Below are 44,076 nucleotides of genomic sequence, written 5' to 3' on the forward strand. Positions count from 1 at the left end.
CATCACGGGTCCGCCTGCGGGGAACGTCAACTCACTTTCCAGCCCAAGACTTCAGTGGTGCGATTGCTGAGGTCATCATGCACACACCTCCCTTGTACCGTCAGTTAGCCGACCACTACCTCGACGCCATCCGCAGCGGCACCTTGAAAACCGGCGAACGCTTCCCCTCGATCAGGCTGATGATGGAAAAACACGCCGTCAGCCTGTCGACCGCCGTGCAGGTTTGCCGCGAACTGGAGGACTGCGGCGTGCTGGAAGCCCGTCCGCGCTCCGGCAACTACATTCGCCAGCCAGAGGCGGCGCCCAAAACCGCCCCGACGGCCTCCCCCGCCGACCTCGACAGCAGCGTCTACGTCGGCATTCACCCGCCCGTGTCGGCGGTGTTCAAGGCTGGCCAGCGGGCGTCCGTCAAGGTCAATTTCGCCAGCGCCTATTGCGCGCCCTCGCTCTACCCGCTGAAGATCCTGCAGGACCATATGGCCAAGGCACTGCGTCGGGATGCGCACCTGCTCGATGCCGAAGGCTCGACCTGCGGCCACCTGGCGCTGCGCAGCGTCCTCGCCCGCCGCGCGTTGACCGCCAAAGCCCACCTGCCGGCCGAGAAAATCGTCATCACCCACGGCGCCACCGAGGCGCTCACCCTGGCGTTGCGAGCCGTCACCCAACCCGGCGACACCGTGGCCGTGGAGTCGCCGACCTTCTACGGGCTGCTGCAGATGCTCGAAAGCTTGCATCTGCACGTACGGGAAGTGCCGGCGACGGCCCAGTCGGGCATCAACCTGCTGGCGCTCGAGCAACTGCTGCAAAGCCCGGAGCGCATTCACGCGCTGATCGTCATGCCCAACCTGCAAAACCCGCTGGGCAGCATCATGCCCGACGCCAACAAGGCACGGCTGGTGCAACTGTGCGCCGAGCACGGCACGGTGCTGATCGAAGATGACACCTTTGGCGACCTGGTGGACACCGAGCAGCCGCTGTCCACGCTCAAGTACTGGGACCGCGGCGACACCGTGATCCACTGCGCCTCGCTGAACAAAACCCTGGCCCCGGGCATGCGCCTGGGCTGGATCAGCGCCGGGAAATGGCACGAACGGGTGGAAATGCTCAAACACAGCCAATCCCGGGGTTGTGAGGTGTTATCGCAACTGGCGGTCAGTGCGTTCATGAAAACACCGTCCTACGAACGTTACCTGCGCCGCTTGAGGAAAACCCTGACACAGCAACGCCAGCACATGAGCGCGGCCATCACCCGCTATTTCCCGACAGGCACCTGCGTCAGCGAGCCTCGGGGCGGGACGTTGCTGTGGGTGGAGTTGCCGTCGCACTGCTCGGCGATGCGGCTGTTTCATGAGGGCTTGAAGGCGGGGATCCAGATTTCACCTGGGGATATCTTTTCCAATGGCCAGCGTTTCAGCCATTTCGTGCGGATGGGCTGCGGGGCGCCGTATTCGCCGAAGATCGACGAGGCGCTGGCGACATTGGGCCAGCTCCTGAAAAAACAGGAATGAACCCAACCGTGTGGGAGCGAGCCTGCTCGCGAAGAGCGTCAACGATCACGCCGGGTGCCTGACACCCCCTTTTTTCGCGAGCAGGCTCGCCCCGCAGGACCAGTGCCGGCCTGTTGGAAGCAGTGAATCCTCAGACCGGCGGCTGATGCAGGCAGATGATGTGCGGGTCGTCATGCCAATGGGGGAAACGCTCGGCGATCAGCGGGTCATGGCCGGGTATGACGTGATCCTCGCCGTCGGACAAGTCATCGATCAGGCTGAACGCCTCCAGCGTCTGCGCCAAATCATCCAGAATCGGAAACGGGCTGCGCTCGCGAATGTTGGCCCACAGGTGCGCAGCGTCCGACGCCAGGACAATCCAGCCACGCGCCGTGTGGACCCGTACCACCTGGCTGCCCGGCGTATGCCCGCCCACCGGGTGCAGCGTCACGCCCGGCATCACCTCCACCCCGCCGCCATGCAAACGCATGCGCCCTTCGAACAGCGGCGGCAATGCCGACATCACATCCTCCACCTCATAGGTTTTGTTCACCGTGCGATGGCTCATTTTCGGGCCGGTGCAGAAGCGCAGCTCGGCTTCCTGCAGGTGCACCGTGGCGTTGGGAAACAACCCAAGATTGCCGGCGTGATCCCAGTGCAGATGGGTCAGGATCAAGTGCTTGACCGCTGTCGGATCGATATCCAGTTGGCGCAGGGATTGTTCCGGCAGGCGATACATCTGACGGTTGCGCCGGTCGGCCGTGGCCGGTTGAAAACAGGTGTCGACCACGATGACCTGCTGCGCGTTGCGAATCACCCAGAAGTAGTAATCCAGCGGCATCGACGCGTTCGGATCACCGCAGCAGGCGTCGTAAAGAAAGTTCTCCCGCGCCGTGCGCTGGGCATTGGCGCCGACACGAATGGCGAACACTTCGTACACGGGAATGGACATGTTCATCTCCTGATCAGGCTACTGCGGCGGTTTTGAGGGTCGGTCGGAAGTCGAAATCGATTGCGTCGCTGATCCCCAGGTCCTCGGCCAACCGTTGCAGGCCGCTGTAGTCGCGCATGATCGTGGCGTTTTTGTTGCGCTCTTGGGTGTCGGCAATGATCTGCTGCGCTGCGTCCACACCGAGCTGGGTCAGAATCGCCTCCCACATCGAGTAGTCCTGGGCCACAAATGCACTCAGCGCCACCGACAAGGTCTGTGTGAAAAACGCCTGCTGGCTCGGCTGCAGGTTGGCGTACATGACCTTCGCCACCTCGGCGAGCACCTTGCTGTGGGCATACTCGTCACGGTTGTGCAGTTCGGCGACCCGGCGGTTTTGCGGCTGGATGGTCTGGTCGTCGGCCAGCAAGTCCAGGTAGGCGTTGACGCTGATCTCGGCCACCACCGCAAAGGTGATCGACGCCAGATCGCGCTGCCACTGCTCGGCCAGGGTTTCACGCAACGCGACAAGCCGCCGGTAGGTGACGGAGGGCGGCAAATCCAGGTTCTGATCGAGCGCGCGGTCCTCTCGGGTCCGTTCGATGGCGCGCAGGTGCATGAGCGTGTGGTAGTGCTCATCGATCAACGTCTGTTGCATCGCCTCGCGAAAATGCCAGTCGTCCTTGCCCAGGTACTGGTTGGCAATCACGCTCAGTGCCGGGTTCACCACGTGTTCTTCGGCGGTGACCGTGCGCAGGTTGTAGCCGATCCAGCCCCAGGTCAGCACGCTGCTCTTGAGCTCTTCGCTCAGGGCCTGGAATTTCGGATGATGGAAAAACGGCACCATGCACTCCGGGTAATCCGGGCGGGCCGGGTCGAACGCTTCGCTGACCAGCGCCTTGTCCGGCGAGCACACCGTGGCGCGCCGGGTCCAGGCCTGATTGAGGCGCACGACCAGTTGATGATCGACCTTGGCGATCTCGATTGCAGTTTTCATGACGCGATACCTGTAGGACGCGTACCCACTTGGGGTACGCCGAAGGAAAAGTGAGCGACGGATGAATCAGGCCAGCCAGTAGCGGGTCAGGTGGCGACCGGGGTCCGTGTAGCGACTGCGGGCATGGATCATGCGCCAGTTGTCCCAGATCAGCAGGCAGCCATCGGGAATCAGCACCGGCGTGTTGTGCTCAATGAAATAGGCTTCGCCCAGGGTGGCGAAGCGGGCCAATGGCGAGGTGCTGTTGGTCACTTGCGATTGCTGCAGGTCCTCCTTCGAAGGGTTCACATCGCCGTAGTGAAACTGGTTGTAGCTGAAGCGGAAAATATCCCCTTCCTCCGTAGGTGTAAGGATGTACTCCTTGACCCGCGTCTGCGCCGCTTCACCGGGTTTGGCGGTGGCGACGAATTCCACGGGGGTTTCGTCGAGCCATTCCCGCAGCGCCGGCTCGGTGCGCGCCAGGAACGTCAGGAACTCGATGCCATCCACCAGCCCCGTATGCCCGCCGCCGCAGGTCGCCTGTTGATGACAATGCAGCGCCAGATAACGCGGCGGCGGCCCATAGACCGGCGCTTCCGTGTGCGGACCGATGCCGTTCATGCTCTGGGAGTACGGCAAATCTTCGTACCCGGGCTTGCGGGTGATGGCGAAGGCGGTTTGCCCGTTGAATTGCGGAAGGATCCGACCGAACGCCTGCAATGTGCCGACGACATCGTAGGCAAATTCTGCAGCGGTCAGTAGCGTCCAGCCACGGGACGAAAGCTCTTCGTGGCGATGGCCCAGTGAAACGTAAGGTGTAGACACAGCAATCCCTTGATCTGACATGGCGGTGTTCCTGGTGGTTGTTCAGGCGTTAACGGTTGAGGTGTAGGCGGCAATGAAGTCGCGGCAGGCGTCGCCAGGGCGATAGCGTTGCGCGTCGATGCTCTGTACCGGGGTGATTTCAGCGGCGGTGCCGGTCAGAAAACACTCCTCGAAATCGCCAAGCTCCGTCGGAAGAATCGTGCGCTGGACCACCTGGTAGTCCAGTGCCCTGGCCAGTTCGATGACGGTCTGGCGGGTGATGCCATCGAGAAAGCAATCGGGCCGTGGCGTGTGCAGCGTCCGGCCTTTGGCGAAGAACACGTTGGCGCTGGTGGCTTCGGCGACATGGCCGCGCCAGTCGAGCATCAGCGCGTCGTGATAACCCTGGTTCTCGGCATTGTGCTTGCTGAGCGTGGCGATCTGGTAATGCCCGGAGGCCTTGGCTTCGAAGGGGCTGGTGTCGGGTGGCGGGCGTCGCCACCCGGCCGTCTTCAGGCGAATGCCGGCCATGCGCGCCGCCGGGTCGAAGTAGCTTGGCCACTGCCAGCAGGCAATTGCCACATGCACGCGGTTGAAGCGCGCCGAGGTGGAGATCATTTCACTGCCGCGCCACGCCACCGGGCGCAGGTAACCGTCGACCACGCGGTTGCGTTGCAGCAGCTCATGGCTGGCCGACTCCAGTTCGGCCAGCTCATACGGAATGGCGAAGTCCATCAACTGCGCCGAGCGATACAACCGCTCGCTGTGTTCGCGCAGTTTGAAGATCCTGCCGTTGTAGACCCGCTCCCCTTCATACACGGTACTGGCGTAGTGCAGCCCGTGGCTGAGCACGTGCAACCGTGCCTGGGACCACTCGACGAATTCGCCATCGAGCCAGATGAAACCTTCTCGCTGATCAAACGGAATGCTGCTCATGTCCTTGTCTCCAGATGAATCGTCCTACGCCGTTTCGAGCAGGACCGGTATCAATTCGGGCGCTGCGGGCGGTGGCTGAAAGAAGAACCTCGCCTCGCCAAAAGCCGGCTGCAACTGGTCGAACCAGGTCGCCTGTGGGTCGAAGCGCGCATAGAAGGTGCGCAACACCCACTGCGGATCGCGGGCCTGGAGGAACTGCAGCACGAAGACTTTTTCCCCGGCGACCACTTCGATGCCGTTGATCAACACCTTCCCGTAAAAGGTGCTCATGGACGGGCCGCGCACCGTTCGCGCCAGCCCCGACACCGTTCGGTAGGCCGCCTGGAAAATCTCGAACGCCCGCGCCAGCGGCATGGCGAAGTAGTGACTGGGCCCGGTGTCGCGTTCGACGAACAGGTAATAAGGCACAGCCCCGAGCCGCACGCCTTCGGTCCACAGCTCGGCCCAGTCGGCAGGGTTCTCGTTGATGTGGCGGATCACGGGCGCCTGCATGCGCAACGTCGCCCCGGTCGAGCGAATGCGCTCGATGGCCTGGCGGGCGATGTCCTGGCGGATCTCCACCGGGTGGTTGTAATGACCCATGACCGACAGGTGTTTACCCGCGGCGACGATCCGCTGGAACAACTCGAGCAATGCCGGTGCATCCTTGTCGCTGACGAACCGTTGCGGCCAGTACGCCACCGCCTTGGTCCCGATGCGGATGCTCTTGAGGTGCGGCAGCGCCAGCAGCGGCTCGATGTACCCGGCCAGCGAACGGGTATTCATGATCATCGGGTCGCCCCCGGTGATCAGCACGTCGGTGACCTCGGTGTGCACCCGCAGGTAGTTCACCAGGTCCTGGGACTCACGCGCATTGAACTTGAGCTCTTCCTCGCCGATGAACTGTGCCCAGCGGAAACAGAACGTGCAGTAGGCGTGACAGGTCTGGCCGGCACCGGGGAAAAACAGCACGGTCTCGCGGTACTTGTGCTGAAGGCCCGGCAGGACTTTTCCGTCGAGGGTCGCGGCGTTGTGCGTCAGTTGCCCGGCCGGATGGGGGTTCATGCGCAGCCAGATCGCCTCGATCCCCCGCTTGATGGCGGCGGCGTCAGCGAGGGCGATCAAGCGCTTGAGGGACGCGTACTCGTCCGGCAGCAGCATGTCCCTGTGCGGGAAGGTCAGGCGAAAGATCGGATCGTCGGGAATGTTGTTCCAGTCGATCAGGGTGCCCAGCACATATTCATTGGTGCGAAACGGCATGACCCGCGCCACGATGTCCATGGCTTCCTGCAAGGCGGGTGTCAGCTTCTGCCAGTACGGCGTGTCGCGAATGGTGCGTGAGTTGTAGGGTTTGTATCGTTGCTGCTCCAACAATCCTTGCATGGCGGCGCTCCTGGTTTGCCTCACGAAGTCCGAGTGATTCATGGGGCAATGGCGGGCGTCGTGCGCTCCAGATCCATCCACGCCCGAACGCTGTCGCGATCCCACTGCCGATGGACGTAGGTCACCAGCCGCTCGGGCACCGGGTCGCCGTTGCTCACCAGGCGGTTGAGCATGATGGCCAGGTCGGTGTCGGCGATGCTCCAGTCACCGAACAGGTGTTCGGCGCCCTGCGCCAGCAAACGCTCGGCGACGAAGAACAGCCGGGCGACTGCCGCCTGGGCTTCGTCGGACAACGGGGGGTGTTGCTTGCCGAAGTAGATGAGGTCCGCCGGGCGTTCCTTGCGGATGACCAGCAGGTCACTGCGCAACCAGGCCTGGAGCTGACGGGCGCGGGCGCGCTGCCTGGCCTCCACCGGGAACAGTTTTGGATGGCCCGGTGCGATGTCTTCCAGGTATTCGGCGATGGCTGATGATTCCGACAGGGCAAACCCCTGGTGCACCAACGTGGGAATCTTGCAGGTCAACGATAGATCGCGATAGGGACTTTGATAGTTCTCACGCGCTTTTAAATCCAGCGTGACAAGTTTGAAAGAAAGTTGCTTTTCCTTTAACGCTACAAATACCGACATTGCAAAAGCGCTGACAAAGTCTGCGCCGACATACAATTCAAGCTTCGCACTTTCCATAGAACGCTCCCTTGCATCAACTTACATGAATCCGTTGCATTGGAGACGATCGTATTTAGATGATTAAGCGCTGAACAGATACAGAAATTCTCTGTTTATACGGATACAGAACTGCAAACCGGCGAGGGGTAAAAAAGACCAGCAGCAAAAACAGAAAAGGGAGTCGGCACAGGCGGACTCCCAGGCAGGGCAAAGCGGTAGGGGGGGATTCAGGCGATGGCGTCTGTCGAACTGGAGAGCTGGGCGATTTGCGGCATGTTGCTCAGGTTGAGCATGGCCAGCGCTTCAGTGGTACTGGTATTGACGAAACCGTGCCGCGTCCAGGCGGGAACCAGCAGGACATCGCCGGGGCTGACGCTGACTTCGTCGGCATCCCCCAGGGTCAGCGTGCCGCTGCCGCTCTGGATGATGAACAGGTGCCACCATGAATGGGCATGACCATCGAGCGCCGTACCGGGCTTCAACCATTGCATGGACACCGCCATCCCTGGCGTCAGCTTGCAACCTTCGACGCTGTGGTCCTGGGCCAGCGCGACAATATCGATCTCGCTGGTTTCAAGGCTGTGGCGCAGATCCGACAGTTCACTGTCCTTCCACACCTTGGCGCCGGCCGGGGGACTGTTCAGGCTCTGGCGAAAATCCTTATATGAAAAGAAAGCGCCTCTGACACTGTTCATTTGCAATCACCGCTTATTGGTCGACTCAAGTAACAAGACCCTAGGCGAACAATCGATCACTGTAAAGCCATACAACTAACACTCATAATACCGAAGGCCTGAGTGCCACAATCATGTCAACTTCCACGGCGGCATTCTTCGGTAATTGATAAACGCCGACTGTGGTGCGGGTATGTTTTCCTGCATCGCCCAGTACATGACTGAAGACGTCCGACGCCCCGTTGGCGACTTCGCTGAGGTCGACGAAATCCGCGGTGGATTTCACGTAGACCGTGATGCGAATCAGCGACTTGATCTTGTCCAGCGAGCCGATGGCATCGACGATCAACGCCAGGCCGCGCATGGCACTGATACTGGCCGCCGCCTGGGCGTCCGTCAGGCTGAGTTCCAGCCCCACTCTGCCGGGGTACTGGATCCTGCCGCCCATGCGCGGCACCAGGCCACTGACGTAAAGCTCATCGTGATGACGCACCAGCGGCGCGTAATGCCCACCGGCGGTGTTTTCACCGTAGATGTCATAGTCGAGCTCTTTTGCCAGGGCAATGAAGCGTTCATCACAAGACATCTTTTTCTGCACAATCATTGACCCGATCCTCTTGACCCTGAACCCTTGAAATATTGATCCCGACCACTCAGCCCACGGCCCTTGCCGGCGTCGCCAGCGCAGTGACCTCGACGCGCGACTCGATGGCCTCGGCCAGGCGCAGCAGGTCGTCGCTGAGTGCGGCGTATTGCTCGTTGAACAGCACGATGTGGCCGATGAACGAGGTGTTGTCCTTCACCAGGGCCGTGACTGAATCACTGAGGCGCTTGCTGTAAACCGCTTCGATCAGCTCGATGTTCATTCCCCGGGCCAGCGACTCGATGTCCGGCACAGAGCGCAACAACCCACCGGCCGGCGAGCGCAGCAGGCGAATGCCGCAATAACCACGGGGCACGGGATCGACATGCTCGACCCGACCTTCCACCGCCCACTTGACCCAGCGCTCCCAAGGGTTGAAGTCGATGAATGCCAACCGCGCCAGGTCCCAGATGTGCATGCCGCCGGGGCGCATGTTGGTTTCGACCGCCGACGTCAGGCCGTCGCTGCGCAGGAAGATTTCGTTGTGGTAGGCGCCGTTTTCCGTCGAGGCCAGCCCGGCCATGTGCCGACCGGCCGAGGCCAGGCGCGCCTGCACGTCGGCCGCCAGTGGCGCCGGCACGACTTGCTGGATTTCCGCGCGGTAGGCGCCTTCGGTGGTGGTTTTTTCGGTGACCCAGGTGCTGCCCGCCACGTAATCCCAGCTGTACTCCCGGGCGTTCTGGATCAGTTCCTCGATCACGATGCCGCCTTCGCGATAGGGCTTGAGCGCCTGCCAGGCCTCGTCGCATTCGGACGGATGATGGATGACCCGGCACCCGCGGCTGGCCCCTTCGCAAGCCGGTTTGACGAAGGCTCTCCCGCCCAGTTCGACCACCCGTTGACGGAGTTCGCCCAGGCTGTCGATACGCGCGGAAAACAGCGGCCGGTAATCCTCGGGGGCGCTGTCGGCGCTGGCTTCGAGTTTGCGGAAAATCTGTTTGTCCAGGCCCGCACGCGCTTCGCCCGGGGTAATGCCCGGCAAGCCGAAATAGGTGGCCAATGCGGCGCCGAGCAACACACCCCGGTCGGAAAAAGGCAGCACGCCTATCAGTTTCCACTGATCGACACTGAGGCAACCGGCTATCAGGTCGACGGAATCGGCAATGTCCTGCATCGCCATCGACGCCGTGCAGACGTGATCGGCCACCTGGTCGTCCTGCGCCTGGATCTGCTCGACCACCAGGATCAGCCGGGCGTTATAGAGCGTCTTGCAAAGGTCGCGCAGCTTGCGGATGTCGTGCACCCGATTGCCGTTGTACCCGACCACTACTACGCATGACGTCGTACTCATGAAGCCTCCGACCTGTGGAGTAAAAAACCAGACACGATGAATCAGTCCTGCAGCGACGCGGCGTGTCTGCGGCTCAACCAGTACCACGCCAGAATGCCTGCCGCGCCGATGGCGGCCAGCAACAGGGCGTTGTACGGTGCCGGCACAACGCGCATGACCAGCACCGTCAGCCCGGCGCCGACGCCCAGGGAGACTTCCTTGACGAACATGTTGTTCTGCTTGACCGAGAAATAATCGAGGTAGCTGAACGCGCACTCGGCGATGGACAGCAGGGCCACCCAGATCAGCGCGCCGACCAGGGTTTCGACGTGGAACGCCGCGGGCGAGGACAGCACCGCGAAGCCACCGGCAATGATCCCGATCACCGCCAGCACCTTGAAGCGCCCGGTACGCTCGATCAGTTTCATCACCGGCACCTGGGCAAACACCACCACGGCGCTGTTGAGGATCAGCATCAGGCCATACCAGGCGGGCAGCTCACCGGTTTCGAGCAGGATCGCCTGCGGCAGAATCGAGAACACGCCAAACAGCTTGATGCCCATGATGATGCCGGCAATCACCCACGGCAGCTTGTTGCGCCAGCCGCTGCCATCATGGGTGACCGGGCTCGCCGTCACCGGCTGGGTGGTGAAGGTCGCCCCGGCGGCGATCGGCAGGCACAGCAGGACGAAGGTCGCCGCACCGAGGAAAAACAGGCTCGGGGTCAGCAGCGGCGAGAGCAGGATCAGGCCGGCCAGCAGACTGCCCATGTTCATGGCGACGCGGTTGTACGCCGCCCCTTCCTTGGTCTGCGCCGCTTCGCTCTTGATCAGGTAACCGGCAATCGCGATGCCGTAGGCGAACAACGCGGCGGCGAACATCACCACGCCCTGGTTGTGGGTCACCGCCAGCAGCACCAGGCCGGCGGCGGCGCAGGTCAGGGTGACGCTCAGGGAGCGGCGGCCCAGCACCAGCAAAGTCAGCGGCAGGAGCAACAGCAAGGCCCGGTAGCCGAGGGCGAGGATGCTGTTGGTCGCCGTATCGAGCCAGACGTTGGCCTTGCCCAATACCGCGAACAGCGACACTGCCGTGATGATCCGGATCATGAACAGCCGGAGGTTGATCACCGGTTTGGCGACGGCGGCCGTTGTTTGAACACTCATGCAGCACCTCTGGAACCGGCGATTGTGCAGGCGACGAACGCCGACAATCTGGATAGTCTGTAAGGTGATGGTAGAGAGAGCCGTTTGTTTTCATCAGAGCAAGTTCGTATAGAATCGAACGAACTTTACTGCCGGAGCGACCAGTAAAATGCAGGTTCAGCGTGCCGTGATCGCGGCCTTCGAGTTCCAGCCGGGTGTGCCGCTGGTGCAGCAGATCGTCGATCAATTGTCGGTAGCCATCACCCAGGGCGGGCTGCCTCACGGCTCGCGATTGCCGCCGATTCGCGAACTGTCCGAATTGATGAACGTCGGCAAGTCCACGGTGGTGGATGCGCTGGACCGCTTGCGGGCCAAGGGCCTGGTGGTTTCACGCCAGGGTTCGGGGCATTACGTGCACCGCTCCACCCTGACGATCAGGCCCGATGCCGGGCCGGACCTGCAACCCCAGGATACCCTGAGCGTGGTCCGTCGCGCCGTGCTGCAGGACACCGGTGCCCTGCGCCCCGGGGCCGGTTTCCTGCCGTCCTCGTGGCTGCCGGCCGAGGAGCTGCTCAAGGCCGTGCGCGGCACCCTGCGCGCGGCTTCGCTGCAAATGGGCGAATACGGTGTGGCCGCCGGCTACCTGCCGCTGCGCGAGGCGCTTCGGGTCAAACTGACGGCAATCGGCATCGACGTGCCGGTGGACCAGATCGTCACCACCGCCAACACCGTGCAGGCCATCGACATGCTGATGCGCCTGCTGGTCAAACCCGGCGACACGGTACTGCTGGACGATCCGTGCTACATCACCATGCACACCAACCTGGCCCTGCACGGCGCCCGGGTCATCACCATCCCCCGCAGGGCCGACGGCATGGACCTGGAGGCCTTCGAGCAATTGGTGAGCGCCCAGCGCCCCGTGCTCTACATGACCAACAACGTCCTGCACAATCCGACCGGGCACTCGTTCTCCCCGGCGCAGGTGTACCGCCTGCTGGAGTTGAGCCATCGCTATAGCTTCCATATCGTCGAAGACGACCTGTATTGCGACCTGCAACAGCGCATGACCCCGCGCCTGGCGGCAGGCGGGCTGGACAACGTGAGCTACGTGTCCGGGTTCTCCAAGACCCTGACCGCCAACAGCCGCGTCAGCTACGCGGTGCTGTCGCCGCCACTGGCCGCCCGCATGGTCACGTTGAAGATGGCCTGCGGCGGCATGACCTCGGAACTGGCGGAACAGATCATCTGCACCATGCTCAGCGATGGCAGCTACGCCAAACACACGCGGCGCACGGTGGACCGCCTGTACGAATCGAGCAGCCGGGTATCCGGCTGGCTGATCGAGGCCGGCTGCTCGGTGTCGTCACTGCCCCATGAAGGCTTGTACATCTGGACGCGCCTGCCACAGGGCCTGCACGCCGAGACCCTGGCGCGCAAAGGCCTGGAAATCGACCTGGTGCTGGCCCCCGGCACACTGCTGAGCAAGGCAGCGGACGCCAGCCAGTTCCTGCGTTTCAACGTGGCGCACAGTGACAACTTCCAGGTGCGGGAGCGGTTTTTCCGGTTGCTGGACAGCTGACGTCTGGCGGACCGAGCCGCAGCCATCGCGAGCAGGCTCGCTCCCACAGGGCTTGTCGAAACCTGCCCATAAAAAACCCCGCGCTTCTCTCGAAGGCGGGGTTTTTCTTTGCATCGGCCGACGCTTAGTGCGCGTACGTCAGCAACAGCTCGGTCGGCACTTTGAAGTCCAGGGACATCATCACGCTCAACGCGGTAATGGTGAAGATCGAGAACACGAACAGCTTGCGTGCCCAGACCGTGTCATCCACGGCCTTGTAGCCGGTCCAGGCCATGTACAGCCAGTACATGCCCATGGCCGCGGCGACGGCGAGGTAGCTCATGCCGGCATAGCCGCTGAAGGTCAGCATCAAGGTCGCCACGAGGAAGGCCAGGATGTAGATCAGGATGTGCTTCTTGGCCACTTGAATCCCGCGCTTCACTGGCAGCACCGGAATCGAGGCGGCCAGGTAATCGTTGAAGCGGAAGATCGCGATGGCGTAGGAATGCGGCATCTGCCACAGGCTGAACATCACCAGCAGGGTCAGCGCGGCCATGTCGAAGGTGTTGCTCACCGCGACGTAGCCGATCACAGGCGGCATCGCCCCCGACAGGCTGCCCACCAGCGTGCCGTGAACCGACTTGCGCTTGAGGTACAGGCTGTAGAAGCCGACGTAGATGATGAAGCCGATCACGGCGAACAGCGCAGCCAACGGGTTGGCCACGGTGTACAGCAAGGCCACGCCGGCGACACCCAGGACGGTTGCGTAGACCAGGGCCAGTTTAAGGGAAATCAAGCCCTGGACCAGCGCCCGGTTCTTGGTGCGCTCCATCTTCAGGTCGATGTCGCGGTCGATGCAGTTGTTGAACACGCAACCGGACGCCACCACCAGGGACGTGCCGATCATGGCCGCCAGGAACACGGCCAGATCGACATGCCCTTTCGAGGCCAGGAAAAATCCGCCTGCCACTGAAAGCACGTTACCGAAAATGATCCCCGGTTTGGTGATTTGGATAAAGTGCTTCAAGGACATCCGGACTTACCTCACTTCGCCATCATGAACGTGTGGATGCTGAACATGATCCACAGCGACAGGCCAACCAGCAGGACAATCACGATCGCGGCAAAGACAAACGCAATCACGTTGTTACGCTGCGCGGCCGAACGGTCCAGGTGGAGGAAGTACACCAGGTGCACCAGCACCTGGATCACTGCGAACGCCAGGACGATCCACAGGGTCAGCGACTTGGGCAGCGACGGGTACATCACCAGACCGAATGGAATCAGGGTCAGGATCACCGACAGCACGAAGCCAATGACGTAGGACTTGACGCTGCCGTGACCGGCTTCGTCGTGGGAGTGTGTGTTAGCCATTTACATAGTCCCCATCAGGTAGACAACGGTGAATACGCAGATCCACACCACGTCCAGGAAGTGCCAGAACAGGCTCAGGCAGCTCAGACGGGTCTTGTTGGTTGCCGTCAGGCCGTTCTTCTGCACCTGGTACATCATGATCGCCATCCAGATCAGACCGCTGGTCACGTGCAGACCGTGGGTGCCGACCAGGGTGAAGAACCCGGACAGGAAGCCGGAACGGCTAGGGCCGTAGCCTTCGGAGATCAGCAGGTGGAACTCGTTGATCTCCATGCCGATGAAGCCCAGGCCGAACAGGAAGGTCATGCCCAACCAGCCCAGCACCTGCTTCTTGTTGCCACGGAAGAACGCCAGCATGGCGAAGCCGTAGGTGATCGAACTGAACAGCAGCAGAGCGGTTTCGCCCAGTACGTACGGCAGTTCGAAGATGTCGTGTCCCGACGGGCCACCGGCTACGTTGTTAACCAGTACCGCGTACACCGCGAATATCGACGCAAACAGAATGCAGTCGGTCATCAGGTAGAGCCAGAAACCGAATACGGTCATCTCGCCCGAGTCGTGGTGATGGTCATCGTGCCCATGTCCATCGACATGGGTGTGTCCAGCATTGGTCACTAAGTTCGACATGGTTTAAGCCTGTTCCAACGAGGTTTCAACACGGGTGGCGGTGGCCGGGATCTTCCCTGCCGCAACCAGACGCTTGTGCTGCTCGGCTTCGATGCGCTCGATCACGTCGACCGGCACCATATAGCCTTGATCATCACGGGCCGCGTGGATCGCGAAGTAGATCACGGTGCCCGCGAGGCTGGCGATGGCGAGCCACCAGATGTGCCAGATCATCGCGAAACCGAACACGGTCAGCAGAGCGCCCATGACCACACCGGTCGCGGTGTTGTTGGGCATGTGGATCGGCTCGTACTTGGCCGGAGCCTGGTACGCGGTACCGTTTTCCTTGGCCTCTGTGAACGGATCGACCCCATCGGCTTTTGGCAGCACGGCGAAGTTGTAGAACGGTGGTGGCGACGAGGTCGACCATTCCAGGGTATGGGCATTCCACGGGTCACCGTGTTCGCACATGTTCTCTGGCTTGTTGCGGTCACGCACACTCACGTAGAGCTGGATCAGCTGGCAGGCGATGCCGACAGCGATCATCACCGCACCGAACATGGCGACGTACAGGTACGGCACCCACTCAGGGTTGGTGGTGGCGTTCAGGCGACGGGTCATGCCCATGAAGCCCAGGACGTACAGCGGCATGAACGCGACGAAGAAGCCGGTGATCCAGAACCAGAACGCTGCCTTGCCCCAGCCTTCGTGCAGCTTGAAGCCGAACGCTTTCGGGAAGTAGAAGGCGAAACCGGCGATGTAGCCGAATACCGCGCCGCCGATGATCACGTTGTGGAAGTGCGCGATCACGAACAGGCTGTTGTGCAGAACGAAGTCGGCACCCGGGATGGCCAGCAGTACGCCGGTCATGCCGCCGATGGCGAAGGTCACCATGAAGCCCAGGGTCCACATCACCTGGCTGGTGAAGCGCAGACGGCCCTGGTAGATGGTGAACAGCCAGTTGAACAGCTTCACCCCCGTCGGGATGGAAATCAGCATCGTCGCCAGGCCGAAGAAGGCGTTGACGCTGGCACCCGAACCCATGGTGAAGAAGTGGTGCAGCCACACCATGAAGCCCAGGATCGAGATGGCGCCCGATGCGTAGATCATCGAGTGGTGGCCGAACAGTTTCTTGCCGGTGAACGTCGAGATCACTTCGGAGAAGATACCGAACGCCGGCAGGATCAGGATGTAGACCTCAGGGTGGCCCCACGCCCAGAACAGGTTGACGTACATCATCGGATTGCCACCAAGTTCATTGGTGAAAATGTGGAAATCCATGTAGCGGTCAAGCGTCAGCAGCGCCAGGGTAGCGGTCAGGATCGGGAACGACGCCACGATCAGGACGTTGGCCCAGGTGCAGGTCCAGGTGAAGATTGGCATGTCCATCAGTTTCATGCCAGGGGTACGCATTTTCAGCACGGTGGCCAGGAAGTTGACCCCCGTCAGCGTTGTCCCGAGCCCTGATAGCTGGAGCGCCCAGATGTAGTAGTCCATCCCCACGCCAGGGCTGTATTGCAGGCCCGACAGCGGCGGATAGGCAACCCAGCCGGTCTTGGCGAATTCGCCGACGCCCAGGGACAGGTTGATCAGCACCACGCCGGAGACCAGCAGCCAGAAGCTCAGGGAGTTCAGGAACGGGTAGGCAACGTCACGCGCGCCGATCTGCAGCGGCACTGCGAGGTTCATCAGGCCGGTGAAGAATGGCATCGCCATGAAGATGATCATGATCACACCGTGAGCGGTGAAGATCTGGTCATAGTGTTCAGGTGGCAGGTAGCCAGGCGAACCCTCGGTGGCCATGGCCAGCTGGGTACGCATCATGATGGCGTCGGCAAAGCCGCGCAGCAGCATGACCATGGCGACGATGATGTACATCACGCCGATTTTCTTGTGGTCCACCGAGGTCAACCACTCGGTCCACAGGTAGGTCCACTTCTTGAAGTAGGTGATTGCAGCGAACAGCGCCAGACCGCCAAGCGCGATCATGGCGATGGTCACCATCACGATCGGCTCGTGGAACGGGACCGCTTCCCAACTTAATTTACCAAACATCGTTTACTCCTCTGCCCCGGCAGCTGAATGCGAGTTGTCCGTAGCGGCCACTTCTTTCTCTTTCTTCTCGTGGTTCAGTTTCGGACCTGGTTTCATGCCTTCGTACTTGTCGACGATGATCTGGAACAGGTTCGGCGTGACCGAGGAGTAGAGCTCGACCGGGTTGTTCTGGCTGGGTTTGGACAGGGCTGCATATTCAGCTTGTTCAAGCTGTTTAGGTGCCTTTTTGACTTCGCTGACCCAGGCGTCGAACTCTTCCTGGGTGGTGGCGGTTGCCTTGAATTTCATGCCGGTGAAGCCCGCACCGCTGTAGTTGGCGGAGATGCCTTCCATTTCAGCATTGCGATCGGCGATCAGGTGCAGCTTGGTCTGCATGCCCGCCATTGCGTAGATCTGGCCACCCAGGCCCGGGATGAAGAACGAGTTCATCACCGCGTCGGAGGTCACCTTGAAGTTGATCGGGGTGTGAGCCGGGAACACGATCTTGTTGACGGTCGCGATGCCTTGTTCCGGGTAGATGAACAGCCACTTCCAGTCCAGCGCCACGACTTCGATGGTCACCGGCTTGACGTCGGAATCCAGCGGACGATAAGGGTCCAGCTGGTGGGTCGACTTGTAGGTGATGTAACCCAGGGCAATGATGATCAGGATCGGCACTGTCCACACCGCGATCTCGATCTTGGTGGAGTGGTTCCACTTCGGCGTGTAGGTCGCGTTGGTGTTGGACGCGCGGTATTTCCAGGCGAACAGGAAGGTCATGACGATGACCGGGATCACGACCAACAGCATCAGCAGCGTTGCGGTGATGATCAGGTTTCGCTGCTCCAGACCAACCTGGCCCGTTGGATTGAGCAGGGTCATGTTGCAGCCTCCCAGCAACAACGTGCCGAGCAGCGGCACAAGGCCTAGTAATCTGGGGTACCTGTTTTTAATCATCTCACGACCTCTAAAGCAGCTTGCGCCATGCAGTTGGGTTTTGATCGCCAACACTTCACCCTGCCAAGGGTTGGCATTTCTTCTTGGATTGAATAAGGGCCGGCCCGTCGTGCGTCAGACGCCGTTCGACAAATCCTGGGCTAGCGGTGAGTTCTTATTCGAATTCGTGGTCAAAGGCCTTGTTACAGACCAATTCCATTTGGTGCGGAAGTTGGAAGGCACCGACACCAGAGGACGTGCGTGAAGCCATCGAGCCTCTCGACGTCCTGTTACAGCCCAAGGACCAGGGTCAGCTTGAGCAGTGCCGGGGATTCAGTGCGGGCGATTGTAGATATGTAGCGATTCATAAACCATGTCTCATCCCGAAATAATTTATATCCGTGCCGGCAACAATTCGTGAACTTTTTTGCAAAAGTGCGCCATGTTATCGAAATTGATTCTCAACAAAAACACCAAAAATAGTAGGTCTATCGTGCCCAGTTCAGACAGCCTTCAGGGTCGGATACGCTCCGCCCACCCTGTTTAAACCCCGATACCACGGGGGTTCTGGCCATATGCCATACCCTGTTAAAACTGCCTGCTGCGGGCTCGGCGCACTGAAACCGAACAGCGCGGCAAAGGTGACATTTTCTTGCGTGCAGAAGGTTGAATTCGGCGCGTGCGATGACCCTGCGACACGCGCGCTGTGACAACATGTCGCACATGCGCAGCCCCCGTTCTTGACGTTCATCAAGGACTTCCTGCAGACCCCTTGAAATGCAAAACGCCCCGGTGACCTCGATGAGGGCCGGGGCGTTTCGGATGAGTGTGACGGATGCCGTCAGCGCAGCGCCTTGCGATTGCGCGAAGTGAGCAGCGGCACCAGCACCACCACCAGCACAAAGGCCAGCAGCGCCCATTGCGCCAGCGACAGACCGAGGACCGGCGGATACGGTGTCGAACAGAAACCGTCGACCTGGAAGCCCAACGGGAAGATTTTCGCCAGCGGCAGGTCATCGACGATGGGTTGCAGCACATCGACGCCACAGCTGACCGCCGGATAGAACTGCGTATAGACGTGATGCCCGGCCACCGCGACGCCCGCCAGGGCACAGATCACCACCAGGGTTTCAAACACCGTGATGCTGCGGCGGGTACGCATCGCCGCGCCGATGAACGCGAAGATCGCGATCAGCAGCAAGGCATAGCGTTGCAGGATGCACAACGGGCAGGGTGCCTCGCCCAGCACGATTTGCATGTACAGCGCGCCGCCGATCAGCGCCAGGCAGATGATGCCCAGCAATACCAGGTAGCGCCGCTCACGGCCCAACCGCATCGTTTCCTCGCTCATTGCGTTTCCCTTCCAGATATCGATGACCGCCAGTCTACACGCTGCCCCGGGCCTTGGAGAGCCCGGGGGCGCGTGCAATGGATGTCGGGAATAAACGATAAGTCTGTTAAGGAAGCATTAAACCGAGGTTAGCTCGCCCCCCCACTCTTCTGTGGGAGCGAGCCCTGCTCGCGATGGACTCAAGAACAGCGCGGGGCGTCAGGTAGCCTGCATCATCGTTAAAGACCCTCGCGAGCAGGCTCGCTCCCACAGGGGAGTGGATCAAGGATGTTCGATCAGTCGCCGTAGATATCCGACTTGAAGTACTTGTCGGAAATCTTCTGGTACTCGCCACTGGCGCGAATGCCGTCGATGGCCGTATTCAGCTGGCTGACCAGCTCGCTGTTGCCCTTGCGCACCGCAATCCCGGCGCCCTCGCCCACGTATTTCGGGTCCTTGAGTTCAGGGCCGACGAAGGCGTAGCCCTTGCCGCGCGGCATCGACAGGAAGTCATTGAGCGGGATGGTGTCGGCAAAGATGGCGTCGAGACGACCGGCCGCCAGGTCCATGTAGATTTCTTCGTTATTGCCGTAACGCTTGACGTTGATGCCCTTGGGCTCGAACACCTCGGTGGCGTAGCGGTCGGTGGTGGTGGCCCGTTGCACGCCGACCGTCTTGCCTTTGAGGCTGGCGTACTGGTCATCGACGACAGCGCCTTCCTTCATCACCAGGCGCGATGAGGTGAAGTAGTACTTGTGCGTGAAATCCACCGACTTCTTGCGGTCCTCGTTGATGGTCATCGACGACAGCGCCATGTCGATTTTCTTCACCTTGAGGGAAGGAATCAGGCCGTCGAACTCGCCTTCGATCCACACGCACTTGACCTGCATCTGCGCGCACAGCGCATTGCCGATATCGTAGTCGAAACCGACGATCTCGCCCTTGTCGGTTTTCGACGCAAACGGCGGGTAGGCCGCTTCGATGCCGATGCGCAGGGTTTTCTCGGCGGCAAACAGGGAGCTGCACGCCAACAGGCTCAGGGCCAGACCGGTGATGAGGGGGAATTTCTTCATGTTCGTTTTCTCGCGGGTTGTTGTTGGTTTGGCAAGACAGAAGAAAAGCGACACGCACAAAGCCTTTTTTGTACTAATAAATCCATACTGGACTTTTATGTACATGGCGTCAATCGGGGGAATGGGGGAATGGGCTGGCCGATGGTCGGACGGCAGAATGGGAAAACGCAGTGATGGCTATCGCGAGCAGGCTCGGTCCCACAGGGAATCGCGGTTCCCTGTGAGAGCGAGCCTGCTCGCGATGAAGAATTGAAGGCGCTACTGAACCTGCTGTTTCCAGCGGTCCGCCGCCAGATGATCGCTGTCGCGCCCTTCCACCCAACGCGGGCCGTCGCTGGTGTTTTCCTTCTTCCAGAACGGTGCGCGGGTTTTCAGGTAGTCCATGACGAAGGCGCAGGCGTCGAACGCGGCCTGGCGGTGAGCGCTGGCGGCGCCGACGAAGACGATCGGTTCGCCCGGCTCGAGGGCGCCGATGCGATGCAGCACTTCGAGCTTGAGCAACGGCCAGCGCTGGCCGGCCTCGTCGGCGATCTTGCCGAGGGCTTTTTCGGTCATGCCCGGATAGTGTTCGAGAAACATCCCGGCGACCTCTCGCCCGTCATTGAAGTCGCGCACGTAGCCGACAAAACTCACCACGGCGCCGACGCCGACATGGGCGGCGTGCATGGCGTTGACTTCAGCGCCCGGATCGAACGCCGTGGACTGCACGCGAATGGCCATGCCTCAGCCCCCGGTCACGGTCGGAAAAAAGGCCACTTCGTCGCCGTCACTCACCGGTTCGTCGAGTTGGCACAGGTCTTCGTTGCGGGCGCACATCAGGTTCTGCTCGCTGAGCACCTCGGCGCCATCACGCTGCGCCAGCAAGGCTCGCACGTCGTCGACCGTGGCGAAACTGCCCTCGACCTTCACCGAATCGACGCCCAGCGCTTCCCTGTAACGGGCAAAAAACTTCACAGTGACTTTCATGGTTGATCCGCCTGGAAATGGCCGCTCTTGCCGCCGAGTTTCTCCAGCAGGCGCACGCTTTCGATGGTCATGCCGCGATCCACGGCCTTGCACATGTCATAGATCGTCAGCGCGGCGACGCTGGCCGCCGTCAGTGCTTCCATCTCGACGCCGGTCTGCCCCGACAACTTGCAGCACGCGCGGATACGCACGCTGTCTTCACCTTCGGCGCTCAGCTCGACCTTGACCCCAGTCAGCATCAGCGGATGGCACAGCGGAATCAGATCGCTGGTTTTCTTCGCCGCCTGGATACCGGCGATGCGGGCCACGGCGAACACATCCCCCTTGGGATGGTCACCGTTGACGATCATCTGCAGGGTTTGCGGCAGCATGCGTACCACCGCCTGCGCCGTCGCCTCGCGGAACGTGACGGATTTGTCGGTGACGTCGACCATGTGGGCGCGACCTTGGGAATCGAGATGAGTCAGCACGGGTTTACTCCTGATCAGGAGCCCCGATTGTAAACCCGCCGGTCAAATATCCGCACACTTGATTACAGGATCGGCAAAGCCGCGTGCGGACAGTTTGATCTGGATCAAGCACAAAAAACCGGGCGACCGCGAGGCCGCCCGGTTCTGCTGAAGGTTACAGATGCGATTCGGCGTATTCGGCCAGAATCGAACGAGGCACCCCTTGCAGGGTGATGTGGACGCCGTTCGGGAAGTCCTTGAAGCGTTCGGTCAGGTAGGTCAGCCCGGAACTGGTCGCGGACAGGTACGGGGTGTCGATCTGTGCCAGGTTGCCCAGGCACACCACTTTGGAACCGGCGCCGGCACGGGTGATGATGGTTTTCATCTGGTGCGGCGTGAGGTTCTGGCATTCGTCGATCAGAATCAGGCTCTGCTGGAAGCTGCGACCGCGGATGTAATTGAGGGATTTGAACTGCAGCGGCACTTTGCTGAGGATGTAGTCGACGCTGCCATGGGTGCTCTCGTCATCCATGTGCAAGGCTTCGAGGTTGTCGGTGATGGCGCCGAGCCACGGCTCCATTTTTTCGGCTTCGGTGCCGGGCAGGAAACCGATCTCCTGGTCCAGGCCCTGCACGCTGCGGGTGGCGATGATGCGGCGATAGCGCTTGCTGACCATGGTCTGCTCGATGGCCGCCGCCAGCGCCAGGATGGTTTTACCGGAGCCGGCGGCGCCGGACAGGTTGACCAGGTGGATGTCCGGGTCGAGCAAGGCATACAGCGCCAGGCTCTGGTAGATGTCACGCGGTTTCAGGCCCCAGGCTTCCTGGTGCAACAGGGGCTCCTGATGCAGGTCGAGTATCAGCAGGCGGTCTTCCTCGATCTCCTTGATCCAGCCGACAAAGCCTTGTTCGTCGATGATGAATTCGTTGATGTGCACGGCCGGCAGGTTGTCGATCAACTGCACCTGGTGCCAGGTGCGACCATGATCCTGGCGGGTCTCGACCTTGCTCACGCGGTCCCAGAACGAGCCCGTCATGTCGTGATAGCCATTGGGCAGCAACGAAACGTCGTCGACCAGTTGGTCGGTGCTGTAGTCCTCGGCCGCGATCCCGCAGGCGCGAGCCTTGAGGCGCATGTTGATGTCTTTGGTGACCAGCACCACCGGCAGCTTGGGCTGGCGCGCATGCAGGTCGACCAACTGGTTGATGATGATGTTGTCGTTCAGGTGCTCGGGCAGAATGATGTTCGGCTCTTCGCGCTTGCTCATCAGAATTGACAGCAAGCCCTTGGGCCCACTCTTGCCACGCTGGATCGGCACCCCCAGTTCGACGTCTTCCGGGCTGGCCTCGCCCAGGGTCTTGTCGATCAGGCGAATCGCCTGGCGACATTCGGCCGCCACGCTGTGATGCCCGCTCTTGAGCTTGTCCAGCTCCTCAAGCACGGTCATCGGGATCGCGACGTGGTGTTCTTCGAAATTCAGCAGGGCGTTTGGATCGTGAATCAATACGTTGGTATCGAGTACATAAAGGATTGGCTGGTTGGAGGAAGAACTACGTCCGTTGTCATCCATACTCGGTCACCTTTGTGGGAGCCATTCGACGCAATACCCAGGCGGTGCTGCGCCTCGAAGTGACTGTCGAAACCACCCGCACTACCTACGAAAAGCGCAGAGCAAGCGGACTGCACACAAGGGGTCTTGGAAGACGCCACCTGTGATGCAGGTTTCGGCGGTCTGTCTTCGTAATACTCCAAAACCCATGACAGAAAAAAGCACTTTGACGCTTTTTTGAAGTTTATTTTTCAGAGTGACGAATAGCCCTTGGCGTGCAGGCAATGTGCCGTTAAAGTCGGAAGTCCGCCTGCATCGAATTTCCTCGAAAAACCGCCCAAAACCCAATGTTTACGGGCGTTCTCCTGTTCAGCGAAACGCGTCCTGACAATCTTCCCAACCGATCCCGCTGGGCGCCGTTTGCGTGATCAGCCACGGCAGCGCCGTTTTCACCCCGTCCTGCTTGACGTTGAAGTTGATCACCCCGTGCCGCCACAGCAGCATCAGGGTCAGCACCCGTTGTGCGCTTTGATGGGCCTTGAGCTTGCCGGCACCGTCCTGGGCGTCGATGTCCCATAACGCAACCTGCAAGCCCTGGGACCTGAAGAAGCCTTCGGCGTCCGAACGGCGCTGACCATCGGGTGGACGAAACAGCGGCACATAGTTCTCGGGCAGCTTGCTCCTGACCAGTTCCGCGCTACGGCGGACCGAGTCCTGCCAGTCCTGCCAATGGCTGTGGGAGCGGAACTCCCAACCCTGCACGCCGATGCATTGCGTGGAGTAAGTGGCCTGCAGGCTGGCTACCGAACGATCGCCCAGGCGCGCCTGGACGTCCTTGCCGAGCACGAAGAAGGTGCCGGTCAGATTCGCCTTGCGCAGGTAATCGGCTACCCAGGCGGTGTTGTCCGGCGCGGCATTGGCGGCGCTGTCGAAGGTCAGCAGGAACAGCCGGTCATGCATCGCCTCGCCATTGCGCTCGTAGTCGCCGAAACGATCGATTTCACTGCTGGTTTGCGGGAACAGCGCGGCCTTGCGCAGAAGTTCGTCGAGGTACTGCGCATGGAACAACCGGCTGGGTTCGGCCCACTTTACATAGAAGCTGTCTTCGCTGATCTGGAACTTGGCCGCCTGTTCGCGCAGGGTCGCCATGTCCTCGACCAGGAAACAGAAGGACGCATCCTGGTCGCAGCTCTTCTGCGCAAAGTTGTAGTTGTCCAGCAGGCGTTGCCACAGGCGCTGACGCAGCTGGTTGACCGACTCCGAGTTGACCGTGCGCAGGCCCAGGCGTTGGGCCAGCCCGGCGTCGTCCAGCGACTCGCTGGCCCACAGCACCCGGGCGAACATCAGGATTTCCGCACGCGACGCGACATCGAACAGCGTCGGGTTGCCGAGCGGCTCGGGCCAGGTGCCGCGATCGAGCGTCGCCACATCGCCCGGCGCGGCCGCCGCACCGACACTCAACAGCCAGGCCAACAATATAAAACCGATACGCAATGGGATGTCTCCATAACAAAACCCGCGCGGCACTATAGCCGATCCGGCACTTGCACCACGATGCCCCCCAGGGTTACGGGTCGGGCACCGACCATCACCTATGGACTTGATAGCTGGAGTCATCAGGGACAACCCCCTAGAATCGCCCCCACGATCAAAGGAGACGACTTCATGCTGATGGTGATTTCCCCCGCCAAGACCCTCGATTACGAAACACCGCCGGCGACCCAGCGATTTACCCAGCCGCAGTACCTCGACCATTCCCAGGAGCTGATCCTGCAATTGCGCGACCTGACGCCTGCTCAGATCAGCGAACTGATGCACGTCTCCGACAAGATCGGCGGCCTCAACGCCGCGCGCTTCGGCAGCTGGACCCCGGCCTTTACCCCGGACAACGCCAAGCAGGCCCTGCTGGCCTTCAAGGGTGACGTGTACACCGGCCTCAATGCCCAGACCTTCAGCGAAGCCGACTTCGATTTCGCGCAACAGCACTTGCGCATGCTGTCCGGCCTGTATGGCCTGCTGCGCCCACTGGACCTGATGCAGCCGTATCGCCTGGAAATGGGCACTCGACTGGCCAATGCCCGTGGCAAGGACCTGTACGCCTTCTGGGGCACGCGGATCAGCGAATGGTTGAACGAAGCCCTGGCCGACCAGGGCGACGATGTGCTGCTGAACCTGGCGTCGAACGAGTACTTCTCGGCGGTCAAACGCACGGCTCTGAACGCCCGTGTCATCAATACCGAGTTCAAGGACCTGAAAAACGGCCAGTACAAGATCATCAGCTTCTACGCGAAAAAGGCCCGGGGCCTGATGAGCCGTTTCGTCATCGAAGAACGCATTGATGACCCGGCTCGACTCAAGCAGTTCGACGTTCAAGGCTATCGCTACAGCGCCGAACAGTCGAAACCCGACAGCCTGGTCTTCCTGCGCGATCACGCGCCCGAGTAAATGCGCCAATCTGGCGCACGACCGCAAAAACCCGGTCGTGCGCCTCTTCCCTTTTCGTCCGACAATCCTCCCGCTGATTCGCCATTATTTTGGCGCCAAAACACTGTCTGTCACATTTTTAACTTTAGTTTCACTCGACTTGGCGCATTTTTTTCCGTAGTGGCACTGAAAAAAATTCTCGGTAGTGGCACAAAAATATCTCACGCGTTTAAGTCCCCGTGTAACAAGGGTGAGACAGCAAGTGCCATCAATTTGAAAGTAGTGCCATCTTTTTCCATATTTCAAGAAATTTCAGAAATCGCGATGGGCGGATCGGAACTATGTCCAAATGCATAGCTCATACCACCGGTAGCGATTATCTCTGGATATGTACGAGATAACTTACGCAGAGAAGAGATTTACCTGGCCTGAATTGTCACAACAACTTCAACTCGGTAATCCCTGATTTGGGCAAGACCAACAGGAAAGGAGATACGCACCATTAATATCCCCTACACGGCCAAGGCTGCGCCCCTGTAAACGTGCTCTCCCGAGCACCCAAACGCTTGATCCACGGGCCTTTTGCCTGGCATCGAGTGTGGAAGACCTTTGCACGAAGAACCTCTGACCAGAGGACTCAGCTGCATAACGGGGCAAGTCATAACAATTAAGGCCTAGTTACGCACACCTTGAGTGCACTTATTTAGACACTCGGAACTTATATGCCTGCACACGGCACTGCGACGCCTGTCAGCCGCACTTCCGAGTGCACTATGACCGCTGAACACCATTAACTCCGGCCATGTAATGGCTTGATTAAACACAGAGGAAAATGCGATGCGCATCAGCATATTTGGTTTGGGTTACGTCGGTGCAGTCTGTGCCGGTTGCCTCTCTGCACGGGGCCACGACGTCGTTGGCGTCGATGTCGCCAAGGACAAGATCGACATGATCAACGCCGGTAAATCACCGATCGTTGAACCGGGTCTGGGTGAGTTGCTGGCCAAGGGCATCGAAACCGGCCGTCTGCGCGGTACGACCAACTTCGCCGAGGCGATTCGCGATACCGACCTGTCGATGATCTGCGTCGGCACGCCGAGCAAAAAGAACGGCGACCTGGAACTGAACTACATCGAAGCGGTGTGCCGCGAGATCGGTTTTGTCCTGCGTGAAAAATCCACTCGCCACACCATCGTCGTGCGCAGCACCGTGCTGCCGGGCACCGTCGCAAACGTTGTCATCCCGATCCTCGAAGACTGCTCCGGCAAGAAAGCCGGTGTGGATTTCGGCGTGGCCGTGAACCCTGAGTTCCTGCGTGAAAGCACCGCGATCGCCGACTACGACCAGCCGCCAATGACCGTCATCGGCGAACTGGACAAAGCCTCGGGCGACGTTCTGCAATCGCTGTACGAAGAGCTCGACGCGCCGATCATCCGCAAGGACATCGCCGTTGCCGAGATGATCAAGTACACCTGCAACGTGTGGCACGCCGCCAAGGTGACCTTCGCCAACGAGATCGGCAACATCGCCAAGGCCGTGGGCGTCGATGGTCGCGAAGTGATGGACGTGGTCTGCCAGGACAAGACCCTGAACCTGTCCCAGTACTACATGCGCCCTGGTTTCGCCTTCGGCGGTTCCTGCCTGCCCAAGGACGTTCGCGCCCTGACCTACCGTGCCGGCTCGCTGGACGTGGAAGCGCCGCTGCTGAACTCGCTGATGCGCAGCAACGAGGCCCAGGTGCAGAACGCCTTCGACATCGTCTCCAGCCACGACAAACGCAAAGTCGCCCTGCTGGGCCTGAGCTTCAAGGCCGGCACCGACGACCTGCGCGAAAGCCCGCTGGTGGAGCTGGCGGAAATGCTGATCGGCAAGGGTTTCGACCTGAGCATCTACGACAGCAACGTCGAATACGCCCGCGTTCACGGGGCGAACAAGGACTACATCGAGTCGAAGATCCCGCACGTCTCGTCCTTGCTCAATTCTGACTTCGACGCCGTCATCGACAATTCCGACGTGATCATCCTCGGCAACCGCGACGAGAAATTCCGCACCCTGGTGCAGAACGTCCCGCACGGCAAGCAAGTGATCGACCTGGTGGGCTTCATGGCTCAAGCCACCAGCGTCAGTGGTCGCACCGAAGGGATCTGCTGGTAAGGCAGCCTCTCCTGCAGGAGCGAGGGGGACGCCCAGTCCTTGCTCGCGATGGACTCAGCGACACCGCAGGGTGTCAGGTTGCCAGCGGCATCGTTGGCGACCTTCGCGAGCAAGCTTGCTCCTACAGCTTTTACGGATCGAGACGGATGCAAATTATGCACAGGCTAAAGCACGGTCTACTCCAGGCCGCCGGTTGGCTGTTTTACTTGAGTATCTTGATGGGCATCGCCACGGCGTTGCCTGTGTCCACGTTCGACTCCGAGTCGAAGGACTTCATTTTCCTGATCGGTATCGTCGGTATCTGGCGCTACTCGATGGGCGCCACGCACTTTCTGCGCGGCATGCTGTTTCTGTACGTGGTCTACCCGCACCTGCGGCGCAAAGTGCGCAAGCTGGGTAAAGCGGCAGACCCGTCCCATGTGTTCCTGATGGTCACCAGTTTCCGTATCGACGCCCTGACCACCGCCCAGGTCTACAGCTCGGTCATCCGCGAAGCCATCGACTGCGGCCTGCCAACCACCGTGGTCTGCTCGATCGTGGAAATGTCCGATGAACTGCTGGTGAAAAGCCTGTGGAACCGGATGAACCCACCGTCGCGGGTCAAACTCGACTTCGTGCGTATTCCGGGTACCGGCAAGCGCGATGGCCTGGCCTACGGTTTCCGCGCCATCTCCCGCCACCTGCCGGATGACCGTGCGGTCGTGGCGGTGATCGACGGCGACACCGTGCTCGCCGAAGGCGTCGTACTCAAGACCGTGCCGTGGTTCCAGCTGTTCGGCAACGTCGGCGGCCTGACCACCAACGAGTTCTGCGAAGTGCGCGGCGGCTACATCATGAGCGAGTGGCACAAGCTGCGCTTCGCCCAGCGCCACATCAACATGTGCTCGATGGCCCTGTCCAAGCGTGTGCTGACCATGACCGGCCGCATGTCGGTGTTCCGCGCCTCCGTGGTCACCAACCCCGACTTCATCGCCGACGTGGAAAGCGACTCGCTGCAACACTGGCGCCTGGGCCGCTTCAAGTTCCTCACCGGCGATGACAAATCGAGCTGGTTCAGCCTGATGCGCCTGGGCTACGACACTTTCTACGTGCCCGACGCCGCGATCCACACCGTGGAGCACCCGCCGGAGAAAAGCTTCATCAAGGCCAGCCGCAAGCTGATGTTCCGCTGGTACGGCAATAACCTGCGCCAGAACTCCCGCGCCCTGGGCCTGGGGATGAAACGCCTCGGCCTGTTTACCTCGGTGGTGCTGTTCGACCAGCGCGTGTCGATGTGGACCTCGCTGCTGGGACTGACTGTCGCGCTGCTCGCCAGCTTCAAGTACGGCACCGCGTTCATCCTGGTTTACCTGCTGTGGATCGGCATCACCCGCCTGATCCTGACCCTGCTGCTGTCGTGTTCCGGTCACCGGATCGGCCCGGCCTACCCGGCGATTCTCTATTACAACCAGATCGTCGGCGCGCTGGTGAAGATCTACGTGTTCTTCCGCCTCGACCAACAGTCCTGGACTCGCCAACCCACTTCTCTGTCCCGTGATCTCGCCAGCTTTCAACGTTGGTTCAACACCTGGTCGTCTCGGACCATGACCTTCTCTGCGGGCAGCATCTTTGTCGCCACGCTGCTGTTGATGGTCTGACCGAACTCGCCTGAATTAACTAGGAAACCGCCCATATGAATACCGCCGTCAACGCCAACGTAGTGCATGAATCCGAAGCCCAGCGCCAGCACGCCCGGGTCAAAATCCCGGCCAAGCTGCGCTTCTTCGGTCCCGACCGTACACCGGTCGAAGCCCGAGTCCTGGACCTCTCCGCCGGCGGCCTGGCGTTCAACGCCGGCCAGCTGCCGCTCAAGATCGGTGACGTGCACAAGGCGCGCCTGCAGTTCGTCATCGATAACCTCGGCCTGGCCATGGACGTCGAACTGCAAGTGCGCTCCTTCGACCGCCAGACCGGTCGTGCCGGTTGCCAGTTCCAGAACCTGGAGCAGCAGGACATCTCGACCCTGCGCCACCTGATCACCTCGCACCTGGCCGGCGACATCGTCAGCATCGGCGAAGTGCTGGCGACCCTGCAGCGCGACAACTTCACCAAGGCGCGCAAGCAAAAGGACGGCGGCAGCGGCATGACCCCGTTCGGTCGTCTGCGTGCAGTGACCTTCAGCCTGGCGATTTTCCTCGTCGGTCTGGCGGCGTTCGGCTTCATTTTCAAATCGGTGTACGGCATGTATTTCGTCAGCCACGCCCAGGCCGGCCTGGTTGCCGTGCCGGGCATGAACATCACCATGCCGCGTGACGGCACCGTGCAGAGCCTGGTCAAGGCCGACGGCGTCGCCGCCAAGGGCGCGCCTCTGGCGACCTTCAGCACCAGCATGCTCGACGTGCTCAAGGGCCACCTGGACGAAGACCAGTTGCAACCGGCCAAGGTTGAAGAACTGTTCGGCAAGCAGATGACCGGCACCCTGACCTCGCCGTGCGATTGCACCGTGGCCCAGCAACTGGTCGCCGACGGCCAGTACGCCAGCAAGGGCGACGTGATCTTCCAGCTGGTGCCGCGCAACAGCGAAGCCAACGTCGAGGCACGCTTCTCCTATCGCCAGTTCAGCGATGTTCGCCCAGGCACCAGCGTCAGCTTCCAGATCGCCGGCGAAGACCAGACCCGCACCGGCAAGATCGTCAGCAGCACCAGCCTGAAAAGTGCCGACCTGTCGTCCGACATCCGCGTGCTGATCCAGCCGGACGAGCCCCTGGACAGCAAATTCGCCGGTCGTCCGGTGGAAGTGAACAGCGACCGCGGCCCGAACCTGAACTGGCTGATCAACAAAGCCATGGCTGCTGGCCTGTAAGCGGAGGACATGACCGTGATGAAACCTATCCTCCATACACCGCAAACCCTGTGGGAGCGAGCCTGCTCGCGATGGGATCAGCGCGGTCTGTCTGATGCAACGCGGCGCCTGCATCGCCAGCAGGCTGGCTCCCACAGGGGGGCGGTGTGTGCTCTGGCGTTGGCAGTCAGCCTCGTCGGCTGCGCCGGCCTGCCCGACCAGCGCCTGGCCAATGAAGCCCTCAAGCGTGGCGACACCGCGCTGGCCCAGCAGAACTACAAGGCCCTGGCCGACCTCGGTTACAGCGAGGCTCAAGTGGGGCTCGCCGACATCCAGGTCGACAGCCGCGACCCGGCACAGATCAAGCAGGCCGAAGCCACCTACCGCGCCGCCGCCGACGTGTCGCCGCGTGCCCAGGCGCGCCTCGGCCGCCTGCTGGTGGCCAAGCCGGGTTCCACCGAAGCCGAACAGCACGAAGCCGAAACCCTGTTGAAAAAAGCCTCGGCCAACGGTGAAGGCAACACGCTGATCCCGCTGGCGATGCTGTACCTGCAATACCCGCACAGTTTCCCCGACATCAATGCCCAGCAGCAGATCAGCCAATGGCGCGCCGAAGGCAAACCGGAAGCCGGCCTGGCCCAAGTGCTGCTCTATCGCACCCAGGGTACTTACGACCAGCACCTGGACGAAGTGGCGAGCATCTGCAAGGCCGCGTTGAACACCACCGACATCTGCTACGTCGAACTGGCCACGGTCTACCAGAAACAGGGCAAGACCGAACAGCAGGCCGCGCTGATCAAGCAGATGCAGGCCGCGCACACCCGCGGCACCGTGTCCGCCCAGCGGGTGGACAGCGTGGCGCGCGTCCTCGGCGACTCGAGCCTGGGCAAGACCGACGAAAAAACCGCCCAGGCGCTGCTCGAAGACATCGCACCCGGCTACCCCGCTTCCTGGGTCAGCCTGGCGCAGTTGCTCTACGACTTCCCGGAACTGGGCGACGTCGACACCATGATGAAGTACCTGGACAACGGTCGCGCCGCTGACCAGCCGCGTGCCGAACTGCTGCTCGGCAAGCTCTACTACGAAGGCAAATGGGTGCCGGCCGACGCGAAAGCCGCCGAGGCCCACTTCCAGAAAGCCGTCGGCAAGGAAGTCGCTGCCGATTACTACCTCGGCCAGATCTACCGTCGCGGCTACCTGGGCCAGGTCTATTCGCAAAAAGCCCTGGACCACCTGCTGACCGCCGCGCGCAACGGCCAGAACAGTGCCGACTTCGCCATCGCCCAGCTGTTCTCCCAAGGCAAGGGCACCAAGCCCAACCCGCTGAATGCCTATGTGTTCAGCCAACTGGCCAAGGCCCAGAACACCCCGCAAGCCACCGAGCTCGCACAAACACTCGAAGCCCAACTGCCGCCTGCCCAGCTCGCCGAGGCCCAACGCCTGTTGAAACAAGAACAGGCCGTTCGGGGTGCCTTGAGCCAGAACACGCTGGAACTGCATGCCCTGCAAGAAGAAGACGGCGAGGAAACCTTATGAAGTTGAATCCATTCGTGAAGGCCGGCATTGGCCTGACATTCGCCTTGCTCTGGTCCTGCCCGACCCTGGCGGCATTGACCGACGCCAAGAACTTCGGCTTGGAAGTCAAAATCACCGGCCAGTCCGAAGACGACCGCGACCTGGGCACGGCCCATGGCGGCGACGTCAACGGCGTCGGCCTCGACCTGCGCCCCTGGGTCTACGGCGAGAGCGGCGCGTGGAGCGCCTACGCCATGGGCCAGGCCGTGACGTCCACCGACATCATCGAAACCGACACCCTGCAGCAGTCCGACAGCGACGGCACCCAGACCACCGACAACGGTGATCGCAAGACCAAGAAAAACTACCTGGCGATGCGCGAGTTCTGGGTCGGCTACAGCGGCCTCACGCCCTACCCCGGCGAGATCCTCAAGCTCGGTCGCCAACGCCTGCGCAACGACGACGGCCAATGGCGCGACACCAACATCGAAGCCCTGAACTGGACCTTCGACACCACCCTGCTGCGGGCCAATGCCGGTGTCGCCGAACGTTTCAGCGAGTACCGCACCGACCTCAAGGAACTGGCACCCAAGGACAAGGATCGCCTGCACGTCTACGGCGATGCGGCGTACCAGTGGACACCGGGCAACTGGGTCGGCATTCGCGGCCACCACACCCACGATGACGGCAAGCTCGATTACCCGGAACCGGGCGTGGCCGGCGATTCGCTGGACAAGAAGCAGAACGGCGACATCAGCTGGCTCGGCCTGACCGCCGACAGCGATGCCTACAACTACCGCAACACCAACACCCTCAACTACTGGGGCAGCATCACCGGCATGAGCGGCGACACCGACACGGTCAACCCGCTCAATGCCGACGGCACGCGTCCTACCGAAGCCAAGCGTGGTGAAGACGTCAACGGCTGGGCGACCGACATCGGTGTGCGCCTGCGCCTCGATCCACAATGGCAGGTCGGTGCCGCCTATGCCCGCGCCAGCGCCGATTACGAACAGAATGGCCTGGAAAGCAACCGCTCGAACTACACCGGTACGCGTTCGCGGGTTCACCGCTTCGGCGAGGCGTTCCGTGGCGAAATGAACAACATGCAGACCGCGACCCTGTTCGGTTCGTGGATGCTCAACGACGAATACGACGCGAGCCTGATCTATCACAAATTCTGGCGTGTCGACGGCAACAAGCCGGTCGGCAGCAACGGCATCAACGCCGTCGAGAACACCACCGACGACGCCACGGGCGCGATTCTCTCCAGCACGTCCCTGCCGCTGGAAGATGGCAACAAGGACCTTGGCCAGGAAATGGACGTGGTCGTCACCAAGTACTTCAAGCAGGGCCTGTTGCCGGCCGCGCTGAGCCAGTCGATCGACGAGCCGTCGGCCCTGGTGCGCCTGCGTGGCGGCGTGTTCAAGCCGGGTGATGCCTACGGCAAACAGGTCGACTCGTACATGCACCGCGCGTTCATCGACGTGATCTGGCGCTTCTGATGCGAACCGCTAAAGGAGTTCCCGACATGCACAGTCCGAAGAGAGACGCGTTGACCCTGGCCGCCGCGATGCTGCTGGCCAGTTCGGCCGCCTTCGCCAATGTCGAGCCAGCGCCGAAGCCGGTGACCACGGCCAAGGAATTGCAACAGGCCAAGACCTACACCGTCGCCAGCGCGCCGACCGCGCCCCTGGAACTGAAGAAGCCGGTCCCGCCGGACATCAGCGGCTACAACGCGCAAGCCGTCGAGAAAAAGATCGTGCGCAGCAAGGCCGGCAAGGTCAGCGTGCGCCGGATGATGCAGGAAAACGCCCTGAAGGACTTCATCGGCGGCGACAACAAGATGGCCGAATGGGTGGTGCGCCAGCACGGCATCCCGCAGGCGATCTTCATCGACGACGGCTACCTGAACCTCAAGGACCTGGCGAAGAAACTGCCCAAGCAGTACTTCAGCGAAACCTCGCCGGGCGTGTTCCTCGCCAGGCTGCCGATTGTGGTGGGCGAGAAGGGCATTCTCGAAATCGACCAGCAGACCCAGGAATTGCGCCTTTCCCAGGAGGCCGGTTCGTTCCTGGTCAACGACGGTCGCCTGTTCGTGCGTGACAGCAAGATCACCGGCTGGCGTGAAAAGGACAACGGCCCGGCGACTTTCAAGTCGCCGAAGGAATTCCGTCCGTTCCTGCTGGCCTGGGGTGGCACCGAGACCTACATCGTCAACAGCAAGATGGCCAGTTTCGGCTACGCCAACAGCAAGTCCTACGGCGTGAGTATTTCCCAGTACACGCCGAACATGGCCAAGGTGCTCAAGCGCCCTGAACCGACCGGCTGGATCATCGGCTCCGAGTTCTCGGACATGTGGTACGGGTTCTATTGCTACGAAACCAGCAACTTCGTGGTCAAGGGCAACACCTACAAGGACAACATCGTCTACGGCATCGACCCGCACGACCGTTCGCACGGGCTGATCATCGCCGACAACACCGTCTACGGGACCAAGAAGAAGCACGGGATCATCATTTCCCGTGAGGTCAACGACAGCTTCATCTTCAACAACCGCAGCTACGACAACAAGTTGTCGGGCCTGGTGATCGACCGTAACAGCGTCAACAACCTGATCGCCTACAACGAGATCTACAAGAACCACACCGACGGCATCACGCTGTACGAGAGCGGTGACAACCTGATCTACGGCAACAAGGTGATCAGCAACAAGCGCCACGGCATCCGCATTCGTAACAGCGTGAACATCCGCCTCTACGAAAACCTGTCCCTGGCCAACGGCCTGACCGGCGTCTACGGCCACATCAAGGACCTGACGGACACCGACCGCGACATCAAGCTCGACCCGTTCGACGCCCAGGTGTCGCTGATCATCGTCGGCGGCGAACTGGCCGGCAACGGCAGCGGGCCGCTGTCGATCGACTCGCCTCTGAGCGTGGAGCTGTATCGCGTGTCGATGCTCGCGCCGACCAAATCCAGCGGCATCAGCTTCAACGGGATCCTTGGCGAGCGCCAGGATGAAATTCTCGACCTGATGGTGCGCCAGCAGAAAGCCGTGCTGATCGACCCTGTCGAACGCCAGACCGAATTGCAGGACTGAGGATAATTTTATGCACCCACACTTGATCAAATTACTCAGCCTGTCGGCCCTGACTGCCGGTATTCTCGCGGCCAGCGCCGGGGCGCGCGCCGAGGACATCCAGGCGCCGACATTCGAAGCCGAGCCGTGCTGCAACCTGTGCCCGGAAGCCCACGACGCGAAGAACTACACCACCCGTTACCAGCAGAACTTCACCACGCTGGTGCAGGCCCAGGGCGACTGGCTGTTCCGTACCCAGGAAGACTTGCGCACCGAATTCGACACCACCCCCGCCGGCTACAAGCGCATGCAGCAACTGCACGATGCGTTCAAGAGCAAAGGCGTGGAACTGGTGGTGGTCTACCAGCCGACCCGAGGCCTGGTGAACCGCAACAAACTCAACCCGCAAGACAAGGCCAGGTTCGATTACGACAAGGCACTGAAGAACTACAAGAGCATGCTCGGCCGTTTCGCCGCCATGGGCTACGTGGTGCCCGACCTGTCGCCGCTGACCAACGAATCGCTGCCCGAGACCCTGCCCGCCCACGATTTCTACTTCCGTGGCGACCAGCACTGGACGCCTTACGGCGCGCAGCGCACGGCGAAGATCGTCGCCGAGAAGGTCAAGCAGATCCCGGCCTTTGCCGACATTCCAAAGCGTGAATTCGAGACCCACAAGTCGGGTCGCATGGGCAAGACCGGAACATTGCACAACATGGCCGGTCAACTCTGTGGCACCAGCTACGCGATCCAGTACATGGATCAGTTCACCACCGAGCCCAAGGGCGAAGCGGGCGATGGCGACCTGTTCGGCGATTCCGGCAATCCGCAGATCACCCTGGTCGGCACCAGCCACAGTGGCAAGAACTACAACTTCGCCGGTTTCCTCGAAGAGGCCATCGGCGCCGACATTCTCAACGTGGCGTTCCCTGGCGGCGGCCTGGAAGGTTCGATGCTGCAGTACCTGGGCAGCGAAGAGTTCCAGAAGAACCCGCCGAAGATTCTCATCTGGGAATTCTCGCCGCTCTACCGCCTGGACCAGGAAACCATCTACCGCCAGATGATGGCGCTGCTGGACAACGGTTGCGAAGGCAAGGATGCACAGATGTCCGGCAGCACCACACTCAAGCCGGGCAAGAACGAACTGATGGTCAACAGCAAAAACCTGAACCTGCAGAACAGCAGCCACCAGGTCGACATCCGCTTCGCCGACACCTCGGTGAAAACCCTGCAAGCCACCCTCTGGTACATGAACGGGCGCCACGAGGACATCAAGATCGAAAAACCGGAAACGTCCGACACCGACGGTCGTTTCGCCTTCGAGTTGCGCACGGACGAAGACTGGGCCTCGCAGAACCTGCTGGCCGTCGAAGTCCAGGGGCCGGAAGCCGGCGCCGCGCCACAGAAGGTCGAAGCGAAAATCTGCAAACGCAACGTGTTCCCGAACGCTGGGCAACGTACCGCCCAGATCGGGCAATGAGGTCTGCCATGCACAATCGAACGTTGAAACAGTTCATCACGCCGTCCCTGCTGGCACTGGCGATGTTCGCCGGCGCCACCCAGGCCGCCGCGCCGCTGCGCCCACCCCAGGGGTACTTCGCGCCGATCGAGAAACTCAAGACCGGCGACAGCAATGAAAGCTGCGAGGCAGTACCGACGCCGTACACCGGCTCGCTGCAATTTCGCAGCAAGTACGAAGGCTCGGACAAGGCCCGCTCGACCCTGAACGTCCAATCGGAAAAAGCCTTCCGCGACAGCACCGCCGACATCACCAGGATCGAGCGCGGCACCAGCAAGCGCGTCATGCAATTCATGCGCGACGGGCGTCCGGAACAGCTCGAATGCACGTTGAACTGGTTGACCGCCTGGGCCAAGGCCGACGCCTTGATGTCCAAGGACTTCAACCACACCGGCAAGTCCATGCGCAAATGGGCGCTGGGCAGCATGGCGTCTTCTTACCTGCGCCTGAAGTTTTCCGACTCGCACCCGCTGGCCAACCACCAGCAGGAATCGCAGTTGATCGAAGCCTGGTTCAACAGGATGGCCGACCAGGTGGTCAGCGACTGGGACAACCTGCCGCTGGAAAAAACCAACAACCACTCGTACTGGGCGGCCTGGTCGGTGATGGCCACCGCCGTCGCCACCAACCGTCGCGACCTGTTCGACTGGGCCGTGAAGGAATACAAGGTCGGCGCCAACCAGGTCGATGCGCAGGGCTTCCTGCCGAACGAACTCAAGCGCCAGCAACGCGCCCTCGCCTACCACAACTATGCCCTGCCGCCCCTGGCGATGATCGCCAGTTTCGCCCAGGTCAATGGCGTGGACCTGCGCCAGGAAAACAACGGCGCCCTCAAGCGTCTGGGGGATCAGGTGTTGGCCGGGGTCAAGGACCCGGACATCTTCGAGAAGAAGAACGGCAAGGAACAGGACATGACCGACCTGAAGAAGGACATGAAATTCGCCTGGCTCGAACCGTTCTGCTCGCTCTACACCTGCGCGCCGCAGGTGCTGGAGAAGAAACACGGGATGCAGCCGTTCAAGACCTTCCGCCTTGGCGGCGACCTGACCCGGGTCTATGACCCGGCCAACGACAAGGGCAAAGGGTCTTGAGGCAATAGGTAATCCCTGTGGGAGCGAGCCTGCTCGCGATTGCTATCGGACATTCAACATTGATGTCGACTGATACACCGCTACCGCGAGCAGGCTAGCTCCCACAGTGAAGGTGTGTCGCCCTCCGGTTCATTTGCGGGGGGTTTGGGGGGGCTGCGGCCCTTGACTGTTGGTTAAACACGGAGAGACCGGGATGGTATTTTCATCCAACGTGTTCCTGTTCTTGTTCCTGCCGATCTTCCTCGGCATGTACTACTTGAGCGGAATACGCTATCGCAACCTGTTGCTGCTGATCGCCAGCTATGTGTTCTATGCCTGGTGGCGCGTGGACTTCCTGGCGCTGTTCGCCGCCGTCACGCTGTGGAACTACTGGATCGGCCTCAAGGTCGGCGCCGCAGGTGTGCGCACCAAGCCGGCCCAACGCTGGCTGCTGCTGGGCGTGGCCGTCGACCTGTGCATCCTCGGCTACTTCAAGTACGCCAACTTCGGTGTCGACAGCATCAACGCGCTGATGACCTCGGTCGGCCTGTCGCCATTCATCCTGACCCACGTGCTGTTGCCGATCGGTATCTCCTTCTACATTTTCGAGTCCATCAGCTACATCATCGACGTCTACCGTGGCGATACCCCGGCCACGCGCAACCTGATCGACTTCGCGGCGTTCGTGGCGATCTTCCCGCACCTGATCGCCGGTCCCGTGCTGCGTTTTCGCGACCTCGCCGACCAGTTCAACAACCGCACCCACACCCTCGACAAATTCTCCGAGGGCTGCACGCGGTTCATGCAGGGTTTCATCAAGAAGGTCTTCATCGCCGACACCCTGGCGGTGGTCGCCGACCACTGCTTCGCCTTGCAGAACCCGACCACGGGCGACGCCTGGCTCGGCGCGCTGGCCTACACCGCGCAACTGTACTTCGACTTCTCCGGCTACAGCGACATGGCCATCGGCCTGGGCTTGATGATGGGTTTCCGCTTCATGGAAAACTTCAAACAGCCGTACATCAGCCAGTCGATCACCGAGTTCTGGCGGCGCTGGCACATCAGCCTGTCGACCTGGCTGCGCGACTACCTGTACATCACGCTGGGCGGCAACCGCAAAGGCACGCTGATGACCTATCGCAACCTGTTCCTGACCATGCTGCTCGGTGGTCTGTGGCACGGTGCGAACATCACCTACATCGTCTGGGGTGCCTGGCACGGCATGTGGCTGGCCATTGAAAAAGCCCTGGGCCTGAACACGTCGCCACGCAGCCTCAACCCGATCCGCTGGGCCCTGACCTTCCTGCTGGTGGTGATGGGCTGGGTGATCTTCCGTGCGGAAAACCTGCACGTGGCCGGTCGCATGTACGGCGCGATGTTCAGCTTCGGCGAATGGTCGCTGTCGGAACTCAACCGGGCCAACCTCACCGGCCTGCAAGTGGCGACCCTGGTGGTGGCCTACGCGACCCTGGCGTTCTTCGGCCTGCGTGATCTCTACAGCAACCCGCCACCGGCGAAAACCAAACCGGCCGTCAACGTCGAGGCCGATGGCCCCGCCGCTGCAACGCCTGGAATGATCAAGGCGGTCCCGGGCGACAACCCGGCCAGCATCCACCAGCCAGGCTACACCGTGGGCGTCGAAGCCACCGTGCAACCGGCCTACTGGAGCGCCGACTGGTCGCGCTACGTGATGCGCGCCCTGGTGCTGCTGCTGTTCATCGCCTCGATTCTCAAACTCTCGGCGCAAAGCTTCTCGCCGTTCCTTTACTTCCAGTTCTGAGGGATCTGACCATGACCCGCTCATTACGCATTTTCTACATCGCCCTGTTCATGGTGACCCTGCTGGTCCTGGGCCTGTGGTCGGTGCGCAGCTTCTTCGGTTTCAGCACCAACGCCGATGCGACGGTGCTCAACGGCCGTTGGGCCAAGGCCGTCGAAACCCACTACGACGACGAATTCCCGATCAAGCGCCTGGGCACCAACCTCTGGGCCGCACTGGATTTCAAACTGTTCAACGAAGGTCGTCCCGGCGTGGTGCTCGGTCGCGACCAGTGGTTGTACAGCGATGAGGAATTCAACCCGATCGTCAACGAAGAGCTGAACCTGCAAGGCAATTACGCGCTGGTCGAAGGCGTGCGCCAGGAACTGAAGGAGAAAGGCGTGAAACTGGTGATGGCCATCGTGCCGGCCAAGACCCGCCTGTACCCGGAACACCTGGGTGAAGTGAAGCCTTCGAGCATTCACGCCAACCTTTATGAAGACTTCCACGCCCGTGTCGCCGCCAACAAGATCCTCGCGCCCGACCTGCTGAGCCCGCTGCAAAAGGGCAAGCTGGACGGCCAGCAAGTGTTCCTGCGCACCGACACCCACTGGACCCCGGAGGGCGCACAGATCGCCGCCGAAACCCTGGCCAGAGCCATCGCCGAGAAAGCCCCGCTGAGCGGCGAGCCTCAGCGTTTCGTCACCGAGCCTGCGCAAACCGTGACCCACAAGGGTGACCTGCGCCTGTTCCTGCCGCTGGACCCGCTGTTCGAAAACCTGATGCCGGCGACCGAGCCACTGCAGAAACGCAACACCGTGGCGGCTGACGATCAGGCCAGCGGCGACGACGCCCTGTTTGCCAACACCGAAGTCCCCGTCGCGCTGATCGGCACCAGCTACAGCGCCAACCCGAACTGGAACTTCGTCGGCGCGCTGAAACAGGCGCTGAACAGCGACGTGGTCAATTACGCCGAAGACGGCCATGGCCCGATCCTGCCGATGCTCAGCTACCTCAAGAGCGACGCTTTCAAGAACAGCCCGCCGCAGGTGCTGATCTGGGAGTTTCCTGAACGTTATCTGCCCGTCAACAACGAAATCGGCGACGCCGACCCGCACTGGGTCGCAGCGCTCAAAGAAGCCGGCGCCCGCCAACAAAATGTAGCCATCAACACTAAATCCGAGACGCCCGACCGGGCGCAAAACTGAAAGAGAGGTACTTCCATGACTTTCACTACTACTCCTCGTCGTCTCGCCAAGACCTTTGCCCTGGCCGCGACCTTCGGCGTACTGTCGATGAACGCCTTCGCCGCCGGCGACTCCGCCCTCTACGGTCCGACCGCGCCGAAAGGCTCGACCTTCGTACGGGTCTATAACGCCGGCAACACCGAAGTCAGCGCCACCGTCGGCAGCACCAGCCTGAGCGATGTCGCACCGCTGTCCAGCACCGACTTCAGCTTCATGCCGGGCGGCGACTACAGCGCCAAGGTCGGCAGCCAGTCCCTGCCGGTGAAACTGGCCGGCGACCACTATTACACCCTGGTCAACAACGCCAGCGGCGCGCCACAACTGATCGAAGAGCCGCCGTTCAAGAACAAGCAGAAATCCCTGGTCCGCGTGCAGAACCTCAGCGACAAGGCCCTGACCCTGAAAACCGCCGACGGCAAGACCGAAGTCGTGCCTTCCGTGGCCGCCAAAGGCCGTGGCGAGCGTGAAATCAACCCGGTAAAAGTCAGCCTGGCGCTATACGATGGCGCAACGAAAGTCGGCGACGTGAAACCGGTTGCCCTGGAACGCGGTGAAGCGGCGGTACTGTACGTCACCGGCAACGGCAGCAGCCTGTCGCCAGTGTGGGTCAAGCGCCCCGTGTCTACGCGCTAATGAATATTCCTGACTGACGCTTCGCCCCCTGTGGGAGCGGGGGCGTCAGTCAGGATACGAGACAAAAACAAGAGTGAAACGACAGAACGTTCGTGCTCTGACCCATACGATTTTCAAGGAGTAACAACATGATTCCGGTGATCTTGTCAGGTGGTAGCGGCTCACGTCTTTGGCCGCTTTCCCGCAAGCAGTTCCCTAAACAGTTCCTGGCCCTGACCGGCGAACACACGCTGTTCCAGCAAACCCTGGAACGCCTGGTGTTCGAAGGCATGGACACGCCTATCGTGGTCTGCAACAAGGACCACCGCTTCATCGTCAACGAGCAACTGACCGCTCGCAAGCTGGAAACCCAGCGCATCCTGATGGAACCGTTCGGCCGCAACACTGCGCCGGCCGTAGCGCTGACCGCGATGATGCTGGTCAACGAAGGCCGTGACGAGCTGATGCTGGTGCTGCCGGCCGACCACGTGCTGGAAGACCAGAAAGCCTTGCAGCGAGCCCTCGCCCTGGCCACCGTCGCCGCCGAAAACGGCGAAATGGTGCTGTTCGGCGTCCCGGCGACCAAACCGGAAACCGGTTATGGCTACATCAAGTCGACCAACGACTCGCTGCTGCCCGAAGGCGTCAGCCGTGTTTCGCACTTCGTCGAAAAACCGGACGTGAAACGCGCCACCGAGTACGTGCAGTCCGGCGGTTATTTCTGGAACAGCGGCATGTTCCTGTTCCGCGCCAGCCGCTTCCTCGAAGAACTGAAAAAACATGATCCGGACATCTACGACACCTGCCTGCTGACCCTGGAGCGCAGCGAGCATGACGTCGACACCGTGAGCATCGACGAAGCCACGTTCGCCTGCTGCCCGGACAACTCCATCGACTACTCGGTGATGGAAAAAACCCAGCGCGCCTGCGTCGTGCCGCTGACCGCCGGCTGGAGCGATGTCGGCTGCTGGTCGTCGTTGTGGGAAGTCAACGAAAAAGACGCCAACGGCAACGTCACCAAGGGCGACGTCGTGGTTCAGGACAGCAAGAACTGCATGATCCATGGCAACGGCAAACTGGTGTCGGTGATCGGCCTGGAAAACATCGTGGTCGTCGAAACCAAGGACGCCATGATGATTGCGCACAAGGACAAGGTCCAGGGCGTGAAACAGATGGTCAACACCCTCAACGAACAGGGCCGCAGCGAAACCCAGAACCACTGCGAAGTCTATCGCCCGTGGGGTTCCTACGACTCGGTGGACATGGGTGGCCGCTTCCAGGTCAAGCACATCTCGGTCAAGCCGGGCGCCTGCCTGTCGTTGCAGATGCACCACCACCGCGCCGAACACTGGATCGTGGTCAGCGGCACCGCCGAAGTGACCTGTGACGAAAACGTGTTCCTGCTGACCGAGAACCAGTCGACCTACATTCCGATTGCGTCGGTTCACCGCCTGCGCAACCCGGGCAAGATCCCACTCGAAATCATCGAAGTGCAATCGGGCAGTTACCTGGGTGAGGACGATATCGAGCGTTTCGAAGACATCTATGGTCGGTCCACGCCGATCGAACGCGGCGTGTCGGTGAAAACCATCGCGCAATAAGCGTTCGGCAAAACAAAAGCCCCCACCCCACCCGCTGCGTCCCCTATCCGCAGTGGGTGGGGTGGGGGCTTTTTCATGCCTGCCCGGCCGAGGCGTGCGGAGCAACCGCGAGTCGTTTATTTCAAAACGGCATCTGCTCTCCCCATCCGAGAGCCATTGCAGCAGAGCGAGGATTGATCGCGTTTGTCCGAATCAATTGCATGTTCACGGTTTTGCCCACCTGACTGATTGCATTCATCGTCAGGTACGTGCCCGCACCACGAAGCTTTGGTACGTCCTGCGTGAAGGTCTCTGGTTCATTCAATAGAACCCCGCCAAGCGATTGAGCCGCGGGATCGACAATGGTGAAATCGACTACCAGCTCGGCGTTTCCAGGACGTTCATCGTCCCGATTCAGAGAGATCAAGGAAAGTCCGTAAATTCTTCTATCCGAGGGTGCTTTGACAAGATCACTTTTCCTGATTAAAGCAAACAGCCGATTGTCAGGAGCCCTGCCACCATCCACTTCCATTTGCCTTGTTTGCTCGCCTCTGACCAGCCATGTCTGAAACGCATTTGATATGTATTGTCCCGCGAGGAAATTTCCTCGCGCCTTGGCGGCAGCGCCTCCCCATTTTGTAAACTCATACCAACTGATTTCGGTAGCGCTCACCAAAGCGCCGTATTTTTGTTGATAGTCCTGCAACGTATCCCGTACCTCATCCGTTGCGATTGCACCCTTGGGATTACGGCGAACAAGTTCATCCCTATCACCCACGCCGACTTCGACCACCTGAAAATCATCAACACTTTCATAATCCCCAGATACTTCATTGAGCACCTTGACCCTTGCCTTGGATAACTTCGCGCTAAAGAAAAAACGCTTGAAAACGTCGACGCTCAAAGTGATGTCCTGAGTTTTTTTCTCAAGAACATAATCATTTTTTTTATTCGTCGACTGTAATCCAAGTCCATTGGAGTCAATGTAGCGAAGCGGGTTGCCACGTACCATGCCATAGAGGTTAAGCCCGTCGACCAGACCTGCCGGATCCGGATTCACCCAGCGCTGCAACCACGGCACGTAGTACCTGAACCCATAGTAATAAAGCCCCGTCGCATCCCGCTCCTTCCCCGAATAACGCACCGTCTTGTAACCGACCTGCACCGCTTCGCCGCTGGACCACGCGGTTTCGCCGAACGGGTAATAGCGCTCCTTGGTAATGACCTGGCCATCCTGGTCCAGCTCCAGCGTGCTGGAACCCAGGTGATCGGTCAGGCTGTAGCGCTGCTGGTCGTTGGCGATGCCATCGGGTTTTCCTGCCTGCCAGTGCAACACCCGCACGCTGCCGCGCCCGGTGCTGACGTCGATGACGTGCAGTATTTCCCCGGTGCCGCTGTGCGTGCGGATTTCCAGGCCGGGCAGGTACAGCGTTTCAAGCAGCAACGATTGCGCGTGGGTTTGCAGCGAGCGGGTTTTGCGCACGCGCTGGCCGTCGGCGCCGTAGACGTATTGCTCGCTGTCGCTGAG

At 60.9% G+C, this 44,076-nt stretch carries 38 protein-coding genes; 15 read left to right on the forward strand and 23 right to left on the reverse strand.

The window, feature by feature from the left end:
• Positions 1 to 77: 77 nt before the first annotated feature.
• Positions 78 to 1,508 carry a PLP-dependent aminotransferase family protein gene (locus IB249_RS06625; protein ID WP_192302701.1) on the forward strand — a complete coding sequence of 477 codons (1,431 nt, stop codon included), beginning with the start codon at positions 78 to 80 and terminating at the stop codon, positions 1,506 to 1,508.
• 130 nt (positions 1,509 to 1,638) lie between these two features.
• On the opposite strand, the gene IB249_RS06630 is transcribed toward IB249_RS06625, so the two are convergent.
• The 10 genes from IB249_RS06630 to IB249_RS06675 all read right to left on the reverse strand — a co-directional run bounded on the left by IB249_RS06630 (position 1,639) and on the right by IB249_RS06675 (position 10,911).
• Complete coding sequence (locus IB249_RS06630; RefSeq protein WP_192302703.1) at positions 1,639 to 2,439, reverse strand: N-acyl homoserine lactonase family protein; 801 nt, start codon at positions 2,437 to 2,439, stop codon at positions 1,639 to 1,641.
• A gap of 13 nt (positions 2,440 to 2,452) precedes the next feature.
• On the reverse strand, positions 2,453 to 3,412 hold the full coding sequence (locus tag IB249_RS06635; protein ID WP_192302705.1) for a diiron oxygenase: 960 nt from the start codon (positions 3,410 to 3,412) through the stop codon (positions 2,453 to 2,455).
• A gap of 66 nt (positions 3,413 to 3,478) precedes the next feature.
• Positions 3,479 to 4,237: a TauD/TfdA family dioxygenase gene (locus IB249_RS06640; protein WP_192302716.1), complete on the reverse strand. Its 759-nt coding sequence runs from the start codon at positions 4,235 to 4,237 to the stop codon at positions 3,479 to 3,481.
• A 21-nt stretch (positions 4,238 to 4,258) separates the two neighbouring features.
• Complete coding sequence (locus tag IB249_RS06645; protein ID WP_192302718.1) at positions 4,259 to 5,131, reverse strand: branched-chain amino acid aminotransferase; 873 nt, start codon at positions 5,129 to 5,131, stop codon at positions 4,259 to 4,261.
• A 24-nt stretch (positions 5,132 to 5,155) separates the two neighbouring features.
• Entirely contained in the window at positions 5,156 to 6,493 is a 1,338-nt protein-coding gene (locus IB249_RS06650; protein WP_192302720.1) for a KamA family radical SAM protein, read from the reverse strand.
• 38 nt (positions 6,494 to 6,531) lie between these two features.
• Complete coding sequence (gene yfcF / locus IB249_RS06655) at positions 6,532 to 7,179, reverse strand: glutathione transferase (RefSeq protein WP_192302722.1); 648 nt, start codon at positions 7,177 to 7,179, stop codon at positions 6,532 to 6,534.
• A gap of 209 nt (positions 7,180 to 7,388) precedes the next feature.
• Positions 7,389 to 7,856: a cupin domain-containing protein gene (locus IB249_RS06660; protein ID WP_192302724.1), complete on the reverse strand. Its 468-nt coding sequence runs from the start codon at positions 7,854 to 7,856 to the stop codon at positions 7,389 to 7,391.
• A gap of 82 nt (positions 7,857 to 7,938) precedes the next feature.
• Positions 7,939 to 8,439 carry a RidA family protein gene (locus IB249_RS06665; RefSeq protein ID WP_207195657.1) on the reverse strand — a complete coding sequence of 167 codons (501 nt, stop codon included), beginning with the start codon at positions 8,437 to 8,439 and terminating at the stop codon, positions 7,939 to 7,941.
• Positions 8,440 to 8,488: 49 nt separating this feature from the next.
• A complete protein-coding gene (locus tag IB249_RS06670) occupies positions 8,489 to 9,769 on the reverse strand; it encodes an ATP-grasp domain-containing protein (protein WP_192302726.1) in 1,281 nt (426 codons plus the stop codon).
• Between the two features lie 41 nt (positions 9,770 to 9,810).
• On the reverse strand, positions 9,811 to 10,911 hold the full coding sequence (locus IB249_RS06675; protein WP_192302728.1) for a hypothetical protein: 1,101 nt from the start codon (positions 10,909 to 10,911) through the stop codon (positions 9,811 to 9,813).
• Between the two features lie 148 nt (positions 10,912 to 11,059).
• Here IB249_RS06675 and IB249_RS06680 point away from each other — a divergent pair, with 148 nt between their 5' ends.
• The gene (locus IB249_RS06680; RefSeq protein WP_192302730.1) at positions 11,060 to 12,469 is read left to right on the forward strand and encodes a PLP-dependent aminotransferase family protein; all 1,410 of its coding nucleotides are present in this window, start codon (positions 11,060 to 11,062) and stop codon (positions 12,467 to 12,469) included.
• Between the two features lie 124 nt (positions 12,470 to 12,593).
• On the opposite strand, the gene cyoE is transcribed toward IB249_RS06680, so the two are convergent.
• The 12 genes from cyoE to IB249_RS06740 all read right to left on the reverse strand — a co-directional run bounded on the left by cyoE (position 12,594) and on the right by IB249_RS06740 (position 24,259).
• Positions 12,594 to 13,481, reverse strand: a complete 888-nt coding sequence (gene cyoE, locus IB249_RS06685) for a heme o synthase (RefSeq protein WP_192302732.1) — start codon at positions 13,479 to 13,481, stop codon at positions 12,594 to 12,596.
• Between the two features lie 11 nt (positions 13,482 to 13,492).
• Complete coding sequence (cyoD, locus tag IB249_RS06690) at positions 13,493 to 13,822, reverse strand: cytochrome o ubiquinol oxidase subunit IV (RefSeq protein ID WP_192302734.1); 330 nt, start codon at positions 13,820 to 13,822, stop codon at positions 13,493 to 13,495.
• Positions 13,823 to 14,449, reverse strand: a complete 627-nt coding sequence (locus IB249_RS06695; RefSeq protein ID WP_034147024.1) for a cytochrome o ubiquinol oxidase subunit III — start codon at positions 14,447 to 14,449, stop codon at positions 13,823 to 13,825.
• A gap of 3 nt (positions 14,450 to 14,452) precedes the next feature.
• On the reverse strand, positions 14,453 to 16,483 hold the full coding sequence (gene cyoB / locus IB249_RS06700) for a cytochrome o ubiquinol oxidase subunit I (protein ID WP_192302736.1): 2,031 nt from the start codon (positions 16,481 to 16,483) through the stop codon (positions 14,453 to 14,455).
• A gap of 3 nt (positions 16,484 to 16,486) precedes the next feature.
• The gene (cyoA, locus tag IB249_RS06705; protein WP_192302738.1) at positions 16,487 to 17,419 is read right to left on the reverse strand and encodes a ubiquinol oxidase subunit II; all 933 of its coding nucleotides are present in this window, start codon (positions 17,417 to 17,419) and stop codon (positions 16,487 to 16,489) included.
• 820 nt (positions 17,420 to 18,239) lie between these two features.
• Complete coding sequence (locus tag IB249_RS06710) at positions 18,240 to 18,749, reverse strand: disulfide bond formation protein B (protein ID WP_192302740.1); 510 nt, start codon at positions 18,747 to 18,749, stop codon at positions 18,240 to 18,242.
• A 275-nt stretch (positions 18,750 to 19,024) separates the two neighbouring features.
• Complete coding sequence (locus tag IB249_RS06715; protein WP_192302742.1) at positions 19,025 to 19,801, reverse strand: ABC transporter substrate-binding protein; 777 nt, start codon at positions 19,799 to 19,801, stop codon at positions 19,025 to 19,027.
• 258 nt (positions 19,802 to 20,059) lie between these two features.
• Positions 20,060 to 20,521, reverse strand: a complete 462-nt coding sequence (moaE, locus tag IB249_RS06720; protein ID WP_192302744.1) for a molybdopterin synthase catalytic subunit MoaE — start codon at positions 20,519 to 20,521, stop codon at positions 20,060 to 20,062.
• 3 nt (positions 20,522 to 20,524) lie between these two features.
• Positions 20,525 to 20,767, reverse strand: coding sequence for a molybdopterin converting factor subunit 1 (gene moaD / locus IB249_RS06725; protein ID WP_192302746.1), 243 nt, complete (start codon positions 20,765 to 20,767; stop codon positions 20,525 to 20,527).
• On the reverse strand, positions 20,764 to 21,237 hold the full coding sequence (gene moaC / locus IB249_RS06730; RefSeq protein WP_192302748.1) for a cyclic pyranopterin monophosphate synthase MoaC: 474 nt from the start codon (positions 21,235 to 21,237) through the stop codon (positions 20,764 to 20,766). The genes moaD and moaC overlap by 4 nt, the downstream gene beginning before the upstream one ends.
• Before the next feature lie 154 nt (positions 21,238 to 21,391).
• Positions 21,392 to 22,786, reverse strand: coding sequence for a PhoH family protein (locus IB249_RS06735; RefSeq protein WP_192302750.1), 1,395 nt, complete (start codon positions 22,784 to 22,786; stop codon positions 21,392 to 21,394).
• Positions 22,787 to 23,134: 348 nt separating this feature from the next.
• Entirely contained in the window at positions 23,135 to 24,259 is a 1,125-nt protein-coding gene (locus tag IB249_RS06740; protein ID WP_192302752.1) for a polysaccharide deacetylase family protein, read from the reverse strand.
• A 171-nt stretch (positions 24,260 to 24,430) separates the two neighbouring features.
• On the opposite strand from IB249_RS06740, the gene yaaA reads away from it, so the two are divergent.
• The 13 genes from yaaA (at position 24,431) to IB249_RS06805 (ending at position 42,569) form a co-directional block, all read left to right on the forward strand.
• Positions 24,431 to 25,210 (forward strand): peroxide stress protein YaaA, encoded by a 780-nt coding sequence (yaaA, locus tag IB249_RS06745; RefSeq protein WP_192302754.1) that lies wholly within the window; start codon positions 24,431 to 24,433, stop codon positions 25,208 to 25,210.
• Between the two features lie 816 nt (positions 25,211 to 26,026).
• Positions 26,027 to 27,343, forward strand: a complete 1,317-nt coding sequence (locus IB249_RS06750) for a nucleotide sugar dehydrogenase (RefSeq protein WP_192302756.1) — start codon at positions 26,027 to 26,029, stop codon at positions 27,341 to 27,343.
• Positions 27,344 to 27,498: 155 nt separating this feature from the next.
• Positions 27,499 to 28,980 (forward strand): mannuronan synthase, encoded by a 1,482-nt coding sequence (gene alg8 / locus IB249_RS06755; RefSeq protein ID WP_412547985.1) that lies wholly within the window; start codon positions 27,499 to 27,501, stop codon positions 28,978 to 28,980.
• Between the two features lie 35 nt (positions 28,981 to 29,015).
• Positions 29,016 to 30,185 (forward strand): alginate biosynthesis protein Alg44, encoded by a 1,170-nt coding sequence (locus tag IB249_RS06760; RefSeq protein ID WP_192302758.1) that lies wholly within the window; start codon positions 29,016 to 29,018, stop codon positions 30,183 to 30,185.
• A gap of 9 nt (positions 30,186 to 30,194) precedes the next feature.
• Entirely contained in the window at positions 30,195 to 31,700 is a 1,506-nt protein-coding gene (gene algK / locus IB249_RS06765) for an alginate biosynthesis TPR repeat lipoprotein AlgK (RefSeq protein WP_192302760.1), read from the forward strand.
• Positions 31,697 to 33,184, forward strand: coding sequence for an alginate export family protein (locus IB249_RS06770; protein WP_192302762.1), 1,488 nt, complete (start codon positions 31,697 to 31,699; stop codon positions 33,182 to 33,184). The genes algK and IB249_RS06770 overlap by 4 nt, the downstream gene beginning before the upstream one ends.
• Before the next feature lie 26 nt (positions 33,185 to 33,210).
• Positions 33,211 to 34,782: a mannuronan 5-epimerase AlgG gene (gene algG, locus IB249_RS06775; RefSeq protein WP_192302764.1), complete on the forward strand. Its 1,572-nt coding sequence runs from the start codon at positions 33,211 to 33,213 to the stop codon at positions 34,780 to 34,782.
• Between the two features lie 10 nt (positions 34,783 to 34,792).
• Positions 34,793 to 36,241, forward strand: a complete 1,449-nt coding sequence (locus tag IB249_RS06780) for an alginate O-acetyltransferase (RefSeq protein ID WP_192302766.1) — start codon at positions 34,793 to 34,795, stop codon at positions 36,239 to 36,241.
• A gap of 8 nt (positions 36,242 to 36,249) precedes the next feature.
• Complete coding sequence (locus IB249_RS06785; RefSeq protein ID WP_192302767.1) at positions 36,250 to 37,371, forward strand: mannuronate-specific alginate lyase; 1,122 nt, start codon at positions 36,250 to 36,252, stop codon at positions 37,369 to 37,371.
• A 193-nt stretch (positions 37,372 to 37,564) separates the two neighbouring features.
• Positions 37,565 to 39,130: an MBOAT family O-acyltransferase gene (locus IB249_RS06790; RefSeq protein ID WP_192302769.1), complete on the forward strand. Its 1,566-nt coding sequence runs from the start codon at positions 37,565 to 37,567 to the stop codon at positions 39,128 to 39,130.
• Positions 39,131 to 39,141: 11 nt separating this feature from the next.
• A complete protein-coding gene (locus IB249_RS06795; RefSeq protein WP_192302771.1) occupies positions 39,142 to 40,317 on the forward strand; it encodes an alginate O-acetyltransferase in 1,176 nt (391 codons plus the stop codon).
• A 15-nt stretch (positions 40,318 to 40,332) separates the two neighbouring features.
• Positions 40,333 to 40,989, forward strand: a complete 657-nt coding sequence (locus IB249_RS06800; RefSeq protein WP_192302773.1) for an alginate O-acetyltransferase AlgF — start codon at positions 40,333 to 40,335, stop codon at positions 40,987 to 40,989.
• A gap of 128 nt (positions 40,990 to 41,117) precedes the next feature.
• Entirely contained in the window at positions 41,118 to 42,569 is a 1,452-nt protein-coding gene (locus IB249_RS06805; protein WP_192302775.1) for a mannose-1-phosphate guanylyltransferase/mannose-6-phosphate isomerase, read from the forward strand.
• 121 nt (positions 42,570 to 42,690) lie between these two features.
• Here IB249_RS06805 and IB249_RS06810 read toward each other — a convergent pair.
• A partial coding sequence (locus tag IB249_RS06810; RefSeq protein ID WP_192302777.1) for an RHS repeat-associated core domain-containing protein occupies positions 42,691 to 44,076 on the reverse strand: 1,386 nt, incomplete at its 5' end.

The organism is Pseudomonas sp. PDM04 (assembly GCF_014851765.1).
GTDB lineage: Bacteria > Pseudomonadota > Gammaproteobacteria > Pseudomonadales > Pseudomonadaceae > Aquipseudomonas.

Bases quoted from the DNA above. Each gene is read 5' to 3' on its own strand.
- IB249_RS06780 (WP_192302766.1), top strand. From the start codon at position 34,793: ATGCACCCACACTTGATCAAATTACTCAGCCTGTCGGCCCTGACTGCC.
- cyoA (WP_192302738.1), bottom strand. From the start codon at position 17,419: ATGATTAAAAACAGGTACCCCAGATTACTAGGCCTTGTGCCGCTGCTC.
- IB249_RS06790 (WP_192302769.1), top strand. From the start codon at position 37,565: ATGGTATTTTCATCCAACGTGTTCCTGTTCTTGTTCCTGCCGATCTTC.
- IB249_RS06805 (WP_192302775.1), top strand. From the start codon at position 41,118: ATGATTCCGGTGATCTTGTCAGGTGGTAGCGGCTCACGTCTTTGGCCG.
- cyoD (WP_192302734.1), bottom strand. From the start codon at position 13,822: ATGGCTAACACACACTCCCACGACGAAGCCGGTCACGGCAGCGTCAAG.
- IB249_RS06675 (WP_192302728.1), bottom strand. From the start codon at position 10,911: ATGAGTGTTCAAACAACGGCCGCCGTCGCCAAACCGGTGATCAACCTC.
- yaaA (WP_192302754.1), top strand. From the start codon at position 24,431: ATGCTGATGGTGATTTCCCCCGCCAAGACCCTCGATTACGAAACACCG.
- IB249_RS06625 (WP_192302701.1), top strand. From the start codon at position 78: ATGCACACACCTCCCTTGTACCGTCAGTTAGCCGACCACTACCTCGAC.
- IB249_RS06715 (WP_192302742.1), bottom strand. From the start codon at position 19,801: ATGAAGAAATTCCCCCTCATCACCGGTCTGGCCCTGAGCCTGTTGGCG.
- IB249_RS06660 (WP_192302724.1), bottom strand. From the start codon at position 7,856: ATGAACAGTGTCAGAGGCGCTTTCTTTTCATATAAGGATTTTCGCCAG.
- IB249_RS06665 (WP_207195657.1), bottom strand. From the start codon at position 8,439: ATGATTGTGCAGAAAAAGATGTCTTGTGATGAACGCTTCATTGCCCTG.
- alg8 (WP_412547985.1), top strand. From the start codon at position 27,499: ATGCACAGGCTAAAGCACGGTCTACTCCAGGCCGCCGGTTGGCTGTTT.
- IB249_RS06645 (WP_192302718.1), bottom strand. From the start codon at position 5,131: ATGAGCAGCATTCCGTTTGATCAGCGAGAAGGTTTCATCTGGCTCGAT.
- IB249_RS06635 (WP_192302705.1), bottom strand. From the start codon at position 3,412: ATGAAAACTGCAATCGAGATCGCCAAGGTCGATCATCAACTGGTCGTG.
- IB249_RS06750 (WP_192302756.1), top strand. From the start codon at position 26,027: ATGCGCATCAGCATATTTGGTTTGGGTTACGTCGGTGCAGTCTGTGCC.
- IB249_RS06630 (WP_192302703.1), bottom strand. From the start codon at position 2,439: ATGTCCATTCCCGTGTACGAAGTGTTCGCCATTCGTGTCGGCGCCAAT.
- IB249_RS06710 (WP_192302740.1), bottom strand. From the start codon at position 18,749: ATGAGCGAGGAAACGATGCGGTTGGGCCGTGAGCGGCGCTACCTGGTA.
- moaD (WP_192302746.1), bottom strand. From the start codon at position 20,767: ATGAAAGTCACTGTGAAGTTTTTTGCCCGTTACAGGGAAGCGCTGGGC.
- cyoE (WP_192302732.1), bottom strand. From the start codon at position 13,481: ATGTCCTTGAAGCACTTTATCCAAATCACCAAACCGGGGATCATTTTC.
- IB249_RS06770 (WP_192302762.1), top strand. From the start codon at position 31,697: ATGAAGTTGAATCCATTCGTGAAGGCCGGCATTGGCCTGACATTCGCC.
- cyoB (WP_192302736.1), bottom strand. From the start codon at position 16,483: ATGTTTGGTAAATTAAGTTGGGAAGCGGTCCCGTTCCACGAGCCGATC.
- yfcF (WP_192302722.1), bottom strand. From the start codon at position 7,179: ATGGAAAGTGCGAAGCTTGAATTGTATGTCGGCGCAGACTTTGTCAGC.
- algG (WP_192302764.1), top strand. From the start codon at position 33,211: ATGCACAGTCCGAAGAGAGACGCGTTGACCCTGGCCGCCGCGATGCTG.
- IB249_RS06640 (WP_192302716.1), bottom strand. From the start codon at position 4,237: ATGTCAGATCAAGGGATTGCTGTGTCTACACCTTACGTTTCACTGGGC.
- IB249_RS06695 (WP_034147024.1), bottom strand. From the start codon at position 14,449: ATGTCGAACTTAGTGACCAATGCTGGACACACCCATGTCGATGGACAT.
- IB249_RS06670 (WP_192302726.1), bottom strand. From the start codon at position 9,769: ATGAGTACGACGTCATGCGTAGTAGTGGTCGGGTACAACGGCAATCGG.
- moaE (WP_192302744.1), bottom strand. From the start codon at position 20,521: ATGGCCATTCGCGTGCAGTCCACGGCGTTCGATCCGGGCGCTGAAGTC.
- algK (WP_192302760.1), top strand. From the start codon at position 30,195: ATGACCGTGATGAAACCTATCCTCCATACACCGCAAACCCTGTGGGAG.
- IB249_RS06735 (WP_192302750.1), bottom strand. From the start codon at position 22,786: ATGGATGACAACGGACGTAGTTCTTCCTCCAACCAGCCAATCCTTTAT.
- IB249_RS06800 (WP_192302773.1), top strand. From the start codon at position 40,333: ATGACTTTCACTACTACTCCTCGTCGTCTCGCCAAGACCTTTGCCCTG.
- IB249_RS06785 (WP_192302767.1), top strand. From the start codon at position 36,250: ATGCACAATCGAACGTTGAAACAGTTCATCACGCCGTCCCTGCTGGCA.
- IB249_RS06795 (WP_192302771.1), top strand. From the start codon at position 39,142: ATGACCCGCTCATTACGCATTTTCTACATCGCCCTGTTCATGGTGACC.
- IB249_RS06760 (WP_192302758.1), top strand. From the start codon at position 29,016: ATGAATACCGCCGTCAACGCCAACGTAGTGCATGAATCCGAAGCCCAG.
- IB249_RS06650 (WP_192302720.1), bottom strand. From the start codon at position 6,493: ATGCAAGGATTGTTGGAGCAGCAACGATACAAACCCTACAACTCACGC.
- IB249_RS06680 (WP_192302730.1), top strand. From the start codon at position 11,060: ATGCAGGTTCAGCGTGCCGTGATCGCGGCCTTCGAGTTCCAGCCGGGT.